A 55,414-nucleotide genomic window follows, 5' to 3' on the forward strand; every position below is an offset into this window, starting at 1 on the left:
CTGTAGAGCCGAGCCATGCTCGGCTGCTCTCCGCACCGCCCCTCGACGGGCCGAGGAGCACAGGGGACCGGTGCGCAGCATCGGCTCGCGGCCGGCGGCGCGTCTCTTCTGGTTGCTTTTCTTTTCGCGCGAAAAGAAAAGTAACGCCCCTGAGCGATGCAGATCGCATCAGCAGGGATCGAAACGACGCCGTCGACTCAGTCACCGCCTCAACGCATTGATCGCCAGCAACACCCATCCAGCCATCATGCTGGTGCCACCGATCGGCGCCATCCGTGTCGGCCACTGCCACAACGCCCCACCCACCAGGCTGCCGGAAAACAGCAGGACCCCCAGCAGCAGCACGTACAGCGCCAGGTGTGCGATCACCCCCTGCGCGCGCGGCCCAAGCGCCACCAGCACCGCGCCATGCGCGAACGCATACAGCGCCGCCATGTTCAGATGCTGCTGCGCCAACGGGTCGGCCACGCCATGCGATGCATAGGCAGACAGGCCGATCGAGACGGCAGCCAACAGCGCCCCCAGGCAGGCCAGCAGGGAAGGCTTACGTGCGCGACGTTCCAGATTGAACATGAGGGCTCCTTGCGCAGCGCCCCTTGCCGGGCGCCGGATGAAAAAAAACGCGCCGCAATGAGCGGCGCGTTTTCGTGTCCAACACTACATGGGGCAGCCGGGGATTACTTGACGGCCCAGTAGATGTCGTAGGTACCTTCCGGGGTGAACGACTTGTCGATGCCGTCCTTCCAGGTTTCGTACGGACGGTCGATGACTTCGTTGCCCGAGGTCACGGCCCAGGCACGCAGGCCGTTGCGCGCCACGTCCAGACCCGCCATGTGGCCGGTGTAGGCCGCATGCGCCGAACGGTGCGGAGCAACGTGCACGTACTTGACCGGAGCGCCGCCGTCGATCTTGACGGTCAGCTCGTCGGCAGCAGCACCTTCGGCACCCTTCTTCTTCACCGGCTGGGCAATGTCGAAGGCGTACTTCTCCTGGCCGAAGTCGGTGGTGATGATGCGGAACGGACCGGCAGCTTCAAGGCCATTGGCCTCCATCACGCGCTTGATCCACTCCTGGTTGTCCTTGATGGACTTGGTGATGGTGTCCTGACCGCGGTCCACGTTGCCGGCGTTGACCACCAGCAGGTTCTCGGCCGGCACTTCAACGATGGCCAGGTCGGTCAGCGGGGCTTCCGGCGTGCGGTAGTCCACGTTCGGCACGGTTGCGAGCATGTTGGCCATGCGCGACAGACCCATCTTGATGTCGTCGCCGATCTGGCGGCTGACATACAGGCCGGCGTAACGGCCGAACAGGTCGAAGCCGTACTTCACCGAGTAGTCCTGGGTGATCTTGACGTTGCGACCGCCCTTGCCGGTCGGCTCCAGGTTGAAGGTGGTGACCTTGTCGTGACCCTTGGTGGCGTCCTCGATGGCGATCACAACACGCTTGTTCTCTTCGGCTTCGGTGATCTTCCAGGAACCGGTACCCAGGTCCTTGGAGGTGAAGTCGAGGGTGGCACCGACACCCGAGGCCGGGCCGGACAGCTTCAGGTCAACGGCGGGATCGCGCAGTACCAGCGGGTTCCAGTCCTTGAAGCGGCGCAGGCTGCTGACCGTGTCGTACACGATCGTCATCTTGCGGTTGGTCTCGATGCTTTCGGTGATGTGACGCTCGCCCGGCAGACATACGCCAATGATGACGAACAGGCCAGCCACGATCCCCAAGGCGATCAGGAACTCGATAATACGGGTCATTCAGAGAGTCTCCGGGGCCGATCCCACGGCCGGGTTGATTGAAGCGAAGCGCCAATCCTAGCAGGCTTCGCGGGCATTGTTTATCGGGATTGGCGCACCGGTTTCCCTGCCGGCTGCGTATTTGTATGGACAAAGGATTCGAAGGGTAACGCATACCGCTACCCGGCAAGTAGGGGTCAACCCTGGCGGAAACCCCCGGCCACGACCCAAGTCTTTGTACTTGAAAGATTTTTCTTATACCAGCTGGAGTTCGAAGGCCTTCAATACGGCACGCGTACGGTCGCGCACACCCAGCTTGGAAAGGATGTTGGACACGTGGTTCTTGATGGTGCCCTCGGCGACGCCCAGCGAATTGGCGATCTCCTTGTTGGAGAAGCCACTGGCCATCAGCCGCAGGATCTCGGTCTCGCGGTCGGTCAGCGGGTCCGGGCGGTCCAGGCTGACGAATTCATTGCGCATGTGCTCCAGGCCGGACAGCAGGCGCTGGGTTACCGCCGGCTGCACCAGCGATCCCCCGTCGGCCACGGTGCGGATGGCACCGACCAGCTGTGCCAGGGTGACGTCCTTGAGCAGGTAGCCCTTGGCACCGGCCTTGAGCCCGGCCAGCACCAGCTGATCGTCGTCGAAGGTAGTGAGGATGATGGTCGGCGGCAGCTGTTCCTGCCTCGACAGCACCTGCAGGGCCTCCAGCCCCGACATCACCGGCATGCGCATGTCCATCAGCACCACGTCGGGGCGTACCTGGGGGATCAGCTCGACCGCCTGCCGGCCGTCGCCGGCCTCGGCCACCACCTCGATGCCGTCGTCGAGCGCCAGCAGGGAGCGGATTCCCTGCCGCACCAGGGTTTGGTCGTCGACCAGGCAGACGCGAATCATCAACGCACTCCTTCAGGAACCTTGGTAAGGGCCGCCACCAGCACCGTTGCCGGCACCGTCGCCCGCAGCCGGAAACCCTCACCGGGGCGGGTTTCGATCTGCAGCTGGCCACCACATTGTTGCAGGCGCTCGCGCATGCCGCGCAAGCCATTGCCCACATTGACCATATCCGCGCCGACACCGTCGTCGCGGGCCTCGACCACCACCCGATCGGGGGCTTCACGGTACACCTTGATCCACAGGTGGCGGGCACTGGCATGGCGCACCGCGTTGGTGATGATCTCCTGGGTGCAGCGCAGCAGTACGTGGGCCCGCTGCGGGTCCTCCACGTTCAGCGGATCCTCGATCTCCAGCTGGATGTCCAGCGAGGGCACGTTCTCGGTCAGCGGGCGCAGGGCCGCGGCCAGATCGATCGCGCCGGTCTCGCGCAGCTGGCTCACGACCTCGCGCACGTTGCCCAGCAACAGCTTGGCCAGCGCGTGCGAGCGCTTCACGTGATCCAGGGCCTGGCCCTCGGCCAGGTGCCCGGCGACCTCCAGGTTCAAGGTCAGCGCGGTCAGCTGGTGGCCCAGCAGGTCATGCAGTTCGCGCGAAATGCGGGTGCGCTCGTTGACCCGTGCGCTCTCGGCCAGCAGGGCGCGGGTGGCGCGCAGCTCTGAATTGAGCCGGCGCTGCTCGTCGCGGGCCTCGGTCTGCTGACGCGCAACCAGGCTGGTCACGAAGATGAACATGGAGAAGCCGCCGTACAGCAGCGACTGCATCACCGCTTCGAACAGCGGGAAGCGCAGCAGCATGTAGTAGACCGGAGCCACGGCCAGCTGGCTGACCAGCAGCCACAGCACCCCCAGCCGTACCGACAGCATCCACGGAATGACCCCGGCGGCCACCATCATCAGGATGCTGCCCAGGCCCGACCCGCTGAGGAAGCTGACCCCCAGCGCCGAGACCGTCAGCAACAGCAGCAGGCTGCGGTCCAGCCAGCTGGTGTGGCTGTCGCTGCGCAGGATGCGGGTCAGCCAGTAGTAGGCCGTGCCGAAGGACAGGTAGGCAACGAACAGCAGGATCGCCCAGCCGCCCATGTCAGCGCGGCTGTGCAGGTTCTCGAACTGCGAGTACGCCAGCGGCAGGCCGACCATGACCCAGGTGAACAGGCCGGCCAGGCGGAGGACGCGGGTATGGCTGAGGACTCCCAACATGCCAGCACTCTACGGGCCCGGCCTGCGTCGCGCACTCCCACGGAAGTCATGCCCCTGCAGTCGCCTGTTCATGCCGCAGCCCACCCCGGGCATGCAATAATCGTGCGCAGGGTCCCTTGATGGACCAACCGCGTTACCCCACGGAGTCACAATGTCGATTGTCATCCGCGACGTGCGCGAGCACGAGCTCGATTCCGTCCTGGCTTTGAACAACAATGCTGGCCTGGCCATCCTTCCCCTGGATGCGGCCCGCCTGCGCCTGTTCTATGAAACCGCTGAATACTTCCGCGTCGCCGAGCGCGACGGCAACCTGGCCGGCTTCCTGATCGGCTTTGGCAGCGACAGCCAGCACGACAGCAGCAATTTCGCCTGGTTCAAGCAGCAGCTGGACACCCCGTTCTTCTATATCGACCGCATCGTGGTCGCCAGCCGCCGTCGTGGCGGCGGCGTCGGCCGTGCGTTCTATGCCGACGCGCAGAGCTTCGCCGAACTGCGCTACCCGCAGATGACCTGCGAAGTCTTCCTCGACCATGGCGCCGATGCCGCCCTGCTCTTCCACGGCAGCTTCGGCTTCCGCGAGCTGGGCCAGAACACGATGCCGCAGGTCGATGTGCGCGCCAGCATGCTGGCCAAGGAACTGTGCAGCAACCCCTGGGTCAAGGAGACCTACGGCGGCAAGCTGCCGGATGTGGCATGGACACGCGCACGGCAGCTGCCGGCGCAGGCACAGCGGCCGACGGGGACCTGAGCGTGGCGGTGAATTTCGATTACGAACAGGCCGGTGAACTGAAGATCGGCCAGGTGGGCATCGCCAACCTGCGCATCCGCACCCTTGATGTCGAACGCCTCGTGCAGGAAATGCGCGAGCGCGTGACCCGCGCCCCGAAGCTGTTCGGCCGCGCCGCGGTGATCCTCGACTTCGGCGGCCTGAGCCAGGTGCCGGATGTGGCCACCGCGCAGGCGCTGGTCGATGGCCTGCGCAGCGCCGGCGTGCTGCCGGTGGCGCTTGCCTATGGCACCAGCGCGATCGACCTGCTCTCGCAGCAGCTCGGCCTGCCGCTGCTGGCCAAGTTCCGAGCGCAATACGAGCGTGCCGAGGCCGAACCGGCCCCGCCGCCGCCTGCACCGGAGCCGCGCCGCGCAGCCCGTGCCGAACCGAAGCCGGCCCCGGCAACGCCGGTGGCCAAGGTGGCCGACGCGGCTGCACCGAAGCCGGGCCGCATGCAGCTGGGCAACGTGCGTTCGGGCCAGCAGCTGTACGCGGAGAACTGCGACCTGACCGTGATGGCCACCGTCGGCGCCGGCGCCGAGGTCATTGCCGATGGCAGCATCCACATCTACGGCACCCTGCGCGGCCGCGCGCTGGCAGGGGCCCAGGGCAACACTGCGGCACGCATTTTCTGCCGTGATTTCCATGCGGAACTGGTCGCCATTGCCGGCCATTACAAGGTACTGGACGATGTCCCGGACAACCTGCGCGGCAAGGCCGTGCAGGTCTGGCTGGAACAGGACCAGATCAAGATCGCTGCGCTGGACTGACGCAGCCCCCAAACAGAATCATCAGGAGAAGTCCTTTGGCTGAAATCATCGTAGTCACCTCCGGCAAGGGCGGCGTCGGCAAGACCACTTCCAGCGCGAGCCTGGCCTGCGGCCTGGCGCGGCGCGGCAAGAAGGTGGCGGTGATCGACTTCGACGTCGGCCTGCGCAACCTCGACCTGATCATGGGCTGCGAACGCCGCGTGGTGTATGACTTCGTCAACGTCGTGCACGGCGAAGCCACCCTCAAGCAGGCCCTGATCAAGGACAAGCGCTTTGACAACCTGTACGTGCTGGCCGCCTCGCAGACCCGCGACAAGGACGCACTGACCCAGGAAGGCGTGGGCAAGGTCCTGAAAGACCTGGCCGCCGACGGTTTCGACTACATCATCTGCGACTCCCCGGCCGGCATCGAGAAGGGTGCCTTCCTGGCGATGTATTTCGCCGATCGTGCGGTGGTGGTGGTGAACCCGGAAGTGTCGTCGGTGCGCGACTCCGACCGCATCATCGGCCTGCTCGACTCGAAGACCCACAAGGCCGAGTCCGGCCAGGACGTGCCGGCCTTCCTGCTGCTGACCCGCTACACCCCGCTGCGCGTGGAAAGCGGCGAGATGCTGAGCATCGCCGACGTCGAGGAAGTGCTCGGCCTGAAGGCGATCGGCGTGATTCCGGAATCGGGCGACGTGCTCAACGCCTCCAACAAGGGCGAGCCGGTCATTCTGGATGTCGAATCCGCTGCCGGCCAGGCCTATGAAGACGCCGTCGCGCGCATCCTCGGCGAAGAACGCCCGATGCGCTTCACCAACGTCGAGAAGAAGGGCTTCTTCAGCAAGCTGTTCGGAGGGTAAGCATGGGCCTGTTTGATTTCCTCAAAGCGAAGAAGACCACCGCCGAAACCGCCAAGAACCGCCTGCAGATCATCATCGCGCAGGAACGCAGCCACCGTGGTGGCCCGGACTACCTGCCGCTGCTGCAGCGCGAGCTGCTGGAAGTGATCAAGAAGTACGTGAACATCGACGTCGATGCGGTGAAGGTCGACCTGGTAAAGGATGGCCAGCACGACGTGCTGGACATTTCCGTGGCGCTGCCCGAAGGCCCGGACAAGCCCTGATCCCCTGCCCCGCCCGTGCCTGCATGGGCGGGGCTGTCTGACCCGCATGACCGATACGACAACCGCCGTGGACATCACCTGCGTGGGCGACATCGCCTTCGCCGACGCGCAGCGCCTGCTCGCCGCGCATGGCCTTCGGCTGCACCACGTGGCGGCCGGTGAACCGATTCCCGGCAGTTACTGGGGCGAGCCAGAGGCCGGCATCATCGCCAGCAACGTGTACGTACGCGATGACACGCCCGTGCACTCGATGCTGCATGAGGCCTGCCACCTGATCGTACTGCCGCCGGAGCGGCGTGCGCAGGTGCACACCGATGCCACCGACTCGGTGGCCGAGGAAGACGCGACCTGCTACCTGCAGATCGTGCTGGCCGGGCAGCTGCCCGGTGTCGGCAGCCAGCGGCTGATGGCCGACATGGATGCGTGGGGATATACGTATCGGCTGGGATCTACCCAGGCGTGGTTTGAACAGGACGCCGAAGACGCGAAGGCGTGGTTGATCGAACGCGGCTTGCCGGTGGCGTGATTCACCGGGAACCGGGGTCAGATCCTTTTTGCGTCGCAAAAGGGATCTGACCCCATCACCCCATCACCGTATCAGCCCTGCCCGGCCAGCGCGCGCAGGGTGATGCCGACGATGTAGGCCAGGTACGTGCCGGTGGCATAGCCCATCGTCCCCAGCAGCACGCCGACCGGCGCCAGGGCCGGATGGAACGCCGCGGCCACCACCGGCGCCGAGGCTGGGCCACCGATGTTCGACTGCGAACCGATGGCGAAATAGAAGAACGGTACCTTCAGCAGCTTGCCCAGGCACCACAGCAGCACGATGTGCACGCTGATCCAGATGATGCCCAGCAGGAACAGCCACGGGCGGTCCAGCAGCGCCAGCAGATCCATCTGCATGCCGATGCAGGCGATCAGGAAGTACAGCAGCAGCGAGCCCAGGCGCGATGCGCCCGCGCCTTCCAGGTTGCGCGCACGGGTGAAACTCAGGCTGAGGCCGAGCGTGGTCGACAGCACCACCACCCACACGAACGGCGCGTCCAGGCTGAACTGCGCAGCCCAGCTGACATTCGCCTTGAACCACGCCGCCAGCGGTGCGCCAATGGCGTGAGCCAGGCCGACACCGCCGAAGGCCACCGCCACGATCAGCATCAGGTCGGTCAGGCTGGGAATGCGTTCGTGTTCGGCCTGGAAGCGCGCGATGCGCTCCTTCAGCTCATCGATGGCCGAGGTATCGGCGCCACTGCGCGCGTCGATCTTCGCCGCGCGCCCGGCCAGGAAGATCAGCGCGGCCATCCATACGTAGCCGACCCCGACGTCGACCACCGCGAACTGTCCGAAGGTGGTCGCATTGACGTCGAACACTTCACGCATCGCCAGCATGTTGGCGCCGCCGCCGATCCAGCTGCCCGCCAGCGCGGCCATGCCGGCCCAGGTGTCTCCGGCCACGGTTTCCGGATGCACGGCACGCATCAGCAGGAACGCCACCACCGCACCGAACATGATGCTGGCCGAGGCACCCAGGTACATCAGCACCAGCTTCGGGCCAAGCCGCAGGATGCCCTTGATGTCGACCGCAAGGGTCAGCAGGATCAGCGCCGCCGGCAGCAGGATGTCGCGCGCGATCGGGTTGTAGAGCCGGGTGTTCTGCCCGTCGATCAGGCCCACAGTGTTGTAGATGCCGGGAATCAGGTAACACAGCAGCAGGGCCGGCACGAAGGTGTAGACGCGCTTCCACAGGCCCTGCTCTCGCGAGGCGGTCCAGAACACGGCGCCAAGGGTGGCGGCGATCAAACCGAAGACGACGATGTCGTTCTGGATCAGGGCAGTCGAAGGCATGCAGGCGCTCTGGTAGAGCCGGCCGCTGGCCGGCTGCTGTTGGCGGCAGATCCGGAAGGTGCACCGACCAACGGTCGGCACCCACCGGTAAAGCAGAGGGTGAAACAAAAGCGCCGCCACGAAGGGCGGCGCTGCAATCATCAATTGCCGATGTGCTGCTTCAGCCAGGCATTGACGGTGTCATGCCACAGGATGCTGTTGTTCGGCTTCAGCACCCAGTGGTTTTCATCCGGGAAGTACAGGAACTTCGATTCGATGCCCTGGCGCTGGGCGGCGGTGAACGCGGCCAGGCCCTGCTCGACCGGAATGCGGAAGTCCTGCTGGCCGTGGATGACCAGGATCGGCTTCTTCCAGTCCGCCACGTGGTTGACCGGGTTGAACTTCTCGTAGTTGGCGGCCTTCTGGTACGGCGTGCCGCCCTGCTCCCACTCGGTGAACCACAGTTCTTCGGTGGCGTAGCCCATCATGCGCTGGTCGAACACGCCGTCGTGGTTGACCAGGCACTTGAACGGGCCGTTCCAGTTGCCGGCGATCCAGTTGACCATGAAGCCGCCGTAGCTGGCGCCCAGCGCGCAGGCCTTGTCACCGTTGAGGAAGGAATACTTCTTCAGTGCCGCATCCCAGCCCTTCTGCAGGTCTTCCAGCGGGCGGTCGCCCCAGTGCTGGCTGATCGCATCGGTGAATGCCTGGCCATAGCCGGTGGAGCCGTGGAAGTCGATCATCACCACCGCGTAGCCCTGGCCCGCGTAGGTCTGCGGGTTCCAGCGGTAGCTCCAGCCATTGCCGAAGCTGCCCTGCGGGCCGCCGTGGATCAGGAACGCCACCGGGTAGGACTTGCCTTCCTGGTAGTTGTGCGGCTTGACCACGTAGCCGTGCACGGTGTCGTTGTTCCAGCCCTTGAACTCGAACTGCTCGTAGTCGCCGAAGGACACGTCCTTCAGCACCTCGCCTGCGGCCGGGGTCAGCGCGCGCAGTTCGCCGATGGCTTCGCCCGCGGCCGGCAGCAGGCCGACCAGCACCTGGTCGTTGCTCTTCAGGCTGTTGCGGGTGATCGCCACGCTGTTGCCGGCCACGTCGACCGCGGTCACGCTGCCGTCGCCGATCAGCTTGGTGGCCTTGCCGCTGGCCACGTCGATCTGGAACAGCGGGTGTTCGCCGAGGTCGTCGGCGGTGGTGTAGATGCTGGCGCCGTCGGCGGACAGGGTGATGCCACCGGCCGAACGATCCCACTGCGGGGCAATCTCGCGGCTCTTGCCGCTGGCAACGTCCATCGCCATCAGGCCGAAGCGGTCGGCCTCGAAGCCCGGGCGCTTCATCGCACGGTAGAACAGCGTCTTGCCGTCGGCACTGAACACCGGGCCGGCATCCCAGGCCGGGTTGGAGGCCGTCAGGTTGACCGGCGCCTGCTTGCCGGCGGCGTCGAAGCGGTACAGGTCGAAGTTGGTCGACCACGGCTCCTGCTTGCCGGCCACGCGGATGCTGGCCACCACGCTGGCGCCGTCCGGCGACCAAACGAAGTCGTCATTGCCGCCGAACGGCTTGGACGGCGCATCACCATCGATGGTCGCGCTCAGCGCCGAAGCGCCCTTGACTGCACCGGCCTTGGCTGCCGGCAGCGGAGCGACGAACAGGGTGTTGCGGCGACCGTCGTTCCAGGTGTCCCAATGGCGCACGAACAGCGAATCCCACACCTGGCCGCTGGCCTTGGCGTCCTTCTTTTCCTTCAGCTTCTTCTCGGTGCAGGCCAGGTCCGAGGCGCACGCCTGGAACACGCCGGCGCTGAACAACACGCGGTCGTCCTGCGGCGACACACGGTAGCTGTCCACGTCGACCGGGAAGTCGGTCAGCTGGCGCGGGGTGCCGCCGCTGATCGGCTGCGCGTACAGCTGCTGGCTGCCGTTCCTGGCACTGAGGAAATACACGGTCTGGCCATCGGCCGACAGCGAAGCGGAATTGACGTTCCAGCCGGCCGGGGTGATCTGCTTCGGCGGCGCTGCATCGCGGGTGCGCAGGTTGCGCGCGTACAGCGCGGTGGAGGCCTTGAGATTGGCATCCACGCTGCGCTTGGCGAACACCACGGTGCCGCCGTCAGCGGTCAATACCGGTGCGGAGACGCGGTCCATGGCCACCATGTCGCGGACTTCCAGGCCACGGGCAGCGGCGACGCTGGGCAGGGCGGCCAGCAGGCTCAGTGGCAGCAGGGCATGACGCAGTTTCATCGGGGTCTCCGCAGGACGGCAAAAAACCGATGGTAGGCCCGCATGGCCGGGGCTGCCAAGGCCATCGGTCATGGCTGCAGGCGGGCAATCGCCAGAAACAGCAAACCGCGCCGTAGCGCGGTTTGTGGGGACGCCGGGGTCGGATCCGATTCCGGCGGAATCGGCCCTGACCCCAGACGCTGTCAGCGCGGGGTCGGAGTCCTTCCCTGCGGGAAGGCGTCCGACCCCATTGCTTACGCCTTGGCGTACTTGCCGGTGCGATAGATCAGCCAGCCGACCAGGAACAGCACGGCCAGGCCGATCCACTGTGCGCCCGGCAGGTGGAACGGCACCGCCAGCACGTCGGCGCGGCTGCTGACCACGATCGGAATCGCGATGGCGATGCCCATCAGTGCCTCACCCGTGATCAGGCCGGCGGCAAACAGCACGCCCGGCTTGTGCACGCGGTCGCGGCCTTCTTCGTCATCGGCGCGCACCTTGTGGAAGCGCTCGACCAGATGGGCGATCAGGCCGCCGAGGAAGATCGGCACCATCAGTTCCAGCGGCAGGTAGATGCCGATAGCGGCGGCCAGCACCGGCACGCGGAAGCGGGCGTTGCGCGACTTCAGCCAGCTGTCGAAGGCGATGATGGCAGCGCCGACCACAGCACCAATGCCGATGAAGGTCCACGGCAGTTCACCACCGAACAGGCCCTTGGCCACCGAGGCCATCAGGTTGGCCTGCGGCGCAGCCAGCGCGTTCGGGTGCAGCTCGGACTTCACGCCGATGCCGTAGGCAGTGGCCAGCAGGTTCAGTACCGGGGCCATGATCAGTGCGCACGAGAACGCACCGATGCCCAGCATCAGCTGCTGCTTCCACGGGGTGGCACCGACGATGTAACCGGCCTTGAGGTCCTGCAGGTTGTCACCACCGACCGCGGCGGCACAGCACACCACCGCACCAATCATGATCGCGGCCACCGCGCCCAGCGGCGCCCCGCCGGCACCGACCGGCTTGAGGCCGTCAGCGCCCAGCAGCACGACCAGCACGGCCGAGGCGAACAGGATGGTGGAGATGGTGATGCCCGAAACCGGGTTGTTGGACGAACCGATCAGGCCGGCCAGGTAGGCCGAGACCGAGACGAACAGGAAGCCGGCGACGATCATGATGAGGGTCATCGGGATCGACACGTGCCACTGGCCGACGATGGCCTGATACAGGGCCAGCAGCGGCAGCACGAACGCCACCAGGGCGACCAGCATCCACTTCATCGGCAGGTCGCGCTCGGTATGCGCCAGCACCGGGCCACCACTCTTGCGGGCCGCGGCGAAACCGCTCTTGACGCCGTTGAGCAGCGACTTGCGCAGCGAGATCAGGGTCCAGATGCCACCGATCAGCATCGCACCAACGCCCAGGTAGCGCATCTTCGCGCCCCAGATGGCGAACGCGGCCTCGGTGGAGGAAGCCGCAGCAACCGACGCGGCCAATGCCGGATCGGTGTTCATGAAGAACGCCTGGTAGATCGGAATGGCGATGTGCCAGGTCAGGATCGAGCCGGATACCACCACGATGCCGACGTTGAGGCCGACGATGTAGCCCACGCCCAGCAGTGCCGGCGACAGGTTGGTGCCGATGAAGGCGGTGACCTTGGAGCTGCCGACATAGGCCGAGGTGGCCCAGGCGTCCGGGATCAGGCGCATGCCGCTCTCCGCAGCCAGCTTGACGAAGGCGCCGATCACCGCCGACAGGCCGAGGATCTTCAGGCCCGGACCCGGGTTCTCACCGGCCTTCAGCACTTCCGCCGCCGCCTTGCCTTCCGGGAACGGCAGCGGGTCTTCAACGATCATCGAACGGCGCAGCGGCACCGAGAACAGCACGCCCAGCAGGCCGCCCAGGCCGGCGATGCCCAGCACCCACCAGTACTTGAAGTCCGGCCAGTAGCCCATGATCACCAGCGCGGGGATGGTGAAGATCACACCGGCGGCGATCGACGAGCCGGCCGAGGCGCCGGTCTGCACGATGTTGTTCTCGAGGATGGAACCACCACCCAGCAGGCGCAGCACGCCCATGGAAATCACCGCGGCGGGAATGGCGGTGGCGATGGTCAGGCCTGCGAACAGGCCGAGGTAGGCGTTTGCGGCCGACAGCACCACCGCCAGCACGATGGCCAGGGCCACTGCGCGGAAGGTGAGCTGCTTGGGCGCAGCGTCGTGGTTCATGGAAGCCCCTGCTGGCAAAAAATCCCTGTCACGCTAGCGTTCAGGACAGATCAAGTCCAGCGTGCCAAAGGATGGGGCAGCCGCCACAGCGCAATGAGGCTGTGCGTGAAGCCGGAATCGGCAGACACGGCAAAGTCCGGCTGGGATCACCTGAATTGATATGTTATATCTTAATACTACCCTGTAGCTTCCGCATCGCATGCCCCCTTCCCCCTCCTCTCGCCTGGCCTCCATCGACCAGCTGCGCGGCACCGTGATGCTGCTGATGCTGCTGGACCACGTGCGCGAGACCTTCTTCCTGCAGCACCAGGTGAGCGACCCGATGGACGCAGCCACGGTCTCCCCTGCGCTGTTCGCCTGCCGTCTGCTGGCCCACCTGTGCGCACCCGTGTTCGTCCTGTTGACCGGCCTGTCGGCCTGGCTGTACGGCCAGCGCCAGCCGGATCCGCGCCGGGCCACAGGCGCCTTCCTGCTCAAGCGCGGGCTGTTCCTGGTGGTGCTGGAACTGACCCTGGTGAACTTCGCCTGGACCTTCCAGCTGCCGCCGCACACGCTGTACCTGCAGGTGATCTGGGCCATCGGGCTGAGCATGATCGCGCTGGCCGGCCTGCTGTGGCTGCCACGCCCGGCCCTGCTGATGCTGGCAATCGCGGTGGTGGCCGGGCACAACCTGTTCGACGGCCTTCGGGTGCAAGGCAATGGCCTGCTGGCGGTGCTGTGGAAAGTACTGCACCAGCGCGACTGGATCGAGGCTGGCACGCTGCGCCTGCGCACCTCCTATCCGGTACTGCCGTGGATCGGGGTGATTGCGCTGGGTTATCTGATGGGGCCCTGGTTTGGCCGCGCGCGCGCGCCGGAGCAGCGCCAGCGCTGGCTGCTGTGGGCAGGCGTCAGCGCGCTGGCCCTGTTCGCATTGCTGCGGTTGGCCAACGAATATGGCGATGCGCCCTGGCAGTACCAGGCCACCACGCTGCGTACCTGGCTGAGCATCTTCAACGTCACCAAGTACCCGCCGTCCTTGCAGTTCCTGCTGCTGACCCTGGGCGTGGGAGTGTTGCTGCTGCGGCTGTACGAATGGCCGCCGCTGGCGCGGGCACTGCAGCCGCTGGCCGATATCGGCGCTGCGCCGATGTTCTTCTACCTGCTGCACCTGTACGTACTGAAGGGGCTGTACCTGGCCGCGTTGGCGGCCTGGGGGCCGACCCATGGCGAGCTGTATGCCCTGGATTCGGTCAGCGGCCTGCTGCTGGTGGCCTGTGCGCTGGCGGTGGTGCTGTACCCGCCGACGCGGGCCTTCGCGCGGTTCAAAGCGCGAAGGCGCGATCTGCCTTGGTTGCGATACCTGTGATCGCCCAGGCCAGCCCGGCAATCCACGCATGGCGTGGATCTACTGAAAGCGGATCAGGCCACAGGCCTATAATTCCGCGATGAATTCCACCGCTATCGCTTCCGACGACTTCCTGGGCCACCCCAAGGGCGTCTACGTCTGCTTCTTCACTGAAATGTGGGAGCGCTTCTCCTTCTACGGCATGAAGGCGCTGTTGCTGCTGTACCTGACCAAATATCACCTGTTCGGCGACAAGGCCGGCCTGGACCTGCTCGGTGCCTACGGTGGCCTGGTGTACTGCATCCCGGTGTTCGGCGGCATGCTGGCCGACCGCTGGCTGGGCATGCGGCGGGCGGTGCTGTTCGGCGGCATCCTGCTGGTGCTCGGCCACCTCGGCATGGCCTTCGAGGGCCACGCCGCTTACCGGGTAAACGGCGAAGTGGTGCGCGACACCTCGGCGCTGGCGGTGACCTACCTGTCGCTGGCGCTGATCATCATGGGCGTCGGTTTCCTCAAGCCGAACATCTCCACCATCGTCGGCAAGCTGTACGCCAAGGATGACCCGCGCCGCGATTCGGGCTTCTCGCTGTTCTACGCCGGCATCAACCTCGGCGCGCTGTTCTCCTCGCTGGTGTGCGGCTTCCTCGGCGAGGCCTATGGCTGGAAGTACGGTTTCGGTGCAGCCGGCATCGGCATGCTGGCCGGCCTGGCGATGTTCCTGTGGGGCCAGAAGTACCTGCAGGGCCACGCCGAACCGCCGCAGCCGGCGGCACTGAAGCAGAAGGTGATGGGCCTGCCGCGCGAATGGCTCATCTACCTGTGCGCGGTGCTTGGTGTGCTGCCGGTGGCGTGGCTGATGTGGGCCGCCGGCAACGGCGCGTTCGCGCTGGGCGGAGAAATCAGCCTGGCGCTGATGCTGATGCTGGTGGTGCTGGGCGGCGTGCTGGTCTGGTTCGCCTGGTTCACCGGCAGCAAGTGCACGCCGGTGCAGCGCCAGCAGATGATCGCGCTGATGGTGCTGATCTTCATGGCGCTGGTGTTCTTCACGATGTACGAGCAGTCCTACGGCTCGTGGGTGACCTTCACCGACCGCCTGCTGACCAAGGACATCGTGCCCTCGCTGGTGATCACCGGCGGCACGCCGCTGCCGTGGTCCATCCTCTCGCTGCTGCTGGCACCGCTGGGCTTCGTGGTCAGCGCGCGCCTGTCGGAACGGCGCCCGGGTTCGGCCGCACCGCGCGCGTTCTTCGCCGCCATTGTCGTGCTGATGCTGGTGCTGCTGGTGCGCGACTGCCTGGTGATCCCGCAGACCGCAGGCTCGCTCACCTATCTCGGCGGCCTGTTCCTGGTGCTGCTGGCGCCGGCCTTCGCCGCGCTGTGGACCTGGATGGACCGCCGCGGCTGGGAGCCGGGCAAGCCGGTGAAGTCGGCCTGGGGCCTGGTGATTGGCGCACTGTCGTTCGTACCGCTGGCACTGGCGGCGCAGCAGGTGGGCGCCACTGGCGAGATGGCCAGCGTGTGGTGGCTGGTGCTGGCCTACTTCCTGCTGGCCAGCGGCGAGATGTGCCTGTCGCCGGTCGGCCTGTCGGCAGTGACCCAGCTGGCCGTGCCGCGGGTGATGAGCCTGATGATGGGCACCTGGTTCCTGGCCACTGCATTCTCGGAGACGCTGGCCGCGCTGTTCGGCAAGCTGGCCGCGATCGAGGTGCCGGAAGGCGAATCGCTGGACATGGTGGCCGCAGCCGGCGCCTATGCGCACCTGTTCTGGCTGCTGATGTGGATCGGCCTGGGTTGCGCACTGGCGGCCTTCATCGCCGCACCGCTGCTGAAGAAGATGATGCACGGGGTGAAGTAAACCCCGCGCTTGCGGAAAACCAGGGCGGCGGAATGATCATCCACCGCCCTGTCAGCTCAGGGCGCCTTGTCCTTGCCGGTCGCGGGCGCGGTCGTCGCAGTCTTGCCGCCCAGGCTGCGCGCCAGGAAGGCCAGCAGCTTGTCGTAGTACTCGCTGCGATGGGCCTCGGTGTAGAAGCCGTGGCCTTCGGTCTTGTAGTACAGGCTTTCCACCGGCGTGCCGGCGCGCTTGAGCGCTGCTTCCATGCGCTCGGTGTGCTGGATCGGCGCGCGCTTGTCTTCGCCACCGGCGGCCAGGAACACCGGCACCTTGATCCGTTCGGCCATGTTCACCGGCGACACCGCACCCAGCTTGGCCGGATCCCCCAGCCATTCGCGCAGATAGGTCACGCCTGAACCCCGGTCCTGGATGTCGCCACGGGTGTACATCATCGGCAGGTCGTAGACCCCGACATAGCCCGCCGCGCACTGATACAACCCGGGTTCGCGGGCGGCACCCATCATCGCCGAGTAGGCCCCGTAGCTGGCGCCGTAGATACAGATGCGACGGCCGTCGGCGATGCCTTCGCTGATTGCCCAGCGGGTGGCATCGGTGACATCGTCCTGCATCGCCGCGCCCCACTGCTGCGCCCCGGCCTGGGTGTGGGCCCGGCCGTAGTTGCCCGAACCACGGAAGTTGACCTGCAGCACGGCATAACCGGCCGCGGCCAGCATCTGCGTTTCGCGGTCGTACTGGCCGGAATCGAAGATGTCGAACGGGCCGCCATGCGGCATCACCACCATCGGCAGGTTGCGCCCGTCGCTGCCGGCCGGCAGGGTCAGGAAGCCATGCAGCGGCAGCCCGTCGCGCGCCTTCAGTGCAATCGGCTTCACGCTGGCACTACGGTCCACGTCGATCCAGTCGCTGCGGCTGATCAGGTGATCGGCCTTGCGCGCCACCGTGTCGTACACATAGAAATCGCCTGGGTTCGAGCCCGACCAGGTTTCCACCAGCACGACACGGCCATCGCGGGTGCTGGAGGTGATGTAGACGGGCCCTCCGAAGGCGGCTTCCAGGCTGCGGTACAGGCGCGCATCGGCCGAGCCTTCATCGAAGAAGCGCGTGCGCGGTTTGTCACCCAGGTACAGCGCGCCTACCGGCACATGGGTGCCGGGCCGGTGGATGATGCGGTACGGATTGACCACCTCGTCGCGCAGAAGCGTCGCGCGTTCGCCGGTCTGCGGGTTCCAGCTGACGATCGCATCCGGGCCCTGGGTCTGCTCGACGTTGAGGTAGGCCAGGCTGTCATCGGCCGAGAAGCCGAGGGCGGTTTCGATGCGCTTGCTGACCGCCTCATCATTGATCAGCTTCCAGCTGTCGCCACTGCGTTCGCGGAAATACAGCTTGTTGATGTTGTCGCTGCCCGAGCCGTGCACGAAGCGGACCTCGCCGGCGCCGTCGGTGGTGAACTCACCGCGCCGTACCGGCGAAGACGCCACCCGCGAGCGACGACCGGTGGTCACATCCATGCGATCGACGCGGGTGAACGGATCCTCGGCCAGCGGCCATACGGTCACCAGCACGTTGCGCTCGTCACCCGGCAGGTCGTCGGCCAGGAAGGCGGCCACGGCTTCGACTTTCTTCGGCTGGATGCGGGTCCCCGGGCCCTTGCTTTCGACGCGATAGCCGACCAGCAGCTCGCCACGGTTGCCATTGGCGTCGATGGCATAGAGTTCGCCGGTGGGATTGGGCTGGTCGAGCGAGCCCCACTTCTGGGCCAGGCCGATCAACAGGCGCTCGTTGCTGACCCAGTCGAATTCCTGCGCATGATTGCGGCTGGGCGGCCAGAAACTGCCGACCACCTCCTTGTCCTTCAACCGCAGGATCGCGATCGCGGTGCTGTCTTCCTTCGGCACTGTTGCCGCCACGTACTCGCCCCCCGGCGAGATCTTGATATCGGTGAAGGTCTCCCGGCGCAGGTACTGCGTCAGGTCCACCGCCCCCGCGCTGCCTGCGGCAACGCCCCCGATGACGGCCAGTGCGGCCGCCAGAATGGTCTTGTGCATCCTTCCCCTGCTCCTGTGGACACCTTGTCCTGGTGGCCGATTCTAGGCAGGGCCATGCATTTCCCGCCAGAGCCGGAAAAGACGACGGCACCGTTGCCGGTGCCGTCGTTGCCACTACCTTGGAGAGAGAGTCAGGACGTGGGTTCGGGGGGCGTGCGCCGGGTCAGTGGACCCCGCGCACCGCCAACATGAGGGCCAGGATGCTGAGGATCACGGCGATGGTGCCGTCGAGCACGCGCCAGGTGCTGGGCTTGGTGAACAGCGGCGCCAGCAGGCGGGCACCGAGGCCCTGCGCGGTCAGCCACAGGCAGCTGGCGGTGACCACGCCGGCAGCGAAAGCCATGCGGGCGTTGCCGAAGTTCTCGGCGATGGAGCCGATCACCATCATGTCCAGCCAGAAGTGCGGGTTGATCAGCGAGAAGCCGACCGCGGCCATCAGCACCGCGCGGCGGCTGCCGTCATCGCTGTCGGCCTCGCCCATGCCACCCCCCCCGGCGATCGCACGGCGTGCCGACTTCATCGCATACCAGGCCAGGAACGCGACACCGGTCCACAGCACGGCGGTCGTCAGCCACGGCAGCGCCGAGGTGAGCGTGCGCAGGCCGGCCACGCTGGCGAAGATGAAGATGGCATCGATGGCCGCGCAGGTGGCGACCACCGGCACGATGTGCTTGCGCAGGATGCCCTGGCGCAGAATGAAGGCGCTCTGGGCGCCGACCACCGCGAACAGGCCGATGCCGGTGGCTGCACCAGAGAACCAGGCACCGAGGCCGGTGCTGGCGGAGATGACCGAGAACATGGGATTCACTGCCTTGTATTGCTTGGGGGGGACGGTGCCTCGCGAAGGCGGACAGCACCGGAACGGACGCCATTGTCGCGCCGCAACATGGAAAAGACGAGCTAAACTTCCTAAACCAACATTAGCGGAGCTTAATTCGATGCGCATCGATCATGCCCAGCTGCGCGCCCTGGCCGCGGTGATCCGCGAAGGCAGCTTCGACCGCGCCGCACAGTCGTTGAATGTCACGCCCTCGGCCATCTCGCAGCGGGTCAAGGCACTGGAGGACCGGATCGGCCGCCTGCTGGTCAAGCGCGGCACGCCTGCCACGGCCACCGCCGAGGGGCAGCTGCTGGTGCAGCTGGCCGAGCAGACCGCCCTGCTCGAACACGATGCGCTGCACCGGATGGGCCTGGCCGATGAGGATCTGCCCCAGGCCAGCATCCCGGTGGCGGTGAACCACGACAGCCTGGAAACCTGGTTTCCGCAGGCCGCCTACCAGTTCGCGCAGACCACCGGCACCACCCTGGACCTGCGCGTGGAAGACCAGGACCACACCGTGGAGCTGCTGCGCCAGGGCACGGTGCTGGGCGCAGTGACCACGCTGGACGAGCCGGTGCAGGGCTGCCAGATCCATGCGCTGGGCAGCATCCGCTACGCCGCCACCTGTACCCCCGAGTTCCGCGAACGCCACTTCGCCAAGGGCGTGACCGCGCAGGCGCTGGCACAGGCGCCGGTATTGGTGTTCAACCGCAAGGACGAAATGCAGTCGCGCTTCGCCCGGCGCATGGCCGGCGACGACCTGCCCAGTACCGCACCGACCTGGTGGATCCCCTCCACCCGGGCCTTCGTGCAGGCCAACCTCGGCGGACTGGGCTGGACCATGAACCCGCTGCCGCTGGTCAAGCGGCACCTGGACGCAGGCCGCCTGGTCTACGTGCGCCAGCGCGCGTGGGAGGACGTGCCGCTGTACTGGCAGCACTGGAAGGGCGACGTGCAGACCATGGCCCTGCTGACCCGCGCGGTACTGGATGCGTCCTCCGCGCTGATCCGGCGCAAGCGCTGACGCCCAGCGGGAAAAAGGGGACGGAGGGGATTAAGTCGTCTTTGCCCCGGATGTCGTTTGGGTCTTAAACGACTTAATCCCCTCCGTCCCCTTTTTTTTTGCTCCATCGGATCTCCACGTAAGCTCCACACCAGGTCCATGCGTGATGCGGATACTGGTCGGCCGATCACTGCAAGGATGCCCTGCATGCCTGTATTCGTCCGCGACGCCCGCCCCGAAGATGCCGCCGCCTGCATCGACCTGCGCGGGCGCACCCGCGAGAACGCCTTCAGTGCGGCCCAGCTGGCAGAACTGGGCATCACCGAGGACAGCTGGGCAGCCGGCATCGCCCAGGGCGATTCGATCGGCCGCGTCGCCTGGGACGGCGAGCGCATGGCCGGTTACTGCTTCGCCGATCGTGACAGCGGCGAGGTGCTGGTGCTTGCCCTGCTGCCGGACTACGAGGGCCGCGGCATCGGCCGCCAGCTGCTGCAGGACGTGGTCAGCCTGACCCGCGATGCCGGCCACCAGCGGCTGTTCCTGGCCTGCTCGGCCGACCCGCGTTCGCGCTCGCATGGCTTCTACCGCCGCCTGGGCTGGCGCCCGACCGGCGAGCTCGATGAGGCCGGCGACGAGATCCTTGAGCTGGTTCCCACCGTCGCCGGGCGCCGCCTGCCGCCCACGTGACAGCGTCGCGAAACGTCGGATGCTGCGTTGCATCAAAAAACGACCGGATCCGGTTAGAATCGCGGATGGATGCTGCAAGGCGTTGTTTCTTCACGCCCTTTCCCTGCCCCACGCGCATCCTGACCCCTTCCCCTCCGCCAACGATCCCGCCCCCATGAAGAAATTTGGCAAGGCCCTGCTCGCCCTGCTCGTGCTGCTGTTGCTGGCCGCCGCGCTGTTCCTGTACTGGCCACTGACCCAGCGCTCCGTGCCCGCCGCCAGCAACGACAAGCCCGTCGATGTTGTGCTGGTCGGCGCCGGCATCATGAGCATCACCCTGGCCACCTACCTGCAGGAACTGCAGCCGGACTGGAACATCCAGGTCTACGAACGCCTCGACGGCGTCGCCGGTGAAAGCTCCGATGGCTGGAACAACGCCGGCACCGGCCACTCGGCGTTCGCCGAACTGAACTACACCCCGGAACTGCCCGACGGCAGCATCGAGACCAAGCGCGCGGTCGGCATCGCCGAATCGTTCGAGGTCTCGCGCCAGTTCTGGTCGCACCAGGTGAAGGAAGGCCGGCTGAGCCAGCCCAGCGACTTCATCAACCCGACCCCGCACATGAGCTTCGTCTGGGGCGATGACAACATCGCCTACCTGCACAAGCGCCAGCAGGCCCTGGTGAAGAACCCGCTGTTCTACGGCATGCAGTACTCCGAGGATCCGGCGCAGATCAAGCAGTGGGCCCCGCTGCTGATGGAAGGCCGTGACCCGAAGCAGAAGGTTGCCGCGACCTGGATGCCGCTCGGTACCGACGTCAACTTCGGTGTGATCACCCGCCAGCTGACCGCCGGCCTGCAGCGCAGCCCGAACTTCAGCCTGCACCTGAACCATGAAGTGACCGCCCTGCGGCAGAACGCCGACAAGAGCTGGAACGTCACGGTGAAGGATCTCAAGGCCGGCACCGAAACCACCACTCACACCCGCTTCGTGTTCATCGGTGCCGGCGGCGCCGCGCTGAAGCTGCTGCAGATGTCGGGCATTCCGGAATCGAAGGACTACGCAGGCTTCCCGGTCGGTGGCCAGTTCCTCGCCTTCCAGGGCCAGGACGTGACCTCGCGCCATGGCGTAAAGGCCTACGGCATGGCCGAAACCGGTTCGCCGCCGATGTCGGTGCCGCACCTGGATGCACGCAAGCTGGACGGCAAGCCGGTGGTCCTGTTCGGGCCGTTCGCGCTGTACAGCACCAAGTTCCTCAAGCACGGCTCGTGGTGGGACCTGTATTCCTCGGTGACCCACAACAACGTTGGCCCGATGCTGGAAGTGGGCAAGGACAACCTGGACCTGGTGCAGTACCTGATGGGCCAGGCGCGCCTGAATGATGCCGACCGCCAGGCCGAACTGGTCAAGTACTTCCCCAATGCCAAGCCGGGTGACTGGAAGCTGGTCACCGCCGGCCAGCGCGTGCAGATCATCAAGCGCGATCCGCTGAAGGGCCCGGTGCTGCAGTTCGGTACCGAGATCGTGACCGACAAGGACCACACCATCGCCGCGCTGCTCGGCGCGTCGCCGGGCGCGTCGACCTCGCCGCCGATCATGCTGGACCTGATGGCCAAGGCCTTCCCGGACCAGATGAAGGCCGGTTGGGAAACCCGCCTGCGCGAGATCGTGCCGTCGTACGGGCGCAAGCTCAACGACAGCGCCGCACTGGTCAACGAGATCCGTACGCTCACCAGCCAGGCCCTGCACCTGCCGTACCTGGAGGTGCCGGTGGATGCGAACGCGGCGGTGCCGGCTCCGGCCGCTGCGGCTCCGGCACCGGCGAAGGAAAAGCGCAATGCCAATGAGGAACTGCAGGCGCTGTAAGCCCGCGCGTTCCTTCGATGCAGACGGACGGCCACCTTCGGGTGGCCGTTTGTTTTTGTGCGAGGTGGGTCGGATCCCTCCCGCACGGGAGGGCTCTGACCTGCGATTGGGCGTCGATGATGGGGTCAGAGCCCATTGTCTGCAGCAACGGGATCCGACCCCGGCCCGCCACCGCTCTGCGCCGGGAAGCCCCTGCACAATGACGCGATTTGTAATGTTGTTAAGAATTATTTACATTTGCACCCTGCGCAGTGATCGCGCCGCTCCAGATGGACCTGACCGTGCCCGAAGCCGCCGCCCCGGGTGCTGGACGACTGTTGCCGCCCTTCCCCGTTTCCAAGCCTCGAGCCCACCATGCCCCTGCCTGTCCGTAACCGCCTGCCCCGCCGCGCGCTGCTGCCGGCTGCCCTGCTTTCGTCGCTGACCCTGCTGGCCACGCCCGCCGCGTTCGCCGCCACCGATGCCGCCGGCGATGCCAAGACCCTGGACCGGGTCAGCGTCCGGGCCGAGCAGTCCGCTCCGCCGGCCAGCACCACGCGCCTGCCGATCACCCTGCAGGAAACCCCGCAGTCGGCCACCGCGATCAGCCTGCAGCGCCTGCAGGACGAATCACTGTTCAGCATCAACGATGTGATGCGCAACGTGACCGGCGTCAGCGTGTCCTTCTATGACACGCAGCGCCCGCTGTACTACGCGCGTGGCTTCGCCATCACCGACTTCCAGGTCGACGGCATTCCCACCTACAGCGGCTCCACCAACCAGGAATACGACACCGCCTTCTACGACCGCATCGAAGTGATCCGCGGTGCCAACGGCCTGCTCAGCGGCGCCGGCGTGCCGTCGGCCACGGTCAACCTGCTGCGCAAGCGCCCCGGCAAGGAATTCGACGCGTCGTTCGCGGTCAGCGCCGGTAGCTGGGACTACCGCCGCATGGAAGCCGACGTCACCGCGCCGCTGACCGATGACGGCCGTTTCCGCAGCCGCGTGGTCGCCGCTTACACCGATCGCGGGCTGTACTACGACCGTTACGACGAGAACAAGATGGCCGGCATGGCGGTGCTGGAAGGCGATGTCACCGACAGCACCACCCTCACCCTCGGCTACCAGACCCAGGACAACAACCCGACCGGTTCGACCTGGGGCACCGTGCCGTTCTTCGACAGCCAGGGCAATTTCGCCCATCTGCCGCGCTCGACCAACCTGTCGCCGAAGTGGAGCTACTGGAAGCGCGAGAGCAACACCGCCTTCGCCAACCTGGAGCAGCGTTTCGGCGACAACTGGCTGTTGAAGATCAACACCGCCTACACCCGCGGCAACGTGCAGAACGTGCGCCTGTACGGCACCGGCAACCCGGACCCGGTGACCGGCTCGGGCATCTTCCTGCGTGCGGCCGCCGGTGATTCGAAAGACACCCGCCGCAATGTCGATGCTTACCTGACCGGCAACTTCCCGCTGTTCGGCCGCGACCACGACCTCACGATCGGCGCCCAGTGGTCGGACCTGGAAGGCACCACCAATACCGTGTCGCTGAACTTCCCGGGGGACTGGGCCACCTGCGGGCGTGAGCGCTGCTACTACATCCCCAATGTGTACTCCTGGAACGGCGACATTTCCGAGGTGACCTACACCCGCACCGGCGCACGCCGCGTAGCGAAGACCACGCAGAGCGGCGTCTATCTGGCCACCCGCCTGCACCTGGCCGATCCGCTGTCGTTGATTGCCGGTGCACGCCTGAGCCGCTGGGAAACCCTCACCCGCTCCTACAACGCCACCGGCGCCTATACCGGCACCAGCGGTGCGTACAAGGTGAGCGATGAAGTCACTCCGTACGTGGGCCTGGTCTACGAGATCACCCCGAACGTGTCGGCCTATGCCAGCTACACCGAGATCTTCAATCCGCAGAACTACAAGGACCGCAACGAGAACCTGCTGGCACCGGTGCAGGGCTCGAACCTGGAAGCGGGCATCAAGACGCAGTGGTTCGATGGCCGCCTGACCGCAAATGCCGCTGTGTTCGAGGCCAAGCAGGACAACTACGCGGTGCGTGACATGGGCGTGCCGGAAGGCACGCTGAGCGACGGCAGCTCGGCCTACATCGGCGTGAACGGTACCAAGGCGCGCGGTTGGGAGATGGACGTCAACGGCGAGATCCTGCCGGGCTGGACGGTCAATGCCGGCTACACCCACGTCAAGGTCACCCGCGCCGCCACCGACCTGCTGTACGCCAACCCGCCCAAGGACCTGCTGCAGCTCAACACCCAGCTGCAGCTGCGCGGCGCGCTGGAACGCCTGAGCATCGGCGGGGGCCTGCAGTGGCAGAGCAGGGTGCAGGGCTACAACATCGCCTACCCGCTGGGCGGCACGGTAACGGTGAACCAGCCAGCGTATTCGCTGGTCCAGTTCAATGCCAACTACCGCATCAGCGACAACTGGACCGCGACGCTGAGCGTGCGCAACGCGCTGGACAAGACCTACTGGGCGAACCTGGACTACAACAACTTCGGCGAGCCGCGATTCGTATCCGCCAGCCTGCGCTGGAAGTTCTGAGGCAGGCAGGGGTTGCCGGGCTGTGCCCGGCACCTTGTAGCGTCGAGCCATGCTCGACTGCTTTCTTGCTCAGGCACGGCGGCGTTGAAGCGAAGAGCAGTCGAGCATGGCTCGACGCTACAGGGACCTCAATCGCCGCAGCTGCCGCCGTCCCCCCCGCCGCCATCACTGCTGCAGTCGGAGCTGCTGTGGCTGTGATGGCTGTGGTTGTCATCTGAGTAGCCACCTGAGCTGTCGTAGCTTGCGCCGCCATCCCCCCGGCTGCCCGAGCCATCGGCCGTAGCCACCGCCATGCACAGGATGGCCCCGACCAGCGGCAGCAGCCAGACCAGCAGCAGCTGCACCGTCCGGCCACCCGCCGACAGTCCATCACGCCTGACGATCACCACGGTGGCCACCACGTTCAGGCCCAGCACCAGCAGGACCAGCAGAAGGGCAACGATCAGCATTCGGCGACTCCATGCCTGGACTGGAGGCATTATGGCCTGTCACCCCGGCAATGGCCCTGCCTGTCATGAAGATGGGACAATGTGGGGGCGCGCCGGCCTGCCCCGTGGCCGCCGGCGCCCCTCGCACCACACGGAAGAAGAAGAACAACAACATGCTGAAAGTCATTTTCGATACCGACCCGGGCGTCGACGACGCCCTGGCCCTGCTTTACCTGCACAAGCACGCCCAGATCGACCTGATCGGTGTCACCACCACCTTCGGCAATGCCTCGGTGGAGTCGACCACGCACAACGCGCTGTACCTGAAGCAGGCCTGGGGCTTCGCCGCCCCGGTCGCGCGCGGTGCCGATGGCCCGCTGCAGCCGGAAGCCACCCCGGAAGCGTGGCCGGTGCACATCCACGGCCACAACGGCCTGGGCAACCACCCGGTGCCGGCCAGCCTGGACGTGGCCGCCGATGCCCGCCCGGCCCATCAGCTGATCATCGATCTGGTCCGCGCCCATCCGGGCGAAGTGACCCTGGTCGCGGTCGGCCGCATGACCAACCTGGCCCTGGCCCTGCAGCAGGCCCCGGACATCGCCGGCCTGGTACGCGGCGTGGTGATCATGGGCGGCGCCTTCCACGTCAACGGCAACATCACCCCGGCCGCCGAGGCCAATATCTGGGGCGATGCCGAAGCCGCCGACGTGGTGTTCACCGCCAGCTGGCCAGTCACCGCGATCGGCCTGGACGTGACCACCCGCGTGGAAATGGACCGTGACGGCCTGGATAAGCTGGCCACCATCGGCGGTGCCGACGCCGAGCTGGTCCGTGCGCTGTCGCAGGATTACGTGGACTTCTACCTGCAGGCCGGCCACAAGGGCATGGTCGTGCATGACTGCTGCGCGTGCATCGCGCTGACCCGCCCGGAACTGTTCCAGTTCGAGCGCGCCAGCGTGCGCGTGGCCACCGACGGCGTCGCCCGCGGCATGACCATTCCCAAGCCGGAAGGCCTGGCATTCGGCCCCAGCGTATGGGACGGCCACGTGGTGCAGTCGATCGCCATCGGTGTGGATGCGGCCGCGGTACTGGCCGACATCGAGCAGACCCTGAAGGTCTGACCGGCTAGCGCCTGGCCCTGCCCGGGACCGTCTCGGGCAGGGTCCACAGCACCGGCAGCACCAGCACCGCCACCAGCGCGATCATCGCGCCCGGCGCCGCCGCCCAGCCGCTGCGCTCCACCCACCATTGCGCCAGCCATGGCGTTGCCCCGCCGAAGAAGGCAGTGGCCATTGTTACCCCCAGTGCCAGGCCGCTGACCCGGCCTTCGCCTGGGAACTGCTCAGCCGTGGCCGGGGCCGCCACCGCGCTTACACCACCGGCCACGCAAGCCAGCAGCACCGCCGCCAGCACGATGCCCAGCGCTGTCGCCTGTGCCATCCACGCAAACAGGGACAGCGGCAGCAACGCTGCCAGCACGGTCAGGCCCAACAACACCGGACGTCGTCCGATGCGGTCCGACAAAGCGCCACACAGGGGCGTGATCGCGATCACTGCCACCGCCGCGATCGTCGACAGCCACAGTGCGTCACCCTCATCGTGGCCCTGCGCGTGCAGGAATGCAGGCACATAGGTGATGCCCACGTAGTAAGTGATCGATCCCAGCGCCGAAATCGCGAACGTGCGCGCCACCGCCAACGGATGATGCTGCAGCACATGCCGCAGTGGTGTGGCGGGAATGCTGCCTTCGCGGCGCTGGCGCTCGAACTCCGGCGACTCGTGCATGCCCGAACGCGCAATCAGGATCACCAGCGCAAGCGCGGCGCCGACGAGGAACGGAATCCGCCAGCCCCAACGGTCCAGCTGCACGGTGGGCAGCAGCGCGACGGTAAGTGCAGAGATCGCCACCGCCAGCAGTGCGCCCACTTCGCTGGCCGCCGAAGCCAATGACGTAACCAGGCCGCGTCGGCGCGCCGGTGCGCTTTCCAGCAGGTACGCCACCACGCCGGTATATTCGCCGCCCACCGAGAACGCCATCACGCAGCGCAGCAGCAGCAGCAGCACGCCGGCCGTGGCGCCTGCGGTGGCCGCGGTCGGCAGCAGCGCAGTGGCCAGCATTGCCGCTGCCATCAACGCCATCGACGCAAGCAACATCCATCGCCGGCCGAGCCGGTCACCCAGGTGACCAAAGCACAGCGCGCCCAGCGGACGCATCAGGTAGGACACGGCGAATCCGGCCAAGGTGACCAGCAGCGCCTGCTCGCCACCGCCGAAGAACACCCGCGACAGCACCGTGGCGAAGTACAGGTACAGGGTGAAGTCGTACCACTCCACCACCGTGGACAGGCCGGCCACCCACATCGAGCGCTGTCGCGCCACAGTCATTGCGTATTCGCCTTCAACAGCCTCGATCCCGGATGTACAGGTTCGGCGCAGCGTGGCATGGACGGGGTGAAATACCGGTCATCGGCTGTCCGCTGCCTGCATGTACTGGGTTTCATGGCCGGTGAAACGTTCGCCGTCAAAGCCGAAGCAGAAGCGCCCCTCCTCGAACACGCGGTAGACCAGCAACGCGCCATCGAGGCAGAACTGCTGCTGGTCCACGCCCGTTTCCAGTGTCCCGTATCCGGTTGCATCACCGCCCTTCCCTGCCGGCCCGGTGAAGGCATCGAACGGCAGTGGCGTCGCCCTGCCTGTGCGGGTATCGACCAGTACCAGCGTGCGCTGGAAGTACTCGGGTCGATCATCGACCTGTACCAGCAGATAGTACTGGTTGAAATTGGGTTTCCGATGCTGGAGGGCATCTTCGATGGCTGCGCGGTGCCGCGCATCGCAGAAGTCGACCGGGCTGTAGCGGTAGCTGCAACCGTCGTGATCGTAGGGCAGGTTCATGCCGGAATAGCTGATGCTTCCCTCGCTGTCCACGTCGTGGCCCAGTTCCGGGGTGCTGCACAGCAGCCACGAACGCTGCGCATCCTCTGGGTCGGCCAGCAGCTTCGGCTCGCGCCCTTCCTCGTAGGCCGCACCACCCGGGAAGTCCTGCCCGAAACGCTGGCGGACGATGGGACGTGCCTTCTCCAGCGGCAGGCCGATCCTGGCCCCACGGAACGAAACGAACGTCATCGTCGGCAGGATCACTTCCTCCACCGGCAGCCCCTTCCATTGCCCCTGCACGCAGAACGTGGCGATCTCGTTCTCCCCGTCTTCCTTGCAGGGTTTCGGTGCGTTCGCCGCCAACCAGGGATGGGCCGGGCGCCCGGTCTGCTGATCGATGTACCAGCCGTCCAGCACGCAGGTCGGCAAGGCATCCAGTAGTGGAGAGAGGTCTGCTGCGGTGGCCGGGGCGGCAAGCGGTGTGCCCGCTGTGGGTGCCACGGTCGACGCGTCCGGTGTGCGCTGGCAGGCCGCCAGCGCGAGTAGACCGGACAGCAGCGCGACGTGGCGCGGACACCGGATTGAATGCTGCGTTCCCTGCATTGCGTGTTTCCTGGTTTCGACACTCCCTGCAGATGATCGCCGATCCCGGGGCCGTGCAGGATTGCCGCGGATCCCACATCGGGGTCAGAGCCCTTTGCCACCGGCCAAGGGATCCGACCCCGCCCGTTGCCCCGGCAGCTGCAGTTCCGCCCGCAGGCCGCCACCCTCGCGGTTGTGCAACCGCAGCGAGCCGCCCAGCGACTGCGCCAGCTGCACCGCGATGGCCAGGCCCAGGCCGGTCCCGCCGGTATCGCGATTGCGCGAGCTTTCCAGCCGGTGGAACGGCGCCAGCACTGCCTGCAGCTGGCCCTCGGGAATACCGGGGCCACGGTCGGAAATGCTGATCCACACCCTTCCGGCCTCATCGCGACCCGCCTCGATCTCGGCGGCACCGGCGTAACGCAACGCGTTGTCGACCAGATTGCCGACCACCCGGCGCAGCGGCTGCGGCCAGGTCTGCACGACCAGTCCAGCGGGCGCACCACCAATGACCGGCTTTCCCATGTCCTCGTAATCGCCGACCACACTGGCCAGGAACGCGCCCAGGTCCATCGACACCGGCGCGCCACTGGCGACGTGGCTGCTGCGCGCATAGGCCACGCCCTCACGCACCAGTTGACCCAGGTGGTCGAGGTCGGCCAGCAGCCGCTGCTGGGTGCTGTCTTCAGGCAGGGTCTCCACCCGAAGCTTCATGCGCGTGATGGGGGTCTGCAGGTCATGCGAGATCGCGGCCAGGATCTGCAGGCGCTCACTGACATGGCCACGAATGCGTGCCTGCAGTGCATTGAGTGCAGCCGCCGCGCCGCCCACTTCCGCAGGGCCATCTTCAGGCAGTGCAGGCCCGTCCTTGCCCGGCTGCAGATGCTCCACCGCATGCGACAGCTGCTGCAGCGGGCGCAGGGCCAGGCGCACCGCCAACCACGCGCACACCAGCAGCAGCGCCAGCTGCACCAGCAGCACGGCGGGCAGCCAACGTGCCAGCGGCAGGCCCGACGGAGTGACTTCAATGGTCAAGGGTGTGCCGTCGTGCAGGCGCAGTTCCACCTCGAACCGCTCCGGCAGGCGAGCCACCTGGCGCGCCTGCAACGGATAGCGGTGCTGCAGGCTGTCGTCGATGATCGCCGTGACCTGGCGTGCACGGTCGGTCTGCAGCCCTGGTCCGGCCGCGGCCGGGCGCAGCAGGTAACGGTAGGTGCGCCGCTCCAGCCGCGGCACCCAGGCCTCACGCTGCGCCACAGGCAGGTGCTCCAGCAGCGCGACACTCACCGCCACATCCTCGTCGAGGTTGCGCAGCATCATGCTACGGGTGGACTGGTAGCGTTCGAAGAACAGCAGGCCGAAGGACAGCGCGTGGGCCAGGGTGAGTCCGCCCAGCAGGACCAGCAGCAGCCGCGCCGACAGCGTGCGCGTCCAGCGTGGACGGCGTGCGCAGGTGTTCATTCGTCCGGCCCCAGCAACTGCACCGGCACGCTGAACACATAGCCTTCGCTGCGCACGGTCTTGATGTAGGTCGGCTCGCGCGCGTCGTCACCCAGTCGCTGGCGCACGCGGCTGACCAGCAGGTCGATCGAGCGATCAAACAGTTCGGCATCGCGGCCCTGGGTGAGGCTGAGCAGCTGGTCACGACTAAGCACCCGATTGGCGTGGTCGAGGAACACGCGCAACAGGCGGAACTCGGCGCCACTGAGCGGATACGCAGTGTCCTGCGCATCCAGCAGATGGCGCGCGGTGGTGTCCAGGCGCCACTCGCCGAAGGCGAGCTGGCGCCCGGCCTCGCTCACCTGCAGGTTCGGCGGCAGCATCTGCGTGCGGCGGATCACGGCGTTGATGCGCGCCAGCAGTTCGCGCGAGGAAAAGGGCTTGGTCACGTAGTCGTCAGCGCCCATTTCCAGGCCGATGATGCGATCGGTTTCGTCATCGCGGGCGGTCAGCAGCACCACCGGCACCGCACGATGCTTGCCGGCGCGCAGGTTGCGGCACAGGCTCAGGCCGTCCTCGCCCGGCATCATCACGTCCAGCACCACCAGATCCACCGCATGGGTATCCATCAGCGCGCGCATGGCCCGGCCACCGTCGGCCTGGCTCACGCGCAGGCCGTTGCGCTGCAGGTAGTCGGCCAGCATCTGGCGGATCTCGCTGTCATCGTCGACGACCAGGATGTGCGGTACATGGTTCATTGCGTTCTCGATGAAGACGGAGGTCAGGGCCGCGCTGCGCGGCCATGGTAGCGCGGCTCAAGGGCTGGCCAGCAGGCGCTGGATCTCGCTTTCGGTACGTGCGTAGTCGCCCTCGCCGTAATGGCGGTAGACCACCCGCCCCTGCCGGTCGAGCAGGTACAGCGCGGGCCAGAAGCGGTTGTCCCAGGCGTTCCAGATCCGGTACTGGTTGTCCTGCACCACCGGCCAGGTGATATCCAACCGCGCGATGGCCTTGCGCACGTTGCCGGGCAACCCTTCATAGGCGAATTCCGGCGTATGCACGCCGATCACCGTCAGGCCCTGCGGCGCGTAGCGTGCATGCCACTGGTGGACATACGGCGCCACGTTGAGGCAGTTGCTGCAGGTGTAGGTCCAGAACTCGACCAGCACCACCTGTCCCCGCAACTGCTTCAGTGTGAGCGGTGGGCTGTTGTGCCAGGGCCCGCCGCCGTCGAACCCGGTGGCGGGAACGGCCTGTGCCGGCCGCGCACCGGCCTCCGGGCTGGGCCATGCCAGCAACAACACCGCTCCGCCCAGCAGGCCCAGCAGCAGCGGCAGTGCGTACCCTCGCAGTGCGGCCATCGCTCAGCCCCCCTGCTCGGCCAGCGGCAGCTCCACCGGCTTCACCCCCGCCGCTTCCAGGATGCTGTCGGCCACCTGCGCCGGATGCGAAAGCAGCGACACATGGCTGCTGCCGATCGATTGCAGCTGAGCACCGATGCGACGTGCGGTCGCGGCCTGCAGCTGTGGCGACAGCATGCGGTCATCACGACTGAGCACGTACCAGCTCGGCTTGCTGCGCCAGGCCGCCACGTTCACCACCTCGCCCAGCGCGCTGGCCTTCAACGGGACCTGCGTGCTGTACAGCAGTGCGGCCGACTTTTTCATCACGTCCGGGGCGAAGTCCTGGGCGATGGCATCGGCCGGCAAGGTCAGGTAGCCATCCCTCTCCTGCAGCCGGGCCAGGCCCGGCCCGACCGGGAAGCCTTCGCCCTGTTGCGCCGAAGACTGCCCTGCATCCGGTGCGAAGGCCGCCACGTACACCAGCGCCTGCACCTTCGGGTCATTGCCCGCTTCGGTGATGACCGTGCCACCCCAGCTGTGGCCGACCAGCACCACCTTGCCAGGCGCGGCGGCAATCGCGCGGCGGGTGGCCGCCACATCGTCGGCCAGTGAGGTGAGCGGGTTCTGCACCGCCACCGCCGGCACCTTCCAGTCGTGCAGCGTGGTGAGGACCTTGCTCCAGCTGGAGCCATCGGCGAAGGCGCCGTGCACCAGGATGACGGTGGGCGGTGCAGCGGTATCGGCCTGGGTAGCGAAGGCGGGGGCGGCAGCGCCGGCCAGGGCGAGAGCGGCGGCAAGCAAGGAGGTACGGATCATGGGTGTCACTCCGGTGTTGGGAGTGGCCATTTCCGCCTGCCGGTGTATCGGCGCTGTTTCTCCGTGGCGCGGAGTTGTACCGGACTGTAGGGCGCAGGCGGGTTTCTACACTGGGATACATTTGCGCGACGGGCCAGGCCGGCTACTACCGGCCGGACATCGTTCCCCGCCCGCGTGCGCACAACGCCCCGATGTGCATCCACGCATCGTCTTTGTATCGGACTGTACGAAACCCCGGTCGCGGCCACAGTCGCTGACAAAACCCCGGGCAACGGCACACGTTGCCGATACCTGCACCGCCTGGAATGGCCTCCATCGACCACTGGCCCGCAGGACACCACCATGATCAGCACCGCCTCTTCCGTGTATACCCCCCGCCTGGACGCCGTCGGCCGCTGGCTGTCGCCATTGGCGCTGCGCACCCTGCTGGCCTGGGAGTTCTTTGAGTCCGGCCGCGAGAAGCTGGGCGGCCAGAACTGGTTCGCCGACCTGGAAGGTCGCTTCCCGTTCCCGTTCTCCACCCTGCCCGCATCGTTGAACTGGCAACTGGCCACCTGGCTGGAACTGGTGGGTGCGGTGATGCTGCTGCTCGGCCTGGCCACGCGCTCGGTGGCCCACGTCTTCTGGGTGTTGACGGTGGTCGCCATCGCCGCCGTGCACTGGCCCGACCAGTGGAACGGCCTGAGTGAACTCTGGCAGGGCTACGCGATCACCGACCAGGGCTACGGCAACTTCAAGCTGCCGCTGCTGTTCCTGGCCATGCTGCTGCCATTGATCCTCAACGGCGGTGGCGCGCTCAGCGTGGACCGGCTGCTGGCCGGCCCACAGCATGCCCCCGTCGGCAATGACGGCCTGGGCTGGGGCGTCAGCCTGATCGCCCTGTTGCTGCCGGTTGCCGCGCTGTTGCCCGGCGTCGGCTTCGGCGGCGCCCTGCTCGGTGGCGTGCTGCTGCTGGGCTACGCGCTGCGCCGTCGTCGCACCGCCTGACCTGCTTCGCCCCTTCCCGAGCTTCTTCCTTTCGTTTCCGTCGCCTTCAGGCGGCGTCCATCCCGCACGCCTGGCGTGCCATCCCCAAGGAGTCACCACCATGTCCGTCTCGACCAGGAACACCCCCTCCTCCCGCCTGCCGCGCATTGGTGCCATCGGCATCGCCCTGGCCGGTGGCCTGCTGCTGGCCGGCCAGGCCGCCGCGATCCAACCGCTGGCGATCAGCGCCGTCGCCATGGGCGCCGCCGCCGAAGGCAAGTGCGGCGAAGGCAAGTGCGGGGCCAGCAAGGCCACCACCGGCAAGCCCGCCGGCAAGGCCAAGGTGGCCGAGGGCCAGTGTGGTGAAGGCAAGTGCGGCGACGCCTCGTTTGCCCGTACCGACCGTGACCACGACGGCAAGGTCTCGCGCGCCGAGTTCAACGCGGTGGCCGCCAAGCGTGCCGCCGAGTTCGACCGCATCGACACCGACCACGACGGTTACATCAGCGAGCAGGAAGCGCACGACTACCTGCGCAGCGTCTACACCGCCAACGGCAAGCCGATGCCGAAGGGTCTGTTCTCCCGCGTTGCCGATTGATCGACGTCCAACCGGCGCCGCCTTCAAGGCGGCGCCCTCTCTCTGGAGCATCCGCCATGTCCCTGCCCCTGCCCTCCAATGCCGCCGGTCTTGGCCTGCGCCGTGGCCTGATCGACGAACTGCTGGCAATGCCGGCCGGTGCCATCGACTTCCTCGAAGTGTCCCCTGACAACTGGATCGGCGTCGGCGGTGCACACGGCGCCGCGCTGCGCCAGCTCAGCGAGCGCCCCCCCCTGACCTGCCACGGCCTGTCGCTGTCGCTGGGAGGTCCTGATCCGCTGGACCGCACCCTGCTGGCACAGACCCGTGCCTTCCTCGACCTGCACCAGGTGCAGTTGTACAGCGAACACCTGAGCTACTGCGCCGCCGGCGGACATGTCTACGACCTGCTGCCGCTGCCGTTCACCGCCGAAGCCGTACAGCATGTCGCCGGTCGCATCGCCCAGGTGCAGGACATGCTGGGCCGGCGCATCGCCGTGGAGAACATCTCCTACTACGCCGTTGCCGGCGCGGACATGAGCGAGATCGACTTCATCAACGCCGTGCTCGCCGAAGCCGACTGCGACCTGCTGCTGGACGTCGACAACGTCTTCGTCAACGCCTGCAACAACGATTACGACGCTTTCGAATTCCTGGCCCGCGTGCCGTCCCACCGCGTTGCCTCGCTGCATGTGGCCGGCCATTTCGATGAAGGTGATGGCTTCAAGATCGATACCCACGGTGCCCCGGTGAAAGGCGTGGTCTGGGCGCTGTTGCGCGAGGCCTATGCGCGGGTCGGCGTGCGCCCCACGCTGCTCGAACGCGACTTCAACTTTCCGCCGCTGGCGGAGTTGCTGACCGAGGTTGCGCGGATCCGCCAGGCGCAGGTCGAGGCACGTTCACCCGAGGTGGCCCATGGCTGAGTCGCTGGCTACCCTGCAACGGCGCTGGGCAGATCATGTGCGCGACCCAGCAATGGCCGCACCCGAGGGCGTCGAGGCGGGCAGGCTGGCGGTATACCGCCGCCTGTGCATCGACAGCCTGGACGCCCTGCTGGCCGGCAGCCTGCCGCGCCTGCAACAGCAGTTGGGCACGCCACACTGGCGCGACACAGTGGAGCACTACTACGCCCACCACGCCTGCCAGACCCCGTTGTTCCCACAGATCGCCGGCGAATTCACGGCCTGGCTGGCAGTGCAGGACACGCTGGCACTCCCGGCCTGGGCAGCGGAACTGGCGCACTACGAGAGCACGCTGCAGTCGCTGCACATTGAAGCGCGTGACGCCGGGCAGTCGCTGCACAGCGTTCCCGAGGGCAGCGATGTGCTGGCGGTTTCGCCGCTGGTGCGGGTGCTGGGCTACAAGTCGCCGGTGCACGAGGACGAGGGGCTGGAACCGGTGCCGAGCGCTGCGCCCACGCTGCTGCTGATCCGGCGCCTCGCCGATTTCAGCCTGCAGGTCGAGCAACTGTCGCCGCTGGCCTACGCGCTGCTATCGATCTTTGGTGACGACGGCGCAGCTGTGGAAGCAGCACTCCGGGCGCTGTCCGAGGCACATGGCGTGGCAACGGACGCATTGCGCGCGGCCTGCGCGCCGGTACTGGGCGAGCTGTGTGCGGCGAGCGTGCTGGTTGTGCCGAACGACTGTTGAGGGTGCCGGCCAGCGGCCGGCGCTACCCACTCATCGCCCGGCCAGCGGCCGGTGCTCCCCATTCCTGCTTCGAGGTCTCACCATGCCTGCTTACAACACTTCCTTCCTGCACGGCTGGCGCCTGTTTGTGGCCATGGCCGTGGTCCTGATCGCATTCGCGCTGGCGGCCTTCGCCCTGTATCCCGATGCAGCCGAAGGCAGCCGTGCGGCGATACGGGTCACTGCACGTACATCGTTCCTGCTGTTCCTGGCGGCGTTCACCGCATCGTCGTTCGCCAGTCTTCTGCCCGGCCCATTCACCCGGTTCCTGCTGCGCGAACGGCGCACCGTCGGTTTGTCCTTCGCGTTTTCGCACCTGCTGCATGCCATCGCCATCACCAGTTTCGGCATCCTCAACCCGGCGTTCTGGCCAGCACGATCCGCGCTGGCCAACCTCCCGGGCACGGTGGGCTACATCGCCATCCTGGCGCTGGCCATCACCTCGCATCGGGGGATCGCCCGCCGCATGGGCCCCACCGCTTGGCGTCGCCTGCACCTGACCGGCATGTGGATCATCGCGGCGGTGTTCACCTACTCGTACTTCAAGCGCGTGCCAGGCAACTTCTGGTATGCGGTGCCATCGGCACTGCTGTTCACCGCCTTCGTGGTGCGCTGGATAGCCAAGCGGGCGCAGTCACTGCGGCGCAATGCGCATGCGCGGCCGCCGCTGCGGAGTTCTTGAGGTGGCGGTTACTTGTAGAGCCGAGCCCATGCTCGGCTGCCTCTCTGGTTCAGCCGAGCATGGGCTCGGCTCTACAGAGGGATCCCAGCGCGATAGGCAGCGAACTCACTGCGCAAAGGGACCTCCCCACTTCAGGTCACGGCGCGCGGCGCAATGTCACCAGGGTGATCTCCGACGGCACGCCGATGCGCGCCGGGAAACCGGCCCAGAGGCCCGCACCGTTGCCCACGTACAGCGTCATCCCATCCACGTCATAGCGGCCGGAGACAAAACCGCCATTGGCTCGCTTCACCAGCTGGTCCATGCCGATGATCTGCCCACCGTGAGTATGCCCGGACAGCTGCAGCTTCACCCCACGCGCCGCCGCCTCGCGTGCATTGCGCGGGCGATGATCGAGCAGGATCACCGGCGCGGACGGATCGGCACCCTCCAGTGCAGCCTGGAGATCCGGCAGCGGCAGGCCGTAGCGTGCCGCCACCGGGTCGGTGACACCGGCGATGGTGAGCGCCGCATCGCCGCGTCGTACCTGCAGATGACTGTTCTCCAGCACCTGCATGTGCAGCGCGCGGAACGCCTGCATCCACTCCTGGTACTGCGCGTAGTACTCGTGGTTGCCGGTAATGGCAACGACACCGTCCGGCGCCCGCAGATCGGCCAGGGGTCGCGCGTCGTCGCGACGGGCCTCGACGCTGCCGTCGATCAGATCACCGGTGATCACGATCAGGTCCGGCTTCAGCGCGTTGCCCTGGTCCACCACCCTGCGCACCCAGTCACCTGTCAGCAGGCGGCTGGCATGGATGTCGGTCAGCTGCAGCACGCGATAGCCGTCGAACGCCGCTGGCAGCCCGGCAATGCTCACCTCGATCTGCCGCGGCTGGGGCACTGCCATGCCCTGGCTGACACCATAACCGCTGACCAGCAGGGCCAGCACGCCGGCCGCCGGCCGCAGCTGCGGTGCACGCAGGGCCGATACCATGCGCGGCCAACGCAGCAGGCGCGAAACCAGCAGGCCGGCGTCCAGTACCAGCATCACCAATGCCAGCAGCAGCACCGCCGTGGAGCCGGTGGCCAGCGTGGCGATGGCCAGTTTCGGAATTTCCGGCGACGCCATCGTGCCCCAAAAGGTCGCCACGATGCGCAGCTGCACGGCCACAGCCACCATCAGCAGCGACAGCACGACCTTCAACCCGATGGGCATGCGCAGCGGCCAGAACAGGCGCCAGGCCACATACAGGCCCATCAACAAACCGATCGTACTCAGCACTGCAACCATCCATGACAAAAAGCGGGCCCGCCATGGTGACGGCTGCGGGCCATGTTGTGTAGAGCCGAGCCATGCTCGGCTGCATCCCCGAAGCCCAGCATGGGCTCGGCTCTACAACGGCTGGTCGAGGTGTTCCACCCGCAGGCGGGCGATACGGCGTTTTTCCATCGCCAGCACGGTGATGCGCACACCCGCCACCTCCACTGCATCGCCAATGTCCGGCAGCCGGCCCAGCTGCTCCAGCACCAGCCCGGAGATGGTCATGTAGTCGGCACTGCGTGGCAGCGATACGCCGGTCAGCCGCTGCAGGTCGTCCAGGGTCAGCGCACCGTCGGCCTCCCACTGGTCCTCGCCCTGTGCGACCACGCCATAGCGCTCGTCCTGGGTATCGACCAGATCGCCGGCAATCGCCGCCAGCAGATCGTTGGCGGTCACCAGGCCCTCCACGCTGCCGTACTCATCCACCGCCACCGCCAGCGGTACCGGATGCTGGCGGATCAGTTCCAGCGCCTGCAGCGCACTGGCGCTGGACAGCACGTACTGCGGCTCGCGCAGGTTGCCTTCCAGCTGCAGCGGCCTGCCCTGCAGCAGGTCAGCCAGCAGGTCGCGGCTCTGCACCACGCCACGCAGGCTGTCCAGGTCACCATCGCCCACCAGCAGCCGGGTGTGTGGCGAGGCCACCAGGCGGGCCACCACATCCTCCTGGCCCCGCGCCAGGTCGATCCACTGCACATCCGCGCGCACGGTCATTACGCTCGACACCGGACGGTCAGCCAGGCCCAGCACGCTGCGGATCATCTCGTGCTCGGCCGGCTGCAGGCGCTCTTCGGCATCTACCGGCTCGTCCACGCCGTCATCGGCATGGCCGTTGGCCGGGCGCGCCCCGAGCATGCGCAGCACCGCATCAGCGGTGCGCTGGCGGAACGGCTGGCGGCGCTCGTTGCGCTCACGATTGAAACGCACCCACTGATTGAACGCCTCGACCAGGATCGAGAAGGCGATCGCCGCGTACAGGTAGCCCTTCGGGATCTTGTAGCCCAGGCCCTCGGCCACCAGGCTGAAACCGATCATCAGCAGGAAGCCCAGGCACAGCACCACCACGGTGGGATGCTTGTTGACGAAGCGGGTCAACGGCTTGCTCGCCAGCAGCATCAGCGCCATCGCGATGGTGACGGCGGCATACATCACGCCCAGGTTGTCGACCATGCCGACCGCGGTGATCACCGAGTCCAGCGAGAACACCGCATCGAGCACCACGATCTGCGCCACCACCATTGCGAAGCTGGCGTAGACCTTCTTGCCGTCTTCGTGATGCGCGCGGCCTTCCAGCCGTTCGTGCAGCTCCATGGTGCCCTTGAACAGCAGGAACAGGCCACCGCCCAGCAGGATCAGGTCACGCCCGGAGAAGCTGTGCTCGAACAGCGTAAGCAGCGGCGCGGTCAGTTTCATGATCCAGGCCAGCGCCGCCAGCAGCACCAGCCGCATCAGCAGGGCCAGTGCCAGGCCGATCACCCGCGCGCGGTCGCGCTGGTGTGGCGGAAGCTTGTCGGCAAGGATCGCGATGAACACCAGGTTGTCGATGCCGAGCACGATCTCAAGCACGACCAGGGTTGCAAGGCCCATCCAAATCGAGGGGTCAGTCAACCATTCCATTTCAGGTCCGTTTCGTCAGTGGGTAAGGGAGAAGAACAAACACTCAGTCTGCGTCCTGCGCCCGCGCCGGGTCGTACCCGAGCAGGTCGCCAGGCGTGCATTGCAGCTCCCGGCAGATCGCATCCAGCGTGGAAAAGCGGATGGCGCGCGCCTTGCCGGTCTTCAGGATCGACAGGTTCGCCAGGGTGATGTCGATGCGACCGGCCAGCTCGGACAGGGTCATGCCCCGTTCCTGCAGCACGCGGTCCAGGGTGATGACGATTGCCATCAGATGACACCGTCGAGGTCATCGCGCATCGCCGCGCCCACGGCGAAGACGCGTGCCAGCACGAACAGCATCAGCACCGCCACCAGCCCGGTGATCGACATGCCGCCGCCCACCTCCATCCAGCTGAAGTCCGGGCCCATCCAGGCCGCGTAGGCGCCGATCAGGATCGACAGCAGCTCCATCGCCAGCATCAGCCACGCCATGCGTCGCAGGCGCTGCGCATTGGCGTGGGTGAACGGCCTTTCGCGCGCCGCCGATTTCAGCAGCCGCAGCAGATGGCGCAGGAACAGCAGGCACAGCACCAGCAGCGCGACGATCACAGCCAGCCCCAGGCAGAAGTGCAGGAACAGGGCGTTGCCGTGCGCAGCAGCGGCAGCGGCATCGTGGACGCTGTCGAGCAGCCAGCGACGGTCGTGCGCGACCAACGGCACGGCCAGCAGTGCGGCCAGGATGCCCAGCCAGCACATCGCCCGGACGGCCTGGACGGCGGCCTGGGCCAGGGTGAACAAGCCTCGCGCGGGTCTGGCGCGGGCGGGACGAGCGGTCAAGCGGCCTCCGGCATTGGGGCGGCCCCGCCGCCCCGGGATGTATTTATCGATAAACGATATATCACAACCTGCATGAAAGGCTGAATCGCGGGCATGGGCAGCCTGCGCGGCGCGGGGCCAGCGTTATTGGCTGGGTGCAGCCTGCTCCAGCATCGCTTCGCCCGGCGTCACCGAGGCCATCGCCTGCACGCCGGCCTCGGCCGCCTGCCGCGTGACCAGCCGGAAACGCACCTGCAGCTTGGCCTGCCCGGGCGTGGCCCAGCCGTACTGGATCGCCACCTGGTCCGCCGACAACGGCCCACGGCCTGGCAGCGAGCGCGCCTGCAACGGCGTCGGCGCCGCCTGCACCAACCGGGCGAAGCCCTTCTGCACGACCGCCGCGTCGGCCTTTTCGGCGTAGACCGTGCACGTGCCATCGTCAGCCCAGCTGACTGCATAGCGGCCGCTGGCCAGCGGCACCATCCAGGCCACGCCCGACTGCCCCTGCAGCAACGTTGCCGCCTCGGCAGGCTGCAGCGGTGACAGCCCGTTGGATTCCATCAACGACTGCAACCGCGCTGGCGCGCCGATGTGCTGCATGCAGGCGGTATCGAACAACTCACTGAAAGGGTCCTGCGCTTGTGCGCTGGCCCTGGGTGCACGCGCAGGCTGCGCCGCCGCCAGGGCAGGCAGCAGGGCCAGGATCAGCCAGGAGGCAGGGCGCATTGGAACTCCACGGTACGGAACGCAGCGGGGAGGATGGCAAAGCCCGGGCGTGGCGTGCAACGGCCGCGTTGCCGCCGGCCTCCCCGCACCGGGATCAGGCTGTGATTTCGCCCTCGTCCTCGCCATCCCAGTAGTGGATGCGGCTGGCGCGCACATGGATCAGCACCAGTCCTGGTGTATCCACTCCCTGTTCGAACCACCGCTCCAGGTCCTTCACCCAGTGCTCGCGCATCGTGGCCCGATCGCGCACCAGCGCTGCCCTTCCCTGCACGTGCACGAACAGCGGCGGCTTGCCCAGCAGCGACTTGCTGCCGGAGAAACCCAGTGCGACGGCAGGGTCAGCCTCGATCTCGCGCACCATGTCGGTGTCTTCCATGGTGAAGAACCAGCTGTCACCGTCATAGTCCACGTCACCGTTGTTGCTCATGGGGCGACCGGCAATTTCTCCACCGGCGTGGGTCTGCAGCATCGTGAAATCGATGCCGGCCATTTTCTTGGCAAGTTCTGGGAGGGTGAGCTGGGTCACGGCGCGGTCCTTGATCGGAGGGACGCCCAGCGTCTGCGCAGAGCGGTGACCGGAAAGTGGATGAGCACTTGCGGCCTCTTCACGGGAAACGAGATACGGCGCATGGTCCGTGCGTGACGCACTCCACACCACCATACCCACGTTAAAAGCAGATGGAGGAACGCCCCTGCGAAGCACCACAACCGGCTAACAGGGGGCTGCCGGAGAATCGCGCAACCCCGTGGCACGACCGGCATGGCAGCCGGCATGCGCGCGGCGACTCCTTCGCAACCGCATGGCCTCCACATGGATCTGTTCGCCTGGCTCGCGTTCGGCTGCTACCTGCTGGCGTTCTTCATTGTCTCGCTGTTTGCTGCGGCCTATCTGAAACGTTCCGACTTCATGCCCTACCACGCGCAGGCGGTGGGTGTGCCGTGGGCGGAGATCGAACCGCGCATGCAGGTGCTGCTGATGGCACTCATCCGCGTGGTCGGCGCCGGGTGGATCGCACTGGCCGGTGCCGGCGTGATGCTGGCCTGCCTGATCTTCTTCGGGGGTCACTTCGCACTGCCGCAGCTGCTGGCGTTCCAACTGTTCTGCCTGGTCGCCACGCTGCCGCCGGTCCTGGTCGCTTCGGGTGTGCGGAGACGCACCGGTGCACGTACACCGGTGCCCGCTGGCGCCGCAGTGGTGCTGCTGTCCGTCATTGGATTCGTACTGGCCCTGTTGTCGCTTCCGCGGTGAGTTCCCTTTCTCTCCCCTCCCCCCACGAGGCTCCACGATGAATCCCGAATCGATCTTCTACAGCGTGGTCAACGGTGATCTTCCACGTTCCCAGGCCGGTACCCTGCTCGGCTGGCGCTTCGTCGGCTATGACGATGCACTGCGCCGCATCCAGGTCGAGTTCGACGCCGGGACGCTGCTCACCAACCCGATGGGCAACGTGCAGGGCGGATTCCTGTCAGCGATGCTGGACGACTGCATGGGGCCGGCGATCTACGCCACCCTGCCAGCCAACCGCATCGCGGTCACGGTGGAATCCAAGACCAGTTTCGTCAACCCGGCGCGGCCGGGGCGGATCATCGGCTGGGGCGAAGTCGAGCACAGCAAGGACAGCATCGCCTTCACCCGTGGCTGGCTGACCGACCCGGACGGCAAGGTACTGGCCACCGCCAGCGCCACCTTCCGGGTGGGTGCGCTGCGCTGGCGCGGGTTCTCGGTGCCGCGTCCCATCGCGCGACGGATGATCGCGCGCACGCTGCGCCGCGTGCATGCGCGGATCGGCTGATGCGTGTCCTCAACGTGCGTTGCGGCCGCCGCCGGACACCCGCACGCAGTCGCGGCCCTGCGCCTTGGCCTGGTACATGGCCGCGTCGGCGGCACGCAGCAGGGTGCGCCAGCCCAGCGCATCGGTGCCCCCCTCGGCTACGCCGAAGCTTGCAGTGACCCGCAGCACCTTGCCACCGACCAGGGCGATGTCCAGCCGCTGCAGCGCAACGCGCAGCGACTCAGCCAACTGGCGGCCACCGGCCAGGTCGCCGTCGGCCAGCAGCACCAGGAATTCCTCGCCACCGTAGCGGGCAATGCGGTCGCTGCGGCGCAGGTGGCGCCGCAGCAGCTGTGCCACCTGCACCAGCACCTCGTCACCGGCATCATGCCCGTGGCCGTCGTTGATCGCCTTGAAGCGGTCCACGTCCAGCAGGATCACCACCGCACTGTTGCCGCCGTCGGCATGACGCTGCTGCACCAACTCGTCCAGCGCGCGCCGGTTCAACAGCCCCGTCAGCTCATCGGTGCCGGCCAGCTGGCGCAGCTCGCTGGTCAATGCCGAGCGCTCGCGCGACTTCTCGCGCAGCACTTCGATGGCATCGAACAGGCGCTGCATCTCGGCCAGCGGGTGGGTCACATGCTGCTCCGGGCCGGGGGCTTCCGAGGCGATCTGGATGACCTGCTTCTGCGCCTGCAGCAGCGGCCGCAGGATCTGCAGATGGGCGATGCGCAGCGCCACGCCCAGCACCACCAGCGTGCCCAGCACCGTCGCCACCAGCACCACCAGGCGCGTCGCTTCGCGGTTGCGGGTGCGCTCGAAACGGGCGATGGACACGCTCAGGTAACCATCACGCAGCGCTTCCAGCGACCGCAGAGTCGGCACGTAGCGCGTGGTGAACTCGGCGGCGGTCCACGGCGGCGGCACGCCCCGCCGGCCATCTTCGATCAGCTGTTCGATCATCGGCAGCGATTCGCCGAAGAACTGGCGGCGTGCCATGTCCCAATGCCAGGACAGCGTCGGATCGCTGCGGAACACGGCTTCATGGCTGCCTGCCAGCCGCCACAGCTCCAGCAGGCGGCCTTCGGTCTGCAATGCCGCCCGCACCTGTTCGTCACGCCAGGCCCCCGGTACCGCCACCGGCGCCATCACGTTCGAGGCCAGGCGGCCGCCATGCTCGCGCAGGTCGATCAGCACCTGGCCCTGCATTGCCGGGATCGCCGCTTCGCGGTCGGCACTGACCAGCACGCCGATCTGCGTCGAGGTCAACACGTGCAGGCGATCGACCACGGCGAACATGCTGCTGATCGCGCGCTCCACGTCTTCCACCCGGCGCGCGTCGTGCGGCTGTGCCGCCACCTGGTCCACTGCGGCCCGCGCCGACTGCAGGCGACGTTGCACGTCGGCCAACAGCCCATGTTCGCCGACCACGCCGGGATCGGCCTTGAACACGGTGTCCAGTTGCAGCAGGGCGGTGTCGACCCGCTTGCGCGCAACCGCCAGCTGCGCGGCCAGCCGGGCCTGTTCGGCCGCATCGGCCGTATTGGCTCCCAGCAGGCTGTTGGCGGGGCCGCGCTCGGCCGACACCCGGTTGGCCAGGTCGAAGGTCTGCTGCAGCCGGCGCAGGCTGACCAGGTTGTCCTCGGCGGCGGTGAAGCGCAGCGTGCCCTGCACCAGTGCGATGGCCATCAGCGGCAGCGTACAGACTACGAACAACCCGGCCAGGATCCAGACCCAGGTCCGCAATCCGATGGGCGACGCCTTGCGGGCCATGCACATTTCCCCTGTCGTGCGGAACACTGTAGCGGCCGCCTGCACAGGCGCCAAGCCGCTGACGGGCCAACCGTGGCCGTGGGTACACCGTGCGCGCCGCGAACGCACCGACAAGGCCGCGCGGACGCTCGAATCGGGACAAATACGTCATGCCCCGCCGCGTCAGATCCAGCGCTGGTCGACCAGTTCGCGCTTCACGTAGGCATAGAACACCGGCGCGGCGACCAGGCCCGGCAGGCCGAAGGCCGCCTCCATCACCAGCATGGCCAGCAGCAGCTCCCAGGCCCGCGCCTGGATTTCGCCACCCACAATGCGCGCGTTGAGGAAGTACTCCAGCTTGTGGATCACGATCAGGTACAGCAGCGCCGCCACCGCCACATAGAACGAGACCGACAGTGCGACGATGGTGATGATCGTGTTGGAGATGATGTTGCCCACCACCGGCAGCAGGCCGGCCAGGAAGGTGATCAGCACCAGGGTCTTGGACAGCGGCAGGTGCACGCCGAACAACGGCAGCACGCCCAGCAGGAAGATCGCGGTGAACACGGTGTTGAGCAGCGAGATCTTCACCTGCGCGAACACCACCTGACGGAACGCGGTGGCCAGGCGGCTGGTGCGCCCGACCAGCTCCTGCGCCAGCGGACCCATCTTCGGCAGCGGCAGTTCGTCATACAGTGCGATCATCGCACCCAGCACCATGCCGATCAGTACGCGCACACCCACCTGGACCACCGAGGTACCGGCCACGCCCAGCTGGCGCTGATGCTCGGCGGCCCAGTCGTTCAGCGCCGCGCGCAGCGCTGGCATGTCTTCGGGAATGTAGGGTTGCAGCAGCGCCGGCACCTGGTGCCGCGAGGTGTTGAGGATCTCCATCAGGCGCGCCAGCAAAGCGTCCGGGCCACCGGTCTCGTTGCGGAAGAACGAGGCCACGCCGATCCCCGCCAGCACCAGCGCGCTGATGATGATCGCCGACAGCACGATCACTGCGATCGCCCGTGCGCGTCCCGGCGGCAGCCTGCCTTCCACGGTGGAGGCCAGCAGGTGGGTCAGCTGGAACACCAGCAGGCCGGACAGCAGGGTGACCACCAGGCCCAGTTTCAGCGCCAGCCACATGCCCAGCAGCATCATCAGCCATGCCGCGATCCTTGGGATGGGGGGCTTGGGCTGGGCAACGAGAGCGTCTTGCATGGGAGCGCGTCCGGGCGGGGTGGCCCATGGTAGAGGATTGGCGTGCTGATTCCGCGTGCAGGATGAATGGGCATTTCATCCGCGTTCGGCGGCAGCCGTGCCGTCCCCACGCGCGCTCACTCGCCGTAGCTGGCGGTGTTCTTGCCCTGGCGCTTGGCGTGGTACAGCGCGCGGTCGGCCAGTGCCAACCAGTCCTCGACACTGCCGCCACGCGGCGTGGCCGCAATGCCGATACTGACGCTGAATTCCACCCCCGGCGTGGCCTGCCGCGCGGCCTCGAGCAGGTGCAGGCGCACCCGCTCGGCCACCTGCATCGCGTCGACGGGCGCGCAGTCGCGCAGCAGCACGACGAACTCATCGCCCCCCAGCCGCGCGGGCGTATCACCTGGGCGGGCAACGGTGCGCAATGTCGCCGCGATATGCCGCAGCACCTCGTCACCGGCGCGGTGGCCGTGCGAGTCATTGATGCGCTTGAAGTCGTCCACATCGAGCATCAGCAGGCAGGCAAAGCCGCCCTGGCCCTGTGCCCGGTCCAGCGCCTGCTGCGCACGCAGGATCAGGAAGCCGCGGTTGGCCAGCTCGACCAGCGGGTCCATCCGGCTGAGACGCTGCAGCTGGCGGTTCTGCGATTTGACCCGGCGCGCCAGCTGCCAGCTGAGAATGCTCAGGCCGATGCCATACACGAACAGGAACGGGACACTCAGCATGATCGTGCGCTGCGAGGTGACCGGCTGGTAAGGGAAGCCGAGCGCCCACCAGGTGAGCGCGAAGCCCACCAGCAGGGCCAGCGTGGCGCGCATCGCCAGGCGAACGCCACCGGCAGCGATCTTGTCGGCCACCAGCAGTGCGGCAAACAGTGCACTGGGCACTACGCTCAATGCCATGAAGGCGATCCAGCCACCGCCGAACAAGGAGTCGGCCACCATGCAGCGGAACTGGACGAGCGCGGGCTGGCCGGAGCGCTGGGTCAGCATCAATGCCAGCGCAGGCCACGCCAGCGCATTGAGCAGCAGCAGGGCCCATGCCAGCGGCCCATCGTGGCGCTCGAGGATGATCGAAGCGATGGGGATCGCCCCCAGCCCATTGCCGACGAAACGCATCCAGCCGATGCGACGTGCCGCGCCAATGCCTTCGACCGCGCCTTCCGCCGAATCGGTAAAGAATGGCATTGCCCCCCCCTGCGCGATCGCACCCGCTGCTACGGCCCTTGCCGGGCTGCCTGCGATGAGTCTGACAGCTTTGCGTCAATTCGGGATCAAGGTCGCGGGACGACGCGCGGGCCGGCCGCCCCGCTCCGGCTGCCCTGCCTCGCCTCCGCTACCGCCGAGGCGCCGCTGTCGAACCGCGCAGCATGAAGCTGAACTCCAGCGTCTGCTGAAGCGGTACATCGACCTGTTCAATGATGGCGAGCAGCAGGTTGACCGCGCGCTCGCCGATTTCACGCATCGGCTGCTGGATGGTCGTCAGCGGCGGGGTGAGGTAACGCGACGAGGCCAGGTCGTCGAAGCCGACGATGGAGAGCGCTTCCGGAACGCGGATGCCCCGGTCGCGACAGGCCGCCAGTGCCCCCAGTGCCATCTGGTCGCTGAAGCAGAACACCGCGGTCGGCACGGGCGTGCCGTCCAGCAGCGCCATCACCGCCGCATGCCCGGACTCAACGGAAAAGTCCCCGGGCACGATGCTCAGCTGGCGCAGGCGACCCCGCGCCTTGCCGGCGGCCCGGACCCCTTCCAGCCGCTGCTGGTGCAGGGGGTTGTCAGGTGGCCCGCCGACCACGGCGATCCGTTCGTGCCCCAGGCCGTACAGGTGCTCCATCACCGCGCGTGCGGCGGCCGCGTTGTCGATATGGACGCTGGGGATGCCCAGTGCGGGGTCGAACTCGCATCCATTGACCACCGGCGCAGCTGCGCCGCGCTGCTCGACGATCTCGCGCGCGGTCGGTGGCAGGCGATGGCCCAGCACGATCATGCCGTCTGCCTCGTTGCGCCGGAGCATCTGCGCGTAGCGCTCCTCACGATCGGGTTGATGCTGGGTATCGCCCAGCAGAACCGCGTAACCGACCGCCTGCGCGGCCTCCTCCGCACCCTGCAGGATCTGTGCGAAGAACGGATTGGCGATGTCCGGGACGGTGACCAGGATCTTGCCGCTGCGCTGGGTCTTGAGCGTGCGGGCCACCGTGTTGGGCACATAGCCCAATGCGGCGGCGGCCTGCTCGATGCGCGCACGGGTGGCCGGCAGCACCTTGTCCGGCCGGGAAAGCGCCCGTGACACCGTGCCCGCGGAGACGCCGACGTGCCTGGCGATGTCGTAGATGGTGGCCATGGCGTTAGTTCTCCTGTCCGCTGTGCAGTGCACAACAGGTCCTGCGTGCGCCCCTGCTAGGATAATGCAATCGATTGCATCGAGGGCGAATCACGTTGAAGACGCTCAAGGGTCCAGCGCTGTTCCTGGCGCAGTTCATCGGCGACACAGCTCCTTTTGATCGGCTGGACACGCTGGCCGGATGGGCCGCGGGTCTGGGCTATTCTGGCGTACAAGTTCCCACCTCCGCGCCCCACCTGTTCGATCTGGCCGCGGCGGCACGCAGCCAGGCGTACTGCGACGATGTTGCCGGCATGCTGGCCGGGCACGGCCTGCAGATCACCGAACTGTCGACCCACCTGCAGGGGCAGCTGGTCGCGGTCCATCCCGCCTACGACAGCCTGTTCGACGGATTCGCACCCGCCGATGTGCGCGGCAACCCGCCCGCGCGCCAGGCCTGGGCCGTGGAGCAGCTGCGGCTCGCCGCGCAGGCCAGCCAGCGCCTGGGGCTGACCGCGCACGCCACCTTCTCCGGTGCATTGGCCTGGCCCTACTTCTATCCGTGGCCGCAGCGCCCGCCGGGCCTGGTGGAAGAAGCCTTCGCCGAACTGGGCCGTCGCTGGCGCCCGATCCTGGATGTGTTCGACGCCTGCGGCGTGGACCTGTGCTTCGAACTCCACCCCGGCGAGGACCTGCACGACGGCGCGACCTTCGAGCGCTTCCTCGATGAGGTCGACCATCATCCCCGCGCGAAGATCCTGTACGACCCCAGCCACCTGCTGCTACAGCAGATGGACTACCTCGGCTTCATCGACCGCTACCACGCCCGCATCGGCATCTTCCACGTCAAGGACGCGGAGTATCGCCCCAGCGCGCGCAGCGGCGTGTATGGCGGCTACCAGGACTGGATCGATCGTCCGGGCCGGTTCCGCTCACCCGGTGACGGCCAGATCGACTTCAAGGCGATCTTCTCGAAGTTCGCCCAGTACGACTTCCCCGGCTGGGCGGTGCTGGAATGGGAGTGCTGCCTGAAACACCCGGAGGACGGCGCGCGCGAGGGTGCCGCCTTCATCCGCGATCACATCATCCATGTGACCGAACGCGCCTTCGACGACTTTGCCGGGAGCGATACGGGCGCTGGATCACTGCGCCGCATGCTGGGAATCTGAGCCACGACTGCCCCGGGAGGGCAAGCCATGACGCACGCCATGTCGCGCCTGGGCGCGATGATGTTTCTGCAGTTCTTCATCTGGGGGGCGTGGTTCGTCACCCTGGGTACCTACCTGGTACAGGGCCCGCTGCAGGCCAGCGCAAGCCAGGTGGCAACGGCGTTCCTCAGCCAGTCCATCGGCGCCATCGTGGCGCCGTTCCTGGTCGGCCTGATCGCAGACCGCTACTTCGCGGCGCAGCGCATCCTGGCGGTACTGCACCTGGCCGGCGCGGTGCTGATGTGGCTGGCGTCCACCGCCACCAGCTTCAGCATGTTCTCCGCCTGCGTGATGGGCTACATGCTGCTGTTCATGCCGACGCTGGCACTGGCCAACAGCGTCGCCATGCGGCACATGCAATCGCCGGAGAAGCAGTTCCCGCTGGTACGCGTGGCCGGCAGCATCGGCTGGATCATCGCCGGGGTGCTGATCGGCTGGCTGGGCTGGGAACAGGCGCACCGGCTTGAACTGACCTTCCGCATGGCCGCATTGGCATCGCTGGTGCTGGGCCTGTATGCGTTCACCCTGCCGCACACGCCGCCGCTGGCGCAGCAGCGCGATGCCGGGCTGGGACAGATCCTGGGGCTGGATTCATTGCGGTTGCTTAAGTCGCGCGCCTACCTGGTGTTCTTCCTGGCTTCCATCGCCATCTGCATCCCGCTGTCGTTCTACTACAACTTCACCAATCCGTATCTCAACGACCTCGGTGTGCACGGCGCCGCCGGATTGCAGTCGCTGGGCCAGGTCTCCGAAGTGCTGCTGATGCTGGCCATGCCGTTCCTGTTCGTGCGGCTGGGGGTGAAGACCATGCTGGCGGTCGGCATGGCGGCCTGGGTCGTGCGCTACGCGCTGTTCGCCTTCGGCGATGCGGGCAGTGGCTTCTCCCTGCTTGTGATCGGCATCGTACTGCATGGCATCTGCTACGACTTCTTCTTCGTCACCGGCCAGATCTACACTGATGCCCACGCCGGCCCCGCCGCGCGCAGCAGCGCGCAGGGCTTCATCACCCTGGCCACCTATGGCGTGGGCATGCTGATCGGCACCTCCCTGTCCGGCGCGGTGGTGGAGCACTTCACCACTGCAGCGGGCCCGGACTGGCAGCAGATCTGGTTGTTCCCGGCCGGCGTCGCACTGGTGGTGCTGATCGCCTTCCTGCTGCTGTTCCGCGACCGCCCGGTAGCGGCGGCCGCGTCGTCCACACCCTGAGGAGACCGGCCGATGCCCCCGCTTGGAATCGCCATCGTTGGTACCGGCATGATCGGCGCGGTGCATCGCCGCGCGGCACTGCTGGCTGGCGCCGAGGTGCGCGGCGTGGCCGCCTCGTCGCCGCAGCGCGCGCGCGAGGTGGCGCACGCGTGGAATGTCCCGCGCGCCTATCGCGATATCGAGGACCTCGTCGCTGATCCCCAGGTACAGGTCGTGCACATCTGCACGCCCAACCACCTGCACCGCGCGATGGCGCAGGCCGCACTGGACGCCGGCAAGCACGTGATCTGCGAGAAACCGTTGGCGACGACGCTGGACGATGCGCAGGCGCTGGCGGCGCTGGCCGCCTCGACCGGACTGGTCGCCACCGTCCCCTTCGTCTACCGCTACCACCCGGTGGTCCGCGAGGTACGTGCACGCATCACGCAGGGCGATCTGGGGCCACTGCACCTGATCCATGGCAGCTACCTGCAGGACTGGCTGCTGGACCCGGCCAGCAACAACTGGCGGGTTGACCCGGCACTGGGTGGTACATCGCGCGTGTTCGCTGACATCGGGTCGCACTGGTGCGACCTGGTTGAATGGGTCAGCGGTGAGTGCTTCGCCGAAGTGAACGCGGCGTTTGCCACAGTGATCGCCGAGCGCAGCGCAACCACCTCCCAGAGTTTCAGCACGCCGGCGACAGACGGCGCAAAGCAAGCGGTCGAGAGCGAGGACGTGGCCACAGCGATGTTCAGGACCGGCGCGGGCACGCTGGCGTCATTGACGGTCAGCCAGGTCTCGGCCGGACGCCACAACCGGCTCTGGTTCGAGATCGACGGCGCCAACGCCAGCGTGGCGTTCAACCAGGAGGATGCCGAGCGGCTGTGGATCGGCCTGCCCGAGCAGCGCGAGGAAATCTTCGTGCGCGGCCCGGGCGCCGGCAGTGCCGAACAACGCCGGTTGTCGCCGCTGCCAGCGGGGCACGCGCAGGGCTACGGGCAGTGCTTCGAAGCGTTCGTGGCCGACACTTATCGCGCCATTGAAGGCGAGCGGCCGCAGGGTCTTCCCACCTTCGAAGACGGCCTGCGCTCGGCGCGGATCGTCGATCGTGTCATTGCATCGGCCAGGTCACGCACCTGGACCACCATCGGTTGAATCCCGGGAGGATCTGTTGATGAACATCCCTGTCCGTAGAACTGCAACCCTCGTCCTGCTGCTGCTCGCAGTCCTGCCCGCCTTCGCAGGAAACACAGCCGGTGCGCAGAAGCCCATCGCCGTGCAGATGTACACGCTGCGCAACGCCGGCCCGCTTGACCAACAGCTGAAGATCGTCCACGACGCGGGCGTGCGTGCGGTGGAGACCGTCGGTACGCAGAATGCAAGCGCTGCGGAGCTGAAACAGTTGCTGGACCGTTACTCGATCAAAGCGGTTTCGTCGCACGTTCAGTTGGCCGAGCTGCGCGACAACCTGGATGCCGTGGTGGCCTTCAACCGCTCGATTGGCAACAGCACGCTGGTGGTGCCCTATCTGGACCAGAAGGACCGTCCGCGCGATGCCGCCGGCTGGACCGCATTGGGCCGGGAGCTGGGCCGGATTGCCAGGCAGGTGCGCGGCAAGGGGATGCAGCTGGCCTATCACAACCACGACTTCGAGCTGGTCGACTTCAATGGCAGGACCGGACTGGAGCTGCTGTTCGACGCCGCCGGCCCCGAGCTGCAGACCGAACTGGACCTGGCCTGGGTCGCGCGCGCGGGCCTGGACCCGGCCGTGATGCTTGGCAAGTTCCGCGGCCACATATTTGCGGTACACGCCAAGGACAATGCGCCCAAGGGCCAGGCCGAAGACGAAGGTGGATTCGCTGCGGTCGGCCAGGGCGTGCTGGACTGGGACGCGATCCTGCCGGCCGCCGCCACCGCTGGCGTGCAGTGGTACATCGTCGAACACGACCAGCCACGCGACCCGGCCAAGGTCATCCAGGCCGGCGCGGACTACCTGCGTGAACACCTGACCACCAACCTGCCCACCCGTGCCCACCGCTGACGCATCAAGGAGCCCCACATGAAAATGATCCTGGCAGTGGCCGTGGCCCTGGGCGGCATGAACGTTGCGACGGCAGCGTGGGCCAAGGACGACCCGGCCGCCGGTGCGAAACTCTACGCCCAGCACTGCACCGCCTGCCACGGTGCTGAACGCACCGGTGTACCGCCGACGTTCCCGGCGCTCACCGATGTCGGCAAGCGGCTGCAGCCCGCCCAGGTCAAGGACAGGATCAGGAAGGGCGGCGGTCTGATGCCCCCCTTCCCGCAGCTGTCACAGCAGGAGATCGATGACATCGCCAGCTACCTGGCGAAGTAGCGGGTGGGCGCTACAGCTCGCGCACCCAGATGTTGCGGTAGCTGACCTTGGAGTCATGTTCCTGCAGATACAGCGGCGCGCACCCATGCGGTGCGTACGAAGGCGCACCGATGTATTCGGTCCTGCCCGCCAGCACGGTGTCGTCCTGTACCAGCACGCCGTTGTGCAGCACGGTGATCCGTGCGGGCGACGTCAGGCCGCCGCCCGGCGAGAAGCGCGGGGCCTTCCAGATGATGTCGTAGACCTGCCACTGGCCCGGTGCGCGCGAGGCGTTCACCCGTGGCATGGCCTGCTTGTAGATGGAACCCGCCTGGCCATTGGCATAGGTCGGGTTGTGGTAACTGTCGAGCACCTGGAGTTCATACAGTTCCTGCAGGAAGATCCCGCTGTTGCCCCGGTTCTGGCCGTCGAAGCCCTTCGTTTCGGTGGGCGTTCGCCACTCGACATGCAGCTGGACATCGCAGAAGCGTTGCCGGGTGCGGATGCCCTTGCTGCCCGGAACGACAGTCATGGCGCCATCGGCCACCTCCCAGGGCACGCTGCCACCCTGCTCCGCCTCCCACGCGGAGACATCCTTGCCATCGAACAGCACGATCGCATCGGACGGTGCCTTGCCAGGTGGCGTTGCCACGGTCGCGGGCACAGGACTCCACACTTCGGTCTTCTTCGGGTCACGCACAGCGTCGGCATTATCCTGTGCGAACGCAGATGCAGCGGCCAGCAGGCCGGCGGTGATCAACGCAGGGCGGATCATCAGGTTGGTGTCCATCAGCTGGTCCCCCAGGCAGGTGTGCCGGGGACATAGGCGAGGTCACCGTCGTAGCGCCCCGGCACGGCGACGTACTGCAGCACCCCGGTCGCACCGACCTTGGAGGTGAAGAAGCCGAAGATGGCCAGCTGCTTGATCATCGTGAAGTAATGCGGCATGGCTTCGCCCTCTTCGGGCGTTCCGGTCTCGGTCACGTCTGCATTGCGCGCCTTGGCTTCGGCATCCAGTGTACGCAGCAACCCGGTGCGCGCCTCCGGCGTGAGCGACACGAAGCGGCCACCGGCGCGCTTGTCGATGTCCGCCAGCCCGGCGCGGAACACCGCCTGCTGCCTGGCGGTGTAGCAGTCGCTGACGAACGTCGCCATGAACGCACCGGCGCCCGCGTCCTTCGCCCCGGGTGTCCGGGTCCGCGGCAGGATGGTTTCGGCAATCTCGTCCAGCGTGCCGATTTCGGCATCGGAGAACGCGGCCATCATCCCGGCCGCTGGTGCTTTACCATGCACCAGCGCTGGCAGGCCAACCATCGCCGCACCGGTGGCGGCGACGATCATCTTCAGCAGTTCGCGGCGATCCATCACAGGTTCCCCGCTTTCAGTTCGCGTACCGCGTGGTCGGCCGCGCGCGCGGTCAGCGCCATGTAGGTCAGCGACGGATTCACGCAGGCGCTGGAGGTCATGCAGGCACCGTCGGTGACGTACACATTGGGCGCATCCCACACCTGGTTGTGCGCGTTCAACACCGAGCTCTTCCGGTCACGTCCCATACGCGCAGTCCCCATCTCATGGATGCCCTTGCCCGGGGCGTAGTCGTTGTCGTGCATCTTCACGTCCTTGACGCCGGCCGCCTCCAGCATCTCGGCGGCGTCAGCGGCCATGTCCTTGCGCATCGCCAGTTCGTTGGCGCGCATGGACACATCCATCGCCAGCACCGGCAGCCCCCACTTGTCCTTACGGTCGCGGTCCAGGTGGATCGTGTTGTCGTGGTGCGGCAGCATCTCACCGAACCCGGTCATGCCGATGCGCCAGTCACCCGGCACGGTCAGCGCCTCCTTCAGGTCGGCACCGATGTTCAGCTCGGCGATCTCGCGCGACCAGCCGGTGCGGCTGGCACCGCCCTGGTAGCCGAATCCGCGCAGGTAGCCACGCTTGTCGGCGGCGACATTGCGGAACCGCGGAATGTAGAAGCCGCACGGACGGCGGCCGAAGTAGTACTTGTCTTCGTAGCCCTCGACCCGGCCCGAGGCGCCCGCACCAAAATGATGGTCCATCACGTTGTGCCCCAGCTCGCCCGACGAAGAACCCAGCCCCCCCTCCCAGACATCGGTGGCCGAGTTCATCAGCAGCCAGGTCGAGTTGAAGGACGATGCGTTGAGGAAGATGACCTTGGCCGTGTACTGATAGGTCTGCCCGGTCTCGGCGTCGATCACCTCCACGCCACGCGCGCGCTTGCGATCCTTGTCGTAGAGCACTTCCTTGACGATCGAGAACGGCCGCAGGGTCAGGTTGCCGGTCTTCATCGCCGCCGGCAGCGTCGCCGACTGGGTGGAGAAGTAGGCACCAAAGGGACAGCCCAGAATGCACTTGTTGCGATACTGGCAGTTCACGCGCCCCTGCTCGGGCATCGGCTGGGTGATGTTGGCAGTGCGCGAGTGGATCATGTGCCGCGTGCCACCAAAGGCCTTCTTGATCCGTGCGGCCACGTCCTTCTCGACGATGTTCAACGGAACCGGCGGCAGGAACTCACCATCCGGCAGCACGTCCAGTCCCTCGCGCGTGCCGGCGATGCCCGCAAACTTTTCCACATGGTCGTACCACGGCGCGATGTCGGCGTAGCGTATCGGCCAGTCGGTGGCGATGCCGTCCTTGAGATTCGCCTCGAAGTCCAGGTCGGAGAAGCGATAGCTCTGCCGGCCCCATAACAATGAGCGGCCACCGACGTGGTAGCCACGGAACCAGTCGAAACGCTTGGTTTCGATGTAGGGTGAGTCCTGCTCGTTGGCCCACATTCCTTCCAGGTTCTCGGCGAGGCCGTAGTCGCGCATCAGCACCGGAAAAGCGGCCTTCATCGCCTGCGTCGGACGGTTGCGATGCGGGAAGTCCCACGCTTCCTTCATCGCATTGACGTAGTCCTTGACGTGCTCGATGTTGCGTCCTCGTTCCAGCATC

The 55,414-nt window shown here is 66.9% G+C and carries 53 protein-coding genes (1 of these 53 running past the window's edge); 24 read left to right on the forward strand and 29 right to left on the reverse strand.

Annotated elements, in window-relative coordinates:
* Window positions 1-201: 201 nt before the first annotated feature.
* The 4 genes from HMPREF3114_RS07705 to HMPREF3114_RS07720 form a co-directional block, all read right to left on the reverse strand.
* Complete coding sequence (locus HMPREF3114_RS07705; RefSeq protein ID WP_005415687.1) at window positions 202-573, reverse strand: DUF423 domain-containing protein; 372 nt, start codon at window positions 571-573, stop codon at window positions 202-204.
* 104 nt (window positions 574-677) lie between these two features.
* Complete coding sequence (locus tag HMPREF3114_RS07710; protein ID WP_005415686.1) at window positions 678-1,751, reverse strand: polyketide cyclase; 1,074 nt, start codon at window positions 1,749-1,751, stop codon at window positions 678-680.
* 234 nt (window positions 1,752-1,985) lie between these two features.
* Window positions 1,986-2,627, reverse strand: a complete 642-nt coding sequence (locus HMPREF3114_RS07715) for a response regulator (RefSeq protein ID WP_006424175.1) — start codon at window positions 2,625-2,627, stop codon at window positions 1,986-1,988.
* Entirely contained in the window at window positions 2,627-3,823 is a 1,197-nt protein-coding gene (locus HMPREF3114_RS07720; RefSeq protein ID WP_053497662.1) for a sensor histidine kinase, read from the reverse strand. The genes HMPREF3114_RS07715 and HMPREF3114_RS07720 overlap by 1 nt, the downstream gene beginning before the upstream one ends.
* A gap of 151 nt (window positions 3,824-3,974) precedes the next feature.
* Here HMPREF3114_RS07720 and HMPREF3114_RS07725 point away from each other — a divergent pair, with 151 nt between their 5' ends.
* Genes HMPREF3114_RS07725 through HMPREF3114_RS07745 form a run of 5 tightly spaced genes read left to right on the forward strand, consistent with a single transcriptional unit; the run spans window position 3,975 to window position 6,996 of the window.
* Entirely contained in the window at window positions 3,975-4,571 is a 597-nt protein-coding gene (locus HMPREF3114_RS07725; RefSeq protein WP_070489509.1) for a GNAT family N-acetyltransferase, read from the forward strand.
* Entirely contained in the window at window positions 4,517-5,362 is an 846-nt protein-coding gene (minC, locus tag HMPREF3114_RS07730; RefSeq protein ID WP_049413254.1) for a septum site-determining protein MinC, read from the forward strand. The genes HMPREF3114_RS07725 and minC overlap by 55 nt, the downstream gene beginning before the upstream one ends.
* A gap of 35 nt (window positions 5,363-5,397) precedes the next feature.
* Window positions 5,398-6,207 carry a septum site-determining protein MinD gene (gene minD / locus HMPREF3114_RS07735; protein ID WP_005415682.1) on the forward strand — a complete coding sequence of 270 codons (810 nt, stop codon included), beginning with the start codon at window positions 5,398-5,400 and terminating at the stop codon, window positions 6,205-6,207.
* Between the two features lie 2 nt (window positions 6,208-6,209).
* The gene (minE, locus tag HMPREF3114_RS07740) at window positions 6,210-6,470 is read left to right on the forward strand and encodes a cell division topological specificity factor MinE (protein ID WP_005408532.1); all 261 of its coding nucleotides are present in this window, start codon (window positions 6,210-6,212) and stop codon (window positions 6,468-6,470) included.
* A gap of 46 nt (window positions 6,471-6,516) precedes the next feature.
* Window positions 6,517-6,996, forward strand: a complete 480-nt coding sequence (locus tag HMPREF3114_RS07745; RefSeq protein WP_053497660.1) for a hypothetical protein — start codon at window positions 6,517-6,519, stop codon at window positions 6,994-6,996.
* 71 nt (window positions 6,997-7,067) lie between these two features.
* Here HMPREF3114_RS07745 and HMPREF3114_RS07750 read toward each other — a convergent pair whose 3' ends face one another.
* The 3 genes from HMPREF3114_RS07750 to HMPREF3114_RS07760 all read right to left on the reverse strand — a co-directional run bounded on the left by HMPREF3114_RS07750 (window position 7,068) and on the right by HMPREF3114_RS07760 (window position 12,729).
* Window positions 7,068-8,312, reverse strand: coding sequence for a DUF819 family protein (locus HMPREF3114_RS07750; RefSeq protein ID WP_070489510.1), 1,245 nt, complete (start codon window positions 8,310-8,312; stop codon window positions 7,068-7,070).
* Between the two features lie 140 nt (window positions 8,313-8,452).
* Entirely contained in the window at window positions 8,453-10,531 is a 2,079-nt protein-coding gene (locus HMPREF3114_RS07755; RefSeq protein ID WP_070489512.1) for an alpha/beta hydrolase family protein, read from the reverse strand.
* Between the two features lie 233 nt (window positions 10,532-10,764).
* Window positions 10,765-12,729, reverse strand: a complete 1,965-nt coding sequence (locus tag HMPREF3114_RS07760; RefSeq protein ID WP_049435318.1) for an OPT family oligopeptide transporter — start codon at window positions 12,727-12,729, stop codon at window positions 10,765-10,767.
* Window positions 12,730-12,928: 199 nt separating this feature from the next.
* On the opposite strand from HMPREF3114_RS07760, the gene HMPREF3114_RS07765 reads away from it, so the two are divergent.
* Both HMPREF3114_RS07765 and HMPREF3114_RS07770 read left to right on the forward strand, forming a co-directional pair.
* Window positions 12,929-14,077: an acetyltransferase domain-containing protein gene (locus tag HMPREF3114_RS07765; protein WP_053497659.1), complete on the forward strand. Its 1,149-nt coding sequence runs from the start codon at window positions 12,929-12,931 to the stop codon at window positions 14,075-14,077.
* Between the two features lie 79 nt (window positions 14,078-14,156).
* Window positions 14,157-15,911, forward strand: a complete 1,755-nt coding sequence (locus HMPREF3114_RS07770; RefSeq protein WP_053497657.1) for a peptide MFS transporter — start codon at window positions 14,157-14,159, stop codon at window positions 15,909-15,911.
* A gap of 56 nt (window positions 15,912-15,967) precedes the next feature.
* On the opposite strand, the gene HMPREF3114_RS07775 is transcribed toward HMPREF3114_RS07770, so the two are convergent.
* On the reverse strand, window positions 15,968-17,956 hold the full coding sequence (locus HMPREF3114_RS07775; RefSeq protein ID WP_053497655.1) for an alpha/beta hydrolase family protein: 1,989 nt from the start codon (window positions 17,954-17,956) through the stop codon (window positions 15,968-15,970).
* A gap of 163 nt (window positions 17,957-18,119) precedes the next feature.
* Entirely contained in the window at window positions 18,120-18,755 is a 636-nt protein-coding gene (locus HMPREF3114_RS07780; RefSeq protein WP_005415673.1) for a LysE/ArgO family amino acid transporter, read from the reverse strand.
* Between the two features lie 139 nt (window positions 18,756-18,894).
* Between HMPREF3114_RS07780 and HMPREF3114_RS07785 the strand changes: the two genes are divergently transcribed.
* The 4 genes from HMPREF3114_RS07785 to HMPREF3114_RS07800 all read left to right on the forward strand — a co-directional run bounded on the left by HMPREF3114_RS07785 (window position 18,895) and on the right by HMPREF3114_RS07800 (window position 24,859).
* The gene (locus HMPREF3114_RS07785) at window positions 18,895-19,800 is read left to right on the forward strand and encodes a LysR family transcriptional regulator ArgP (protein WP_005415672.1); all 906 of its coding nucleotides are present in this window, start codon (window positions 18,895-18,897) and stop codon (window positions 19,798-19,800) included.
* 186 nt (window positions 19,801-19,986) lie between these two features.
* The gene (locus HMPREF3114_RS07790) at window positions 19,987-20,466 is read left to right on the forward strand and encodes a GNAT family N-acetyltransferase (RefSeq protein WP_053497651.1); all 480 of its coding nucleotides are present in this window, start codon (window positions 19,987-19,989) and stop codon (window positions 20,464-20,466) included.
* A 154-nt stretch (window positions 20,467-20,620) separates the two neighbouring features.
* Entirely contained in the window at window positions 20,621-22,312 is a 1,692-nt protein-coding gene (mqo, locus tag HMPREF3114_RS07795; RefSeq protein ID WP_053497650.1) for a malate dehydrogenase (quinone), read from the forward strand.
* A 354-nt stretch (window positions 22,313-22,666) separates the two neighbouring features.
* Window positions 22,667-24,859: a TonB-dependent siderophore receptor gene (locus HMPREF3114_RS07800; protein ID WP_053497648.1), complete on the forward strand. Its 2,193-nt coding sequence runs from the start codon at window positions 22,667-22,669 to the stop codon at window positions 24,857-24,859.
* Window positions 24,860-24,987: 128 nt separating this feature from the next.
* On the opposite strand, the gene HMPREF3114_RS07805 is transcribed toward HMPREF3114_RS07800, so the two are convergent.
* A complete protein-coding gene (locus HMPREF3114_RS07805; protein ID WP_053497646.1) occupies window positions 24,988-25,308 on the reverse strand; it encodes a hypothetical protein in 321 nt (106 codons plus the stop codon).
* Between the two features lie 152 nt (window positions 25,309-25,460).
* Between HMPREF3114_RS07805 and HMPREF3114_RS07810 the strand changes: the two genes are divergently transcribed.
* On the forward strand, window positions 25,461-26,408 hold the full coding sequence (locus tag HMPREF3114_RS07810) for a nucleoside hydrolase (RefSeq protein WP_005415667.1): 948 nt from the start codon (window positions 25,461-25,463) through the stop codon (window positions 26,406-26,408).
* A 4-nt stretch (window positions 26,409-26,412) separates the two neighbouring features.
* Here HMPREF3114_RS07810 and HMPREF3114_RS07815 read toward each other — a convergent pair whose 3' ends face one another.
* The 6 genes from HMPREF3114_RS07815 to HMPREF3114_RS07840 form a co-directional block, all read right to left on the reverse strand.
* On the reverse strand, window positions 26,413-27,672 hold the full coding sequence (locus HMPREF3114_RS07815; protein WP_070489514.1) for an MFS transporter: 1,260 nt from the start codon (window positions 27,670-27,672) through the stop codon (window positions 26,413-26,415).
* A 78-nt stretch (window positions 27,673-27,750) separates the two neighbouring features.
* Window positions 27,751-28,764, reverse strand: a complete 1,014-nt coding sequence (locus HMPREF3114_RS07820) for a hypothetical protein (protein WP_053497640.1) — start codon at window positions 28,762-28,764, stop codon at window positions 27,751-27,753.
* 84 nt (window positions 28,765-28,848) lie between these two features.
* Complete coding sequence (locus HMPREF3114_RS07825) at window positions 28,849-30,204, reverse strand: sensor histidine kinase (protein ID WP_053497638.1); 1,356 nt, start codon at window positions 30,202-30,204, stop codon at window positions 28,849-28,851.
* Window positions 30,201-30,941 carry a response regulator gene (locus HMPREF3114_RS07830; protein WP_005415664.1) on the reverse strand — a complete coding sequence of 247 codons (741 nt, stop codon included), beginning with the start codon at window positions 30,939-30,941 and terminating at the stop codon, window positions 30,201-30,203. Before HMPREF3114_RS07830 ends, HMPREF3114_RS07825 begins: the two co-directional genes overlap by 4 nt.
* 57 nt (window positions 30,942-30,998) lie before the next feature.
* Entirely contained in the window at window positions 30,999-31,544 is a 546-nt protein-coding gene (locus HMPREF3114_RS07835; protein ID WP_053497636.1) for a redoxin family protein, read from the reverse strand.
* A 3-nt stretch (window positions 31,545-31,547) separates the two neighbouring features.
* Entirely contained in the window at window positions 31,548-32,342 is a 795-nt protein-coding gene (locus tag HMPREF3114_RS07840; protein ID WP_005415662.1) for an alpha/beta fold hydrolase, read from the reverse strand.
* Window positions 32,343-32,684: 342 nt separating this feature from the next.
* Between HMPREF3114_RS07840 and HMPREF3114_RS07845 the strand changes: the two genes are divergently transcribed.
* The 5 genes from HMPREF3114_RS07845 to HMPREF3114_RS07865 all read left to right on the forward strand — a co-directional run bounded on the left by HMPREF3114_RS07845 (window position 32,685) and on the right by HMPREF3114_RS07865 (window position 36,256).
* The gene (locus HMPREF3114_RS07845) at window positions 32,685-33,329 is read left to right on the forward strand and encodes an HvfX family Cu-binding RiPP maturation protein (protein WP_053497634.1); all 645 of its coding nucleotides are present in this window, start codon (window positions 32,685-32,687) and stop codon (window positions 33,327-33,329) included.
* A 100-nt stretch (window positions 33,330-33,429) separates the two neighbouring features.
* Complete coding sequence (locus HMPREF3114_RS07850) at window positions 33,430-33,906, forward strand: HvfA family oxazolone/thioamide-modified RiPP metallophore (protein ID WP_053497632.1); 477 nt, start codon at window positions 33,430-33,432, stop codon at window positions 33,904-33,906.
* 56 nt (window positions 33,907-33,962) lie between these two features.
* Window positions 33,963-34,808 carry an HvfB family MNIO-type RiPP peptide maturase gene (locus HMPREF3114_RS07855; protein ID WP_053497630.1) on the forward strand — a complete coding sequence of 282 codons (846 nt, stop codon included), beginning with the start codon at window positions 33,963-33,965 and terminating at the stop codon, window positions 34,806-34,808.
* Window positions 34,801-35,535, forward strand: a complete 735-nt coding sequence (locus HMPREF3114_RS07860; RefSeq protein ID WP_053497628.1) for an HvfC family RiPP maturation protein — start codon at window positions 34,801-34,803, stop codon at window positions 35,533-35,535. Before HMPREF3114_RS07855 ends, HMPREF3114_RS07860 begins: the two co-directional genes overlap by 8 nt.
* A gap of 82 nt (window positions 35,536-35,617) precedes the next feature.
* Window positions 35,618-36,256: a ferric reductase-like transmembrane domain-containing protein gene (locus HMPREF3114_RS07865; RefSeq protein ID WP_053497626.1), complete on the forward strand. Its 639-nt coding sequence runs from the start codon at window positions 35,618-35,620 to the stop codon at window positions 36,254-36,256.
* Between the two features lie 136 nt (window positions 36,257-36,392).
* On the opposite strand, the gene HMPREF3114_RS07870 is transcribed toward HMPREF3114_RS07865, so the two are convergent.
* From HMPREF3114_RS07870 to HMPREF3114_RS07895, 6 genes are all read right to left on the reverse strand, one after another.
* A complete protein-coding gene (locus HMPREF3114_RS07870) occupies window positions 36,393-37,529 on the reverse strand; it encodes a metallophosphoesterase (protein WP_053497624.1) in 1,137 nt (378 codons plus the stop codon).
* A gap of 102 nt (window positions 37,530-37,631) precedes the next feature.
* On the reverse strand, window positions 37,632-39,173 hold the full coding sequence (locus HMPREF3114_RS07875) for a TerC family protein (protein WP_053497622.1): 1,542 nt from the start codon (window positions 39,171-39,173) through the stop codon (window positions 37,632-37,634).
* Between the two features lie 43 nt (window positions 39,174-39,216).
* Window positions 39,217-39,441 carry a helix-turn-helix domain-containing protein gene (locus HMPREF3114_RS07880; RefSeq protein WP_053497620.1) on the reverse strand — a complete coding sequence of 75 codons (225 nt, stop codon included), beginning with the start codon at window positions 39,439-39,441 and terminating at the stop codon, window positions 39,217-39,219.
* Window positions 39,441-39,908 carry a DUF2975 domain-containing protein gene (locus HMPREF3114_RS07885; protein WP_053497667.1) on the reverse strand — a complete coding sequence of 156 codons (468 nt, stop codon included), beginning with the start codon at window positions 39,906-39,908 and terminating at the stop codon, window positions 39,441-39,443. Before HMPREF3114_RS07885 ends, HMPREF3114_RS07880 begins: the two co-directional genes overlap by 1 nt.
* A 204-nt stretch (window positions 39,909-40,112) precedes the next feature.
* Window positions 40,113-40,694 (reverse strand): NMCC_0638 family (lipo)protein, encoded by a 582-nt coding sequence (locus HMPREF3114_RS07890; protein WP_053497618.1) that lies wholly within the window; start codon window positions 40,692-40,694, stop codon window positions 40,113-40,115.
* A gap of 94 nt (window positions 40,695-40,788) precedes the next feature.
* Window positions 40,789-41,220 (reverse strand): pyridoxamine 5'-phosphate oxidase family protein, encoded by a 432-nt coding sequence (locus HMPREF3114_RS07895; RefSeq protein ID WP_053497616.1) that lies wholly within the window; start codon window positions 41,218-41,220, stop codon window positions 40,789-40,791.
* 285 nt (window positions 41,221-41,505) lie between these two features.
* Between HMPREF3114_RS07895 and HMPREF3114_RS07900 the strand changes: the two genes are divergently transcribed.
* Window positions 41,506-41,943: a hypothetical protein gene (locus HMPREF3114_RS07900; protein ID WP_053497614.1), complete on the forward strand. Its 438-nt coding sequence runs from the start codon at window positions 41,506-41,508 to the stop codon at window positions 41,941-41,943.
* A gap of 37 nt (window positions 41,944-41,980) precedes the next feature.
* Complete coding sequence (locus tag HMPREF3114_RS07905; RefSeq protein ID WP_053497613.1) at window positions 41,981-42,487, forward strand: PaaI family thioesterase; 507 nt, start codon at window positions 41,981-41,983, stop codon at window positions 42,485-42,487.
* Between the two features lie 9 nt (window positions 42,488-42,496).
* On the opposite strand, the gene HMPREF3114_RS07910 is transcribed toward HMPREF3114_RS07905, so the two are convergent.
* From HMPREF3114_RS07910 to HMPREF3114_RS07925, 4 genes are all read right to left on the reverse strand, one after another.
* The gene (locus tag HMPREF3114_RS07910) at window positions 42,497-44,239 is read right to left on the reverse strand and encodes a GGDEF domain-containing protein (protein WP_053497665.1); all 1,743 of its coding nucleotides are present in this window, start codon (window positions 44,237-44,239) and stop codon (window positions 42,497-42,499) included.
* Between the two features lie 162 nt (window positions 44,240-44,401).
* Window positions 44,402-45,427: an AI-2E family transporter gene (locus HMPREF3114_RS07915; RefSeq protein ID WP_053497611.1), complete on the reverse strand. Its 1,026-nt coding sequence runs from the start codon at window positions 45,425-45,427 to the stop codon at window positions 44,402-44,404.
* 116 nt (window positions 45,428-45,543) lie between these two features.
* A complete protein-coding gene (locus HMPREF3114_RS07920) occupies window positions 45,544-46,596 on the reverse strand; it encodes a sensor domain-containing diguanylate cyclase (RefSeq protein ID WP_053497609.1) in 1,053 nt (350 codons plus the stop codon).
* A gap of 148 nt (window positions 46,597-46,744) precedes the next feature.
* A complete protein-coding gene (locus tag HMPREF3114_RS07925; protein ID WP_053497607.1) occupies window positions 46,745-47,749 on the reverse strand; it encodes a LacI family DNA-binding transcriptional regulator in 1,005 nt (334 codons plus the stop codon).
* A gap of 95 nt (window positions 47,750-47,844) precedes the next feature.
* Here HMPREF3114_RS07925 and HMPREF3114_RS07930 point away from each other — a divergent pair, with 95 nt between their 5' ends.
* From HMPREF3114_RS07930 to HMPREF3114_RS07950, 5 genes are read left to right on the forward strand one after another with little or no spacing between them, the layout of a single operon-like run.
* Window positions 47,845-48,897, forward strand: a complete 1,053-nt coding sequence (locus HMPREF3114_RS07930) for a sugar phosphate isomerase/epimerase family protein (protein WP_053497606.1) — start codon at window positions 47,845-47,847, stop codon at window positions 48,895-48,897.
* Between the two features lie 27 nt (window positions 48,898-48,924).
* Complete coding sequence (locus HMPREF3114_RS07935; protein ID WP_053497604.1) at window positions 48,925-50,142, forward strand: nucleoside permease; 1,218 nt, start codon at window positions 48,925-48,927, stop codon at window positions 50,140-50,142.
* Between the two features lie 12 nt (window positions 50,143-50,154).
* Window positions 50,155-51,279 (forward strand): Gfo/Idh/MocA family protein, encoded by a 1,125-nt coding sequence (locus HMPREF3114_RS07940; protein ID WP_053497602.1) that lies wholly within the window; start codon window positions 50,155-50,157, stop codon window positions 51,277-51,279.
* A gap of 19 nt (window positions 51,280-51,298) precedes the next feature.
* A complete protein-coding gene (locus tag HMPREF3114_RS07945) occupies window positions 51,299-52,165 on the forward strand; it encodes a sugar phosphate isomerase/epimerase family protein (RefSeq protein ID WP_053497601.1) in 867 nt (288 codons plus the stop codon).
* A gap of 18 nt (window positions 52,166-52,183) precedes the next feature.
* Entirely contained in the window at window positions 52,184-52,480 is a 297-nt protein-coding gene (locus HMPREF3114_RS07950; RefSeq protein WP_005415640.1) for a c-type cytochrome, read from the forward strand.
* Window positions 52,481-52,490: 10 nt separating this feature from the next.
* Here HMPREF3114_RS07950 and HMPREF3114_RS07955 read toward each other — a convergent pair whose 3' ends face one another.
* The 3 genes in view from HMPREF3114_RS07955 to HMPREF3114_RS07965 are tightly spaced (each overlapping or abutting the next) and all read right to left on the reverse strand, a layout consistent with a single transcriptional unit that may run on beyond the window.
* On the reverse strand, window positions 52,491-53,249 hold the full coding sequence (locus tag HMPREF3114_RS07955) for a 3-keto-disaccharide hydrolase (RefSeq protein ID WP_053497599.1): 759 nt from the start codon (window positions 53,247-53,249) through the stop codon (window positions 52,491-52,493).
* A complete protein-coding gene (locus HMPREF3114_RS07960) occupies window positions 53,249-53,824 on the reverse strand; it encodes a gluconate 2-dehydrogenase subunit 3 family protein (RefSeq protein ID WP_005415638.1) in 576 nt (191 codons plus the stop codon). The genes HMPREF3114_RS07955 and HMPREF3114_RS07960 overlap by 1 nt, the downstream gene beginning before the upstream one ends.
* A protein-coding gene (locus tag HMPREF3114_RS07965) for a GMC oxidoreductase (RefSeq protein ID WP_053497597.1) crosses the window boundary here: on the reverse strand, window positions 53,824-55,414 show its 3' portion. 95 nt of this gene lie beyond the right edge of the window; 1,591 of the gene's 1,686 nt are visible here — the last part of the coding sequence; its start codon lies off the right edge, out of view; the stop codon is at window positions 53,824-53,826. Before HMPREF3114_RS07965 ends, HMPREF3114_RS07960 begins: the two co-directional genes overlap by 1 nt.

It is taken from the genome of Stenotrophomonas sp. HMSC10F07, assembly GCF_001807895.1.
Lineage (GTDB): Bacteria > Pseudomonadota > Gammaproteobacteria > Xanthomonadales > Xanthomonadaceae > Stenotrophomonas > Stenotrophomonas sepilia.

Excerpts from the sequence above, each read along its gene's own strand:
- HMPREF3114_RS07840 (WP_005415662.1), bottom strand. The coding sequence starts at position 32,342 with ATGATCCGTACCTCCTTGCTTGCCGCCGCTCTCGCCCTGGCCGGCGCT.
- HMPREF3114_RS07905 (WP_053497613.1), top strand. The coding sequence starts at position 41,981 with ATGAATCCCGAATCGATCTTCTACAGCGTGGTCAACGGTGATCTTCCA.
- HMPREF3114_RS07785 (WP_005415672.1), top strand. The coding sequence starts at position 18,895 with ATGCGCATCGATCATGCCCAGCTGCGCGCCCTGGCCGCGGTGATCCGC.
- HMPREF3114_RS07810 (WP_005415667.1), top strand. The coding sequence starts at position 25,461 with ATGCTGAAAGTCATTTTCGATACCGACCCGGGCGTCGACGACGCCCTG.
- HMPREF3114_RS07800 (WP_053497648.1), top strand. The coding sequence starts at position 22,667 with ATGCCCCTGCCTGTCCGTAACCGCCTGCCCCGCCGCGCGCTGCTGCCG.
- HMPREF3114_RS07860 (WP_053497628.1), top strand. The coding sequence starts at position 34,801 with ATGGCTGAGTCGCTGGCTACCCTGCAACGGCGCTGGGCAGATCATGTG.
- HMPREF3114_RS07945 (WP_053497601.1), top strand. The coding sequence starts at position 51,299 with ATGAACATCCCTGTCCGTAGAACTGCAACCCTCGTCCTGCTGCTGCTC.
- HMPREF3114_RS07935 (WP_053497604.1), top strand. The coding sequence starts at position 48,925 with ATGACGCACGCCATGTCGCGCCTGGGCGCGATGATGTTTCTGCAGTTC.
- HMPREF3114_RS07880 (WP_053497620.1), bottom strand. The coding sequence starts at position 39,441 with ATGGCAATCGTCATCACCCTGGACCGCGTGCTGCAGGAACGGGGCATG.
- HMPREF3114_RS07855 (WP_053497630.1), top strand. The coding sequence starts at position 33,963 with ATGTCCCTGCCCCTGCCCTCCAATGCCGCCGGTCTTGGCCTGCGCCGT.
- mqo (WP_053497650.1), top strand. The coding sequence starts at position 20,621 with ATGAAGAAATTTGGCAAGGCCCTGCTCGCCCTGCTCGTGCTGCTGTTG.
- HMPREF3114_RS07915 (WP_053497611.1), bottom strand. The coding sequence starts at position 45,427 with ATGCAAGACGCTCTCGTTGCCCAGCCCAAGCCCCCCATCCCAAGGATC.
- HMPREF3114_RS07805 (WP_053497646.1), bottom strand. The coding sequence starts at position 25,308 with ATGCTGATCGTTGCCCTTCTGCTGGTCCTGCTGGTGCTGGGCCTGAAC.
- HMPREF3114_RS07765 (WP_053497659.1), top strand. The coding sequence starts at position 12,929 with ATGCCCCCTTCCCCCTCCTCTCGCCTGGCCTCCATCGACCAGCTGCGC.
- HMPREF3114_RS07870 (WP_053497624.1), bottom strand. The coding sequence starts at position 37,529 with ATGGTTGCAGTGCTGAGTACGATCGGTTTGTTGATGGGCCTGTATGTG.
- HMPREF3114_RS07960 (WP_005415638.1), bottom strand. The coding sequence starts at position 53,824 with ATGGATCGCCGCGAACTGCTGAAGATGATCGTCGCCGCCACCGGTGCG.
- HMPREF3114_RS07910 (WP_053497665.1), bottom strand. The coding sequence starts at position 44,239 with ATGGCCCGCAAGGCGTCGCCCATCGGATTGCGGACCTGGGTCTGGATC.
- HMPREF3114_RS07830 (WP_005415664.1), bottom strand. The coding sequence starts at position 30,941 with ATGAACCATGTACCGCACATCCTGGTCGTCGACGATGACAGCGAGATC.
- HMPREF3114_RS07950 (WP_005415640.1), top strand. The coding sequence starts at position 52,184 with ATGAAAATGATCCTGGCAGTGGCCGTGGCCCTGGGCGGCATGAACGTT.
- HMPREF3114_RS07745 (WP_053497660.1), top strand. The coding sequence starts at position 6,517 with ATGACCGATACGACAACCGCCGTGGACATCACCTGCGTGGGCGACATC.
- HMPREF3114_RS07835 (WP_053497636.1), bottom strand. The coding sequence starts at position 31,544 with ATGGCCGCACTGCGAGGGTACGCACTGCCGCTGCTGCTGGGCCTGCTG.
- HMPREF3114_RS07725 (WP_070489509.1), top strand. The coding sequence starts at position 3,975 with ATGTCGATTGTCATCCGCGACGTGCGCGAGCACGAGCTCGATTCCGTC.
- HMPREF3114_RS07750 (WP_070489510.1), bottom strand. The coding sequence starts at position 8,312 with ATGCCTTCGACTGCCCTGATCCAGAACGACATCGTCGTCTTCGGTTTG.
- HMPREF3114_RS07770 (WP_053497657.1), top strand. The coding sequence starts at position 14,157 with ATGAATTCCACCGCTATCGCTTCCGACGACTTCCTGGGCCACCCCAAG.
- HMPREF3114_RS07890 (WP_053497618.1), bottom strand. The coding sequence starts at position 40,694 with ATGCGCCCTGCCTCCTGGCTGATCCTGGCCCTGCTGCCTGCCCTGGCG.
- minC (WP_049413254.1), top strand. The coding sequence starts at position 4,517 with ATGGACACGCGCACGGCAGCTGCCGGCGCAGGCACAGCGGCCGACGGG.
- HMPREF3114_RS07940 (WP_053497602.1), top strand. The coding sequence starts at position 50,155 with ATGCCCCCGCTTGGAATCGCCATCGTTGGTACCGGCATGATCGGCGCG.
- HMPREF3114_RS07955 (WP_053497599.1), bottom strand. The coding sequence starts at position 53,249 with ATGGACACCAACCTGATGATCCGCCCTGCGTTGATCACCGCCGGCCTG.
- HMPREF3114_RS07775 (WP_053497655.1), bottom strand. The coding sequence starts at position 17,956 with ATGCACAAGACCATTCTGGCGGCCGCACTGGCCGTCATCGGGGGCGTT.
- HMPREF3114_RS07845 (WP_053497634.1), top strand. The coding sequence starts at position 32,685 with ATGATCAGCACCGCCTCTTCCGTGTATACCCCCCGCCTGGACGCCGTC.
- HMPREF3114_RS07720 (WP_053497662.1), bottom strand. The coding sequence starts at position 3,823 with ATGTTGGGAGTCCTCAGCCATACCCGCGTCCTCCGCCTGGCCGGCCTG.
- HMPREF3114_RS07790 (WP_053497651.1), top strand. The coding sequence starts at position 19,987 with ATGCCTGTATTCGTCCGCGACGCCCGCCCCGAAGATGCCGCCGCCTGC.
- HMPREF3114_RS07705 (WP_005415687.1), bottom strand. The coding sequence starts at position 573 with ATGTTCAATCTGGAACGTCGCGCACGTAAGCCTTCCCTGCTGGCCTGC.
- HMPREF3114_RS07710 (WP_005415686.1), bottom strand. The coding sequence starts at position 1,751 with ATGACCCGTATTATCGAGTTCCTGATCGCCTTGGGGATCGTGGCTGGC.
- HMPREF3114_RS07900 (WP_053497614.1), top strand. The coding sequence starts at position 41,506 with ATGGATCTGTTCGCCTGGCTCGCGTTCGGCTGCTACCTGCTGGCGTTC.
- HMPREF3114_RS07925 (WP_053497607.1), bottom strand. The coding sequence starts at position 47,749 with ATGGCCACCATCTACGACATCGCCAGGCACGTCGGCGTCTCCGCGGGC.
- HMPREF3114_RS07920 (WP_053497609.1), bottom strand. The coding sequence starts at position 46,596 with ATGCCATTCTTTACCGATTCGGCGGAAGGCGCGGTCGAAGGCATTGGC.
- HMPREF3114_RS07715 (WP_006424175.1), bottom strand. The coding sequence starts at position 2,627 with ATGATTCGCGTCTGCCTGGTCGACGACCAAACCCTGGTGCGGCAGGGA.
- HMPREF3114_RS07755 (WP_070489512.1), bottom strand. The coding sequence starts at position 10,531 with ATGAAACTGCGTCATGCCCTGCTGCCACTGAGCCTGCTGGCCGCCCTG.
- HMPREF3114_RS07760 (WP_049435318.1), bottom strand. The coding sequence starts at position 12,729 with ATGAACCACGACGCTGCGCCCAAGCAGCTCACCTTCCGCGCAGTGGCC.
- HMPREF3114_RS07815 (WP_070489514.1), bottom strand. The coding sequence starts at position 27,672 with ATGACTGTGGCGCGACAGCGCTCGATGTGGGTGGCCGGCCTGTCCACG.
- HMPREF3114_RS07885 (WP_053497667.1), bottom strand. The coding sequence starts at position 39,908 with ATGTGCTGGCTGGGCATCCTGGCCGCACTGCTGGCCGTGCCGTTGGTC.
- HMPREF3114_RS07850 (WP_053497632.1), top strand. The coding sequence starts at position 33,430 with ATGTCCGTCTCGACCAGGAACACCCCCTCCTCCCGCCTGCCGCGCATT.
- HMPREF3114_RS07825 (WP_053497638.1), bottom strand. The coding sequence starts at position 30,204 with ATGAACACCTGCGCACGCCGTCCACGCTGGACGCGCACGCTGTCGGCG.
- HMPREF3114_RS07865 (WP_053497626.1), top strand. The coding sequence starts at position 35,618 with ATGCCTGCTTACAACACTTCCTTCCTGCACGGCTGGCGCCTGTTTGTG.
- HMPREF3114_RS07875 (WP_053497622.1), bottom strand. The coding sequence starts at position 39,173 with ATGGAATGGTTGACTGACCCCTCGATTTGGATGGGCCTTGCAACCCTG.
- HMPREF3114_RS07780 (WP_005415673.1), bottom strand. The coding sequence starts at position 18,755 with ATGTTCTCGGTCATCTCCGCCAGCACCGGCCTCGGTGCCTGGTTCTCT.
- minE (WP_005408532.1), top strand. The coding sequence starts at position 6,210 with ATGGGCCTGTTTGATTTCCTCAAAGCGAAGAAGACCACCGCCGAAACC.
- HMPREF3114_RS07820 (WP_053497640.1), bottom strand. The coding sequence starts at position 28,764 with ATGCAGGGAACGCAGCATTCAATCCGGTGTCCGCGCCACGTCGCGCTG.